Genomic DNA, 56,551 nt, shown 5'->3' with positions numbered 1-56,551 from the left:
AACAGCGCCTCGGCGGTGCTCACCGCGGGCAAGCTCGGCCTGCCGATGGACTCGGTGACGTCGACGCTCGCCTCCTTCCCCGGGGTACGCCGCCGGTTCGAGCGCAAGGGGGTGGCGGCCGGCGTGTACGTCTACGACGAGTACGCCTACCACCCGACCTCGATGACGGCGGCGCTGAAGACCCTGCGGGAGGTGGCCGGCGACGGCCGGCTGATCGTCGTCTTCCAGCCGTACCGGGTCTACCGGACCCGGGACCTGCAGGCCGAACTCGCGACCGCGCTGGCCATCGCCGACGAGGTGGTGGTGTTGGAGGTCTTCGGTCCGGGCGAGGTGCGGGCCCCCGGCGAGGGCGGCGCGGCGCTCACCGACGCGGTCGACCTGCCGGCCGGGCGGAAGGTCTTCCTGCCCTCCTGGGCGGACGTACCGGCCGAGGTGGCCCGGCGGGCCCGCCGGGGTGACGTGGTGGTGACGATGGGTGCGCCGCCGATCTCGCTGATGGGCGACGAGCTGCTCGACGCGCTGGCCGGCGGCTCGACCGCCGGGCAGCCGGGAGCGGCCGGGCAGGGCGCCGGGGCGGCCCCGCACGGGGCAGCCAGCGACGCCGGATGAGTCCGGGCACCTCCCGGGGCCGCTCCGGTGGTCCGGCTCCGGGCGGCCGGTCCGGCGGTCCTCCGCCGGCCGGCCGGGGAGCCGGCCGCTCCGGCCGGGGTGGTCCGGGTGGCGCCGGCACCCGCTCCGGCGCGGGCCGTCCGGGGACCGGCCGGTCGGCCACGGGACGCGGTGCGGACCGGGGCTGGCGACTGGTCCGGGCCGGCTCCGACGCGGTACCGCCGTCGGTCCGCCGGTTCACCCGCCGGGCCCGGCAGCGCCGGTTGCGTGCCGCCCGGCCGTGGGCGCTGCTCGCCGGGGTGCTGGTGCTCACCCTGGCCGCCGCCGGAATCGTGTACGGCACCCCGGTCCTCGGCTTCCGCACCCTGCGGGTCGTCGGCGCCACCCTGGTCACCGACGACCAGGTACGCCAGGCGGCCCAGGTGACCGAGGGCGTGCCGCTGGCCCGGGTGGACCTGGCCGGGGTACGCACCCGGGTAGCCGAGTTGCCGCCGGTGGCCCGGGTGACGGTGTCCCGGCAGTGGCCGAACACCCTGCTCATCGAGGTGGTGGAGCGCACCCCGGTCGCGGTGGTGCCGCAGAACCGACGGTTCCTGGTGCTGGACGCCTCCGGGGTGGTCTTCCAGGACCGCCCGGACCGGCCGGCCGGGCTGCCGCTGGCCCGGTTGCGGTCACCCGGTCCGGACGACGCCGCCACCCGGGGAGCGCTGACCGTGCTCGCCAGTCTGGGCCCGGAACTGCGGGACCGGCTCGCCGAACTGGTGGTGGAGGGACCGGCCCGGATCACCGTGAAGCTGCGCGGCGGGCGTACGGTGCTCTGGGGCGATGCCTCGCGCAGCGACGTGAAGGCCCAGGTGGCCACGTCGTTGCTGGCGCGCAGGGGGCAGACCATCGACGTGCGGACCCCGGACGTGGTGACCATCCGCTGACCGGTGCGCGGGGGCGGCCGGCCGGTCCGCCCCGACACGCCGGCCGGCTGGGATGCCGGTGTCGTTTGTCGGCGGGCGTGCCGACACGCCGCGCAGGTCCTTGGGTTCGGCCGCGCGTACGCATACGTTGCCTCGAGAGGATCAATGGTTGACATAACTGTAAGCCTCTAGTAGAGGGTGAGGGTTACCCTTCGCCTCCTCGTACCGAAGAGTTGTCGGCCTCGCTCCGGCCGGATCGCCGGGCGGGGAAGCGGCCGCCGAGATCGAAGGAAAGGACCCGCGATGACACCTCCGCACAACTACCTGGCGGTCATCAAGGTCGTCGGCATCGGCGGCGGCGGCGTCAACGCCGTGAACCGGATGATCGAGGTCGGGCTGAAGGGCGTCGAGTTCATCGCGATCAACACCGACGCGCAGGCCCTGCTGATGAGCGACGCCGACGTCAAGCTCGACGTGGGCCGGGAGCTGACCCGGGGGCTCGGTGCCGGGGCCAACCCGGACGTCGGGAAGAACGCCGCCGAGGACCACCGCGACGAGATCGAGGAGGTGCTCAAGGGCGCCGACATGGTCTTCGTGACCTGCGGCGAGGGCGGCGGCACCGGCACCGGCGGGGCGCCGGTGGTGGCGAACATCGCCCGCAAGCTCGGCGCGCTCACCATCGGTGTGGTGACCCGGCCGTTCTCGTTCGAGGGCAAGCGCCGGCAGGTGCAGGCCGAGGCGGGCATCGACGAGCTGCGCAACCAGTGCGACACGCTCATCGTCATCCCGAACGACCGGCTGCTCGCGCTCGGCGACCGGGGCATCAGCATGATGGACGCCTTCCGGCAGGCGGACCAGGTGCTGCTCTCCGGTGTGCAGGGCATCACCGACCTGATCACCACGCCGGGTCTGATCAACCTGGACTTCGCCGACGTCAAGAGCGTGATGAGCGGTGCGGGCAGCGCGCTGATGGGCATCGGCAGCGCCCGGGGGGACAACCGGGCGGTGGAGGCGGCCGAGGCGGCCATCTCCAGCCCGCTGCTGGAGCAGAGCATGGACGGTGCCCGGGGGGTGCTGCTCTCCATCGCCGGCGGCTCCGACCTCGGCCTCTTCGAGATCAACGACGCGGCGCAGCTGGTCACCGACGCCGCCCACCCGGACGCGAACATCATCTTCGGTGCGGTGATCGACGACGCGCTCGGCGACGAGGTGCGGGTGACGGTGATCGCGGCCGGCTTCGACGGCGGCACCCCGGCCTACAAGCCGGTGGAGCAGGCCCGCAAGGTCAGCCCGCCGGCCGCCGCGCCGGTCTCGCCGCCGCCCCCGCCGCCGGTGCAGGCACCGCGCCGGGTGCTCTTCGACGACGTGGACGTGCCGGACTTCCTCAAGAACGGTTCCTGAGCCACCAGATGACCGAACCACCCCTTCCGGCGCCGGACGGCGCGCGCCGGGCGGAGCTCGCGGCCAACCTGGCCCGGGTGCGCGCCCGGATCGACGCCGCCTGCGCCTCGGCCGGCCGGGACCCGGCCGGGGTCACCATGGTCGCGGTGACCAAGACCTATCCGGCCTCGGACGTGGCGCTGCTGGCCGGGCTGGGCGTGCTCGACGTGGGGGAGAACCGCGACCAGGAGGCCGCGCCGAAGGCGGCCGAGGTGGCGGCGGCCGGCGCCCGGGTGCGCTGGCACTTCGTCGGGCAGCTCCAGCGCAACAAGGCCCGCTCCGTCGTCCGGTACGCCGACCTGGTGCACTCGGTCGACAGCGTACGGCTGGCCGGTGCCCTCGCCGACGCGGCGGAGCGGCACCGGAAGACGCCGCTCGAGGTGCTGGTCCAGGTCAACCTGGACGGTGCCGCCGACCGGGGTGGCGCGCTGGTCGGCGGGGACGACCCGGACCGGGGCGTCGAGCAGGTCGCCTCGGCGGTCGCCGGTTCGGCGGCGCTGCGGCTGGCCGGGGTGATGGCGGTGGCCCCGCTCGGTGCGGATCCGGAGCCCGCGTTCGGCACCCTGGCCGAGGTGGCGGCGCGGCTACGGGCCGAACATCCGACGGCGGCTGCCGTTTCGGCGGGAATGAGTGGCGATCTGGAGGCGGCGATCGCACACGGGGCGACACATGTACGGATCGGCAGCGCGTTACTCGGATTGCGTAGCGCGCTGCGGTAGCCTGACAACCGGACACCAAACTACATCAGTGTTGTTTGAGGCGACATCCCCACTGGCGGGGGTCGGGGTGAGACCGGTTTCACGGTCGTGCCAGGGGTTGCCGTCTCGGGCCGGTGGGCACTGCAGTGTTCACGCGCGTGGCAGGGGCACGGCACGGGGGGTGAGTGTCGCACGGCGGACGGAGGGGCGCGGGATGGGTGCACTGCGCAAAGCGGGGGTCTGGCTCGGGCTCGTCGAGGAGGACGACGAGCGGGCCTACGACGACGGTGGCTACGACAAGGGTGGCTACCGTGAGTCGCGCTATCGGCAGAGCCGGTATGCGGACGAGTTCGCCGACGAGGACGAGGAGCAGGACGAGGCTCCGCCGCCGCCCCGGCCCCGGGCCGGTGAGCGGACCCGGCTGGCCGAGCGCAACGTCGGGCGTGCCGTCGAGCACGACCGGTCCGACGGTGACCGTCCGGAGCGGACCGACCGCGTGGAGCGATCCAGCGTGCGGTCGATCAGCCGGCCGGGCGGCTCCGAGCCGTCCGGCGCGTTGACGTACCAGACCCGGGACAATCTCGCGCTCGCACCGCAGTCCCAGGTGCGGGAGCGGCCGGTGCCGGTCGAGCAGCCGGAGCAGCGTTACCAGATCACGACGCTGCACGTCACCACGTACCGCGAGGGTCGCACCATCGGGGAGCACTTCCGCGACGGCGTCCCGGTGATCATCAACCTCACCGAGATGGACGAGGCGGATGCCCGCCGATTGGTCGATTTCGCCGCCGGGTTGGCCTTCGGGCTGCGCGGTACGATCGAGCGCGTGACCAACCGGGTGTTCCTACTCTCACCGGCTAACGTCCAGGTCACCGCGGAGGACAAGGCCAAGATCGCTGAGGGTGGGTTTTTCAGCCTGAGTTAGCCCGACCGAGGGATCCGCCTGCCGTGCTGCTGTCCATCCTGTTTCAGGTCCTCTACCTGATCGTGTACATCTTCCTCCTGCTGCTTTTGGCCCGATTTGTCCTAAGTGCCGTGCTGCAGTACGGTCGCCGCTGGCAGCCGAGCCGGGCAGCCTCGGCGGGAATGGAATCGGTGTGGAGCGTCACTGATCCGCCTCTCAAGGCGTTGAGGCGTGTGATCCCGCCATTGCGAATTGGTACCGTGAGCATCGACCTGGCCTCCCTTGTGCTCCTGGTTATCCTGTTCGTGCTGATGAGTTTCGTGTTAGGGCCGTTGATCGCCAGGTCAACCACCTGGTGACCAGCGTGCCGCGCGGCCGCAACTGACCCGAGGAGTTTCGATGCCGCTGACCCCGGCCGACGTCCACAACGTCGCCTTCAAGAAGCCGCCTATCGGCAAGCGGGGGTATGACGAGGAGGAAGTCGACGCGTTTCTGGACGAGGTCGAGCGCGAGCTCGCCCGTCTGATCGAAGAGAACAACGAGCTTCGCGCCCAGGTGGAGCGCGGCGGTCGTGGCGGCGCACCAGCCGGCCCGAGCGCCGACCCGCGACTGGCCGCCGAGCTCAACGACGTCAAGGCGCAGCTCGACCGGGTGCAGCGCGACAAGGCCGCGGCCGAGCAGGCCGCCCGGGCCATGCAGGCCGAGCTGGAGCAGGTGCGGGCGCAGGCCGGCCCGGCGGTGGGCGGCGGCGGCGACGGCGAGCAGCAGGCACTCCGGGTGCTGATGATGGCGCAGCGCACGGCGGACGACCACGTCTCCGACGCGCGCCGCGAGGCCGACAAGCTGCTCTCCGACGCGCGCAGCAAGGCCGAGGAGGTCACCCGGGAGGCGCGGGCCAAGGCCGACGCGCTGGAGCGGGACGCCCGCCAGCGGCACCAGGAGGCCATGGGCGGCCTGGACGCCAAGCGCACCGCGCTGCAGAAGCACATCGAGGAGCTCAAGCAGTTCGAGCGCGAGTACCGCACCCGGCTCAAGGCGTACCTGGAGAGTCAGCTGCGCGACCTCGACGGGCGTGGCCAGGGTCTGGAGGTGGAGATGACCCGGACCGACGGCAATCGGTCCGGTGCCGGGACTCCCGGCCTCGCCACCGCCGGCCTGGCGAACTCGTACGGCGGGGGTGGCCGTTCCGGCGCACTCGAGACCGGGCGCTGATCCCCACCAGGGACCAGCGCGGGCGGTACCACCACAACCGGAACCGATGCGTCGGGGGTGAGCCGTGATAGTCGGCAGTCTGGTGCTCATCCTCGCCGCCGTCGCACTACTCGTGCTCGGTCTGGCGAGCGGGTCGAGCGGCCTGCTGATCGGCTCGATCGCGGTCAGCCTGCTGGCCGCCGTCGCGCTGGTGGTGGGTGCCCGGCAGGCGGCCGGGGCCCGGGGGGTGGCCAGCGGCTTCGCTCCGGACGGACCCGGCGACGACGGGTTCACCACCCGTGCCGGCGAGGCGACCGAACCGCGTCGTCGCCGCCCACCGACCAGCGCCCGGCGGGCACCGACCGACCCCCGGCTCGCCGAGGCCGGGCCGGCCGGTCCGATCCCCGGAAGCGGGCCGGTGCTGACCGAGCCCGTCGAGGCGACGGTCCCCGCCCAGGCGAGCCGGCCGGGCACCGACGACGACACCGGCTGGCGGCAACCGGCCGGCGGGTCGGAGGCGCCCGCGGCGGATCCGGGCGGGCCCGGCGAGCCGGACGACGACGTCCCGGCGGACGAGCCGGCAGCCCAGCCGGTCTCCGAGGCCGAGGCCGCGCTGGTCGCCGCCCTGCTCGACGACGTGTACGTGGTCGACGGCCGGCCGCGCTACCACCTCGTCGACTGCGCACACCTGTCCGGTCGGGAGAGCGAACCGCTTCCGGTGAGCGAGGCGGTGGAGCTCGGCTTCACCCCGTGCGGGCGCTGCGAGCCGGACACCGCCCTGCTCACCGATGCGCACCGGCGCTGACGGCCGGCCCGGCGCCGGCCAGGATGAACAGCGCGGGGTCGACGGTTCGCGGCACGGCAGCGGCACAGGGGGTTCCGGCTCACCGATGCGCACCGGCGCTGACAGCCGGCCCGGCGCCGGCCAGGGCGCAGATCGCGGGGTCGACGGTTCGCGGCAATCCAGCGGCACGCGGGGTTCCGGTGTGGACGCCGGGCGAGGTCCCGCCCGGAGCGGGGCCGGAGCGCTGACCGTCGCGGTCCGGGTCAGGCCGGGCGCGTCCCGGGCCCGGGTCGGTGGCCGCTTCGACGGCCCGCACGGACCCGCCCTGGTGATCGCGGTCCATCCGCCGGCCGCCGACGGCCGGGCGACCGAGGCGGCTCGGCGGGCACTTGCCGAGGCACTCGGGCTGCGCCCGGCGGCGGTCACCCTGCGTACCGGTGCGGCCAGCCGGGACAAACTCTTCCTGGTGGACGGGGCCGACTCCGAGGTCGGAGCGCGGCTGTGCCAGCTGCGCGACGGACCCGTTCGGTGAACCTCCACCCGTCCTCCGCCCCGACCTGGTCGGACCGGCGGTGGCGTCCGGGTCGGCCGGAGTGGCTGCCGGGCGCCCGATCGGCCGCCGACCACCTCGGCGTTCCCCACCATCTTCGGGTGCCCGCCCGGCCCAGTGCGCGGCAGCCGTGACGGACCGGCTCGACGTCGCCCTGCTGATCGGCGCGGCGGTACTCCTCGTCGCGGTCGGCGCGGTCCGGCTCTCGACCCGGCTCGGCGTGCCGAGCCTGCTGGTCTATCTCGCCATCGGGGTGGGGATCGGCGAGTCCGGTCTCGGCATCCCGTTCGACGACGCCGAGCTGACCCGGATTCTCGGCTACTGCGCGCTGATCGTGATCATCGCCGAGGGGGGCCTGACCGCGCGGTGGAGCACCCTCCGGCCGGTACTCGGCACCTCCGTCACGCTGGCCACCGTCGGCGTGGCGATCAGCATCGGCGTGGTCGGGGTGGTGGTGCACGCCCTGCTCGACCTGGACTGGCGGCTCGCCCTGCTCTACGGCGCGGTGCTCTCCTCCACCGACGCGGCGGCGGTCTTCGCCACCCTGCGCTGGCTGCGGCTGCCGCGCCGGCTGGTGGCCACCCTGGAGGCCGAGTCGGGGATGAACGACGCCCCGGTGGTACTGCTGGTGGTGCTGCTCTCCACCACGTCACTGGCCGGCCACGTCTGGTGGCACGAGGCGCTGCTGCTCGGCTACGAGCTGGCCGCCGGTGCCGTACTCGGGTTCGGGGTGGGGATGCTCGGCCGCTGGACGCTGCGCCGGGCGGCACTGCCCTCCTCCGGGCTCTATCCGATCGCCGCGGTCGGCCTCACCGTACTGGCCTACGGGGTGGCCACCGTCTCGCACGCCTCGGGGTTCATCGCGGTCTACGTCGCCGGCGTGGTGCTGGGCAACTCCCGGTTGCCGCACCGGCAGACGATCCTCGGCTTCGCCGACGGGCTGGCCTGGCTGGCCCAGATCGGCCTCTTCGTGCTGCTCGGCCTGCTCAGCTCGCCGGGACGACTGGAGAATGCACTGCTGCCCGCCGTGGTCACCGGAGTGGCGCTGACCTTCCTGGCCCGGCCACTGTCGGTACTGGTAAGCGTGGTCGGGTTCCGGGTGCCGCCCCGGGAGCAGCTCTTCCTGTCCTGGGCCGGGCTGCGCGGCGCGGTGCCGATCGTGCTGGCCACGATCCCGCTCTCCGAAGGGCTGCCCGGAGCCGCCCAGCTCTTCGACACCGTCTTCGTACTGGTGGTGATCTTCACGCTGGTGCAGGCCGGCACGCTGGGCCCGGTGGCCCGCCGGCTGGGGATCGCCGCCCCGGCCGAGCTGACCGAGCTGCGGGTGGAGACCGCTCCGCTGGAACGGATGCAGGCGGACCTGTTGCAGTTGGTGATCCCGTCGGGCTCGCGGCTGGTCGGCGTACACCTCGACGAGCTGCGCCTGCCGCAGGGTGCGTCGGTCACCCTGGTCTCCCGGGACGGCGTCGGGTTCGTGCCCGGCCCGGACACCCGGCTGAAGGTGGGCGACAGCCTGTTGATCGTGGCGACCGCGCGGGTCCGGGACGAGGTCGAGCGCCGGCTGCGGGCGGTCAACCGGCGGGGCCGGCTGGCCCGGTGGTTCGGGGAGTACGGGGACGATCGCAACAAATAATGCTATTGTTCCTTTCGCCCGCTTTGCGGATTATACCGCGTTCTACGGGTAACATCGGTGCGGCATGTTGTCGGACGTCTGTACGTTCCGTATTGTTGCCAACCTCCGGAGTGCGCGGCGTCCCGCCGCGCGCCCGTTTTGCAATTGGGGGACGTCGTGGTCGGACGGGCGTGGCTCGGAGGCGAACCAGCCGGAAAGTCCGGTTCGTCGCTGGCTGCCGGCACCGTCCAGCAGCCCCGCAGTGCCGCGCGGCACCGACCTCCGGCATCCCCGGGACCCGGCGACGGCGGATCCCGCCGCCGGCCGTACCCGACCGGTCGCACCCGCCGGAGCGACCGCACCGCCCAGGACCCGCCGGACCGTCACGGGAGCGTCGGAGGTTCCTGTCCAGGCACGGCCGATCGCCGCGGAGTACGCGGCCGAGGGAGCGACGATGGCTAAGCCAGCAGAGACCAGGACCGCAGGCCGCAAGTCGGCACCGAAGGCAACAGCGCCGAAGGCCTCGCGCAGCGCCGCCGAGACCGAGAAGATCCGCGCCGCGCTGGCGGCCCGTCGGGACGAACTCCGTGCCGAGTACGATCAGACGCTGAGCGAGATCACCGAGCTGCAGCGCGACCGGTTGACCGACTCGGCCGGGGACGACCAGGCCGACACCGGCACCAAGACGTTCGAGCGGGAGCAGGAGATCTCCCTCGCCAACAGCATCCTGGAACGCATCACCCAGGTGGAGCGGGCGCTGGAGCGGGTGGACGAGGGCAGCTACGGCTGGTGCGAGCGGTGCGGCAACCCGATCCCGGTGGAGCGGCTCGCCGCCTTCCCCTCCGCCACCCTCTGCGTCTCGTGCAAGCAGTTGGAGGAGCGCCGGTGACCCGCACCGGCTGGTGAGCTGAGGAAAGGGACACCTGCTGAACAGCGACGACCAGCGGACGACGAACGACGGCGAGTCGACCGCGCGGGCCAGGGCGACCGGGTCCGGGCCGGGACGGGCCCGGCGGGTGGCCGTCACGGTGCTACTGCTCACCGCCGTACTGGCCTGGCTCGCCGATCTCGGCACCAAGCACCTCGCCCTGGCGACCCTCGCCGACCGCGACCCGGTACGCCTGCTCGGCGGCGCCGTCTACCTGACCCTGACCCGCAACAGCGGAGCGGCGTTCAGCCTCGGCTCCGGCTACACCTGGGTCTTCCCGCTGGTCACCGCCGGGGTGATCGGCTGGATCGGCTGGATGGCGCTGCGGCTGCGCTCGCTGCCCTGGGCGATCTCGCTCGGTCTGGTACTCGGCGGCGCCCTCGGCAACCTGACCGACCGGATCTTCCGGGCCCCCGGCGTCTTCGTCGGGCACGTGGTCGACATGGTCAGCCTCTTCGACCCGTACGGCCAGGTCTGGCCGATCTTCAACCTGGCCGACAGTGCCCTGGTCAGCGGCGTCGTCCTGGCGGTGCTGCTGGAGCTGACCGGCCGGCAGCGGGACGGCACCCGGCTGCGCTCCCGCCCGGCGAAGGGCGGCGCGGATTCCGCCGAGGGGCCGGGCGCACCGCCGGCCGAATCCGACCGAGCCGACCGAACGGACCGCGGTGAGGCCGCCGGGGCTCCGACCGGGGCCGGCCCGACCGGCGGCCGGGCCGAGACCGAGACCGAGCGACGGGACCTGACGTGACGTCCATCTCCGAGGCGGGTCCGGCGCACCCGGCCGGTGACCGCCGCTCGCTGCCGGTGCCCGACGGCCTCGACGGCATGCGGCTGGACCAGGCGGTGTCCCGGCTCTTCGGCCTCTCCCGCACGGTGGCGGCGGCACTTGTCGAGGCCGGCGACGCCCTGGTCGACGGCGCCGCCCGGACCAAGTCCGAGCGGGTCAGCGCCGGCTCGTGGCTGGAGGTGGTGCTGCCCGCGCCGCCGACCGCGCCGACCGTCATCGCCGAGACGGTCCCCGGCCTGCGGGTGATCTACTCCGACGACGACATCGTGGTGGTCGACAAGCCGGTCGGGGTGGCCGCGCACCCGAGCCCGGGCTGGAGCGGGCCGACCGTGATCGGCGGGCTGGCCGCCCTCGGGCACACCATCGCGACAAGCGGAGCCGCCGAACGCCAGGGCGTGGTGCACCGGCTGGACGTCGGCACCACCGGGGTGATGGCGGTGGCCAAGAGCGAGCAGGCGTACAGCCTGCTCAAGCGGGCGTTCAAGGCCCGCGAGGTGGAGAAGCGCTACCACGCGGTGGTGCAGGGACACCTCGACCCGCTGCGCGGCACCGTCGACGCGCCGATCGACAGGCACCCGACCCACGACTACCGCTGGGCGGTGGTGGCCGGCGGCAAGCCGAGCATCACCCACTACGACACCCTGGAGGCGTTCCCGGCGGCGAGCCTGCTCGACGTACGGCTGGAGACCGGGCGTACCCACCAGATCCGGGTGCACCTCTCCACCCTGCGGCATCCGTGTGTCGGTGATCTGACATACGGCGCCGATCCGACCCTGGCGGCCCGGCTCGGCCTCACCCGACAGTGGCTGCACGCCCGTGAACTGGCCTTCGCGCACCCCCGGACGGCCGAGCAGGTCCGGTTCGTCAGCGACTACCCTGACGACCTGGAAGTTGCACTCCGCATCCTGCGCGACTGACCGATCCGGCAGGGATCACCCGACGAGGGAGTTTCGTCCGTGCGCCTCGGCGACCTGTTGCGACAGTTGGACGACCGACTGTTGCCGCCCCTGGTCCGGGGGACGGCCCGGCTCGGGCAGGGCCGGCTGCGGCTCCGGACGCTGAGCACTGTCGCACTGTTCTGCTCGGCGGCGGTACTCGTCACCGCCGTCTGGGCGGCCGATCGGCAACCGGCCGGCGACCCGACCGTCGGCGAGGTGACCCGGGTCGGGGTGGTGCAGGGCCAGTCCATCCCCGGCTATGTCGAGGCGGCCCGGCACGAGCTGCGGTCGCTTGTCTCCGCCGGCGCGGTCGAGCCGGCGGAACCGACGTACGCCCTGGTCACCATGTCGGCCTATCTGGCACCGGACCGGCTGACCCCGGTGCTGACCGGGATCGGTGTGTCGGAGGTCTTCGCCCGGCTGTGGCGCCCCGGCACCCAGACCGAGATCGTGCGGATCCCGGCCCTGCGCCTTCCGGACGACGTGCTGGCCGGAATGTCCGACGTCGCCGCGCGAAAGGACGGGGAGGCCCGGGACTACCAGGAACGGGCCGCCGCGATCACCGGCGAGGGTGCCCGGGAGCGGGAACTGCGCCAGTTCTACGCCAGCGGCGCCCGGGTCGCCGACGAGGAGGCGACCGCCTACCGGGCCCGCTGCTCGTGTCTCTACGCCGCGGTGGTGCGCGGCGACCCGGCCGCGCTGGAGCGGGTCGCCGCCCGCCCCGAGGTACGCGCGGTGGACCCGGCGCCGGAGGTGCGGCGGCTGGACCGTACCGTCTTCACTCCGCCCCTGCCCGAGCAGGACGGCGTGGCGCGCCCACCTGCCGACGCCGGTCTGCCGGCGAGCGGCGGCGTCCCGACCGCCGGGCCGGGTCCCGGCGGTGACCCGGCCGCCCCGCCGACCTCGGTTTCCTCGGCCGGATCGGCGGTCGAGCCGCCCGCCGATCCGTCGCTGACCCGGACCGCCGGCCCGGCCGGCTCCGACCCGACGGAGCCGCCGCCCACCGTGGACCCACCGGTCGAGGACGTCCCGCCGGAACCGGACCCGCCGCCCGGATCGGCGCCGCCCGAGATACCGTCGGAGCGGCCGCCGGTCGACGCACCCCCGGCCGAACTGGCCACCACCGGGGCGGTCGACGGAACATGACGGTGGACGGCACGATGGACGTCTGGTCGACGGCGGGCACGCCGACGGCGGTGGGTGCGCTCCCTAGGTGGCCCGAATAGGGTTTGCTTCGTAGCCTGTCAGGGCGGGGACCGATGGTGCTGGGAGGGGCGAGCCGTGGACGGCACCGAGACCGGCTGGGGCCGGCCGGCGGAATCAGCGCCGCGCTGGCGGGCGCTGCTCGACCGGGCCCTGCACGGCGGCCGCACCGACGAGCAGCAGACCGTCGGCGAGCGACCCGGGCCGGAGCCGGCTGCCGACGGCGGCCACGCCGCCGGCCGGTCCGCCGGTTACCCCGGCGGCCGCCCGGAACGCGACCCCCGGCCACCTGCCCCGGGCTACCCGGCCGGACCGGGATATCCGCCCGCGCCCGGCTACGGCGGAGCCGGCCAGCCGGCCGAATCCCGCTACGCGGCCCTGGAGAGCGGCTACCGCCCCGATCCCGGCTTCGGCGCCGGGCGCCCGACCGACCCCGGTTTCGGGCCAGGGAGACCAGTCGACCCCGGTCCCGGGGCGGGACGACCAGCCGATCCCGGTTTCGGATCGGGGAGATCGACCGATCCCGGTTTCGGGGCGGGACGACCAGCCGATCCCGGTTTCGGGCCGGGGAGATCGACCGATCCCGGTTTCGGAGCGGGGAGATCGACCGATCCGGGTTTCGGGGCGGGGCGGCCGGCCGAACCCGGCTATCGGCCCGGGCCGACCCATCCCGCCGAGCCGGGCTTCCGACCCGGCCCCGACCACCGGCCCGGTGCCGCCGACCGCCGGGAGCCGGGCTACCAGCCCGGCGGCTACCGGCCCGACCCCGGCTACCACCGGGGCGAGCCCGAGGCGTACCGATCCGAACCGGCCGGCCCGGACTACCCCGGCGAGTCCCGCTACGCCGGGCTCGGCGGCTACCAGCCTCCGCCGGTGGTGCCGGCACCCCGGCCGGCCCTGCCCGGCCCGCCGCCCCCGACCCGCCGACCCGACTCCGGCGCCGCGCCTGCCCTGCCGCCGCCGGCCACCGGCCGGTCGATCCCGGCGCCCCGGGCCTCGCTGGCGCCCCCGGTCACCCCGGCGGCTCCGCCGGTCGGCCCGGCGCCGGCACCGGCCGGGAACTATCCGGCGGCCGACGTCGGATACGCGCCGGTGTCCCGGCGGGCCAGCCTGGACCCCTTCGCCGGCCGGCCGCAGCGGTCGGCCGACCCGGAGGTGGAACGCGCCCGCAACGTGCTCCGCCGCGAACTCGGCTCGCCCCGGGTCATCGCCTTCGCCAACCCGAAGGGCGGCGTACACAAGACCACGGCGACGGTGCTCGGCGCCGCGACGGTGGGCAGCGTACGCGGCCGCGGCGTGCTCGCCTGGGACGACAACGAACTGCGCGGCACCCTCGGGCTGCGGGCCGGCAGCGCCCGGCACGCGCGGACCATCCGGCACCTGGTCGCCGACCTGATCGAGATCGAGGCGCTGCCGAGCAACCAGTTGCTCGACCGGCTCGACGACTACCTCCGGCACGCCTCCGACGGCTCCTACGACGTACTTGCCGGCGAGGAGAGTCCCCGGTTCGCCCAGCGTCTCGACCAGCACACCGTCCGGCGGGTCTTGGAGCTGCTCCGCCGCACCCACGACGTGATCTGCGTGGACACCGGCAACAACGTGGAGAGTTCCAACTGGCAGACGGTGCTGCGCGCCGCCGACCAGCTGGTCGTGACCACGGTGCCCCGGGAGGACGCCGCGTTCACCGCCGACTGGATGCTCGACCTGCTGCACGACATCGGCATGGGTGAGCTGGCGGACAACGCGGTCACCCTGCTCTCCTGCCCGACTCCGGGCCGCTCCCCGCTGCTGGACGACCTGAAGCGGCACTTCGCCACCCGGACCCGGGCGGTGGCGGTGGTGCCGTACGACCCGGCGCTGGAGACCGGCTCGTCGATCGAGTACGCCCAGCTGGCCCAGGAGACCCGGGACGCCTGGCTCCAGGCCGCCTCGATGATGTTGGAGCCGTTCGCCCGCTGACCGAGTGTTAGGAAGGACCCCCGCTAATCGTCTTCTGTCGCGCCAGGGCCCTTCCTGACGAGCGTGGGGTGTGGGGCGGGCGGGGTGTGGGGCAGGTCGCCGAGGGAGTGTCAAGGCTGGAGACCGGGAGGCCCGGGGACTAGGCTCGGTGGCCGGCAGCCGCGCCGTCGCCGGTGCTGACCCGGTGCCGGGGCACGGTCGGTGCCGTCCGGCCCGCGCCCGGCCGGCGTCGCGCGGTGCTGCCGTTGGGGGATGCGTCGCTGGGTGACCGGTAGCCGCCGTCGACAGTTCGTCGGCGGGCGGGCCGGCGGCCCGGGTGAGGGAAGGGGGCCCTGGGTGTCTGACTCGTTCGTGCACCTGCACGTGCACACCGAGTATTCGATGCTCGACGGGGCGGCCCGACTCAAGGAGCTGTTCGCCGAGACCGACCGGCTCGGCATGCCGGCGCTGGCCATGACCGACCACGGCAACCTCTTCGGGGCCTACGACTTCCACAAGCAGGCCAAGGCCGCCGGCGTGAAGCCGATCATCGGCAGCGAGATGTACCTGACCCCGGGGACCGACCGGCGGGACCGGACCCGGGTGCGCTGGGCGGACGGCGGCGAGAACGACGTCTCCGGCGGTGGCGCGTACACCCACATGACAATGCTCGCGGCGGACGCCGACGGGCTGCGTAACCTGTTCCGGTTGCAGTCCCGGGCCAGCCTGGAGGGTTACTACTTCAAGCCGCGCGCCGACCGGGAGCTGCTGCACCAGTACGGCAGGGGGATCATCGCCACCACCGGCTGCCCCTCCGGCGAGGTGCAGACCTGGCTGCGGATCGGCAACTTCGACAAGGCGTGCGAGTCGGCGGCCGAGTTCCGGGACATCTTCGGGGCGGAGAACTACTACCTCGAGGTGATGGACCACGGGCTCGACATCGAGACCCGGATCCGGCAGGACCTGATCCGGCTGGGCCGCAAGCTCAACCTCAAGCCGGTGGCCACCAACGACCTGCACTACACGTACGCAAAGGACGCCGACGCGCACGAGGTGCTGCTCTGCGTGCAGTCCGGCTCGACGCTGGCCGACCCGAAGCGGTTCAAGTTCGACGCCCGGGACTTCTACCTGAAGTCGCCGGCCGAGATGCGCGCCCTGTGGGACGCGGAGGTGCCGGGGGCCTGCGACAGCACGCTGGAGATCGCCGAGCGGGTCGGCGACTACTCCGAGCTGTTCGCGTCGCGCAACCTGATGCCGCAGTTCCCGGTGCCGGAGGGGGAGACCGAGGAGAGCTACCTGCGCGCCGAGGTGATGCGCGGGTTGCAGCGCCGGTTCCCCGGCGGGGTGCCGGAGGACCGGCGCCAGCAGGCGGAGTACGAACTCGACGTCATCCTCAAGATGGGCTTCCCCGGCTACTTCCTGGTCACCGCCGACCTGGTCGCCTACGCCAAGCGGGAGGGGATCCGGGTCGGGCCGGGCCGTGGCTCGGCCGCGGGTGCGCTCATCGCGTACGCGCTGGGCATCACCGAACTGGACCCGATGGCGCACGGCCTGCTCTTCGAGCGGTTCCTCAACCCCGACCGCGTCTCGATGCCCGACATCGACATGGACTTCGACGAGCGTAGGCGCGGCGACATGATCCGCTACGCCACGGAGAAGTACGGTGCGGAGCGGGTCGCGCAGATCATCACGTACGGGACGATCAAGGCCAAGGCGGCGATCAAGGACGCGGCCCGGGTCCTCGGCTACCCGTTCGCGATGGGTGACCGGATCACCAAGGCGATGCCCCCGGCCGTGATGGGCAAGGACATCCCGCTCGGCGGCATCTTCGACCCGGGCCACCCGCGCTATCCGGAGGCGGCCGAGTTCCGGCAGCTCTACGACGGCGACGGCGAGGTACGCAAGGTCGTCGACACCGCAAAGGGCCTGGAGGGGCTGAAGCGGCAGTGGGGGGTGCACGCGGCCGGGGTGATCCTGTCCCGGGACCCGCTCGTGGACGTGCTGCCGATCCAGAAGCGCGAGCAGGACGGCTCGATCATCACCCAGTGGGACATGGGTGCCTGCGAGACCATCGGCCTGCTCAAGATGGACTTCCTCGGCCTGCGCAACCTGACCATCATGGACGACGCGCTGGACGCGATCCGGGACAACCGGGGCGAGAACCTGGTCCTGGAGGACCTGCCGCTGGACGACAAGGCGACGTACGCGCTGCTCGGCCGGGGCGACACCCTCGGGGTGTTCCAGTTCGACGGCGGGCCGATGCGGGCGCTGCTGCGCTCGATGGCACCGGACAACTTCGAGGACATCTCGGCGGTCGGCGCGCTCTACCGGCCCGGCCCGATGGGCGCGAACGCGCACAACGAGTACGCCGACCGCAAGAACAACCGCAAGCCGGTGGTGCCGATCCACCCCGAACTCGCCGAGTCCCTGGAAGAGATCCTCGGCGACACCTACGGGCTGATCGTCTACCAGGAGCAGGTCATGGCGATCGCGCAGAAGGTGGCCGGGTACTCGCTCGGCAAGGCCGACCTGCTGCGCCGGGCGATGGGCAAGAAGAAGAAGGAGATCCTCGACAAGGAGTTCGCGCCGTTCGCCGCCGGCATGAAGGAGAACGGCTACAGCGACGCGGCGATCAAGACGCTCTGGGACATCCTGGTCCCGTTCTCCGACTACGCCTTCAACAAGGCGCACAGCGCGGCGTACGGCGTGGTCTCGTACTGGACCGCCTACCTGAAGGCGAACTATCCGGCCGAGTACATGTCGGCGCTGCTCACCTCGGTCGGCGACGACAAGGACAAGTCGGCGGTCTACCTGGCCGAGTGCCGGCGGATGGGCATCAAGGTGCTGCCGCCGGACGTGAACGAGTCCAACGCCCGGTTCGCCGCCGTCGGCGCGGACATCCGGTTCGGGCTCGGCGCGGTCCGCAACGTCGGCGCGAACGTGGTCGAGTCGATCCGGCGGGCCCGGAAGGAGAAGGGCAACTTCACCGACTTCTACGACTTCCTCCGCAAGGTCGACGCGGTGGTCTGCAACAAGCGCACGATCGAGTCGCTGATCAAGTCGGGGGCGTTCGACTCACTCGGTCACACCCGCAAGGGGCTGCTCGCCGTGCACGCCGACGCGATCGACTCCTTCGTGGCGCAGAAGCGCAACGAGGCCGTCGGCCAGTACGACCTCTTCGGGGACGCGTTCGCCGCCGGTGGCGAGTCCGCCGGTGCGATGGTGGTGACCCCGCCGATCCCGGACGGCGAGTGGGACAAGACCGACCTGCTCACCTTCGAACGCGAGATGCTCGGCCTCTATGTCTCCGACCATCCGCTCTTCGGGGTCGAGCACGTGCTGGCCGCCGCCGCGGACATGTCGATCGCGGCGCTCTCCGAGGAGGGCGGGGTCGCCGACGGGCAGGTGGTCACGCTGGCCGGCATCCTCTCCGGGGTGCAGCGCCGGATCACCAAGCAGGGCCGGGCGTGGGCGTCGGCCAGCCTGGAGGACCTCGGCGGCGCGGTCGAGGTGCTCTTCTTCCCGAACACCTACGAGCTGGTCGGGCAGTACATCGCCGAGGACGCGATCGTGGTGGTCAAGGGCCGGGTCGACAGGCGTGACGACCAGCCCCGGCTGATGGCGATGGACCTGTCGATGCCGGACATCACCGCGCCGGACGAGGTCAAGCCGGTGGTGTTGGCGTTGCCGCCGTCCCGCTGCACACCGCCGCTCGTCGAACGGCTCCGCGAGGTGCTGACCAGCCATCCCGGCTCGGCCGAGGTGCACGTCAAGCTGGTGAACGGCTCCCGGGCCACCCTGCTGCGGCTCAGCCCACTCCGGGTCGCACCCACCACCGCCCTGATGGCCGACCTCAAGGCCCTGCTGGGGCCGAGCGCCGTCGCGGGCTGAGCCGCGGCGGGCTGAGCTGCGGCGCGCGGTGGCGCCCGGTGGTGTGCGGTGGCGCGCGGTGTGGTGTGCGGTGGCGCGCGGTGTGGTGTGCGCAGTTATTGTCGTGGTAGCGACAGCAACTGCGCACACCAGCCGGTTTCATAGGCGGGTGCGGATGCCGAGCGATGGGGCGAGCGGACTGGAGTGGTTGCTGTTCGAGCAGGCGGGGGTGATCACCTGGACTCAGGCGGTCGCGGAGCTGACTCCCTCGAAGGTGCGGCACCTGTTGAGCACCGGCCGCTGGCGCCGGGTGGCCCGTAACGTACTGATCACCCAAGGCGGCCAGCTCACCCGGGAGCAGCACTGGTGGGTGGCGGTACTCGCCGCCGGTGACAGCGCGCTGCTCGCCGGCTTGGCGTCGGCCCGTGCGGGCGGGCTACGTGGGGCGTGGCGCAGCGATGTGGTCGACGTGCTCGTCCCGTACGGCAAGAGGGCACCCGACCTGCTGCGCCGGCTGCCGTTGGGTCTGCCGGCCGTACGCGTACGCCGAACCCGGCACCTGCCCGACGTCGACCGGCAGCGGGGCCGGCCGGATCGCACCACGATGGCCAGGGCGCTCGTCGACGCGGCACAGTGGGCACCCGGCGACGACGAGGCGCAGGTGATTCTCGCGGCCGGCTGCCAGCAACGCCGGGTCACGCCGGCCGAGATCGACGCCGTGATCGAGCGGATGCCCCAGCTGCGGCGGCGGGTGCTGATGCGGCAGACGATGGCAGACGTGGCGGGCGGGGCGGAGGCGCTCTCCGAGATCGACTTCGTTCGGCTCTGCCGCCGGCATCGGTTGCCGCCGCCGGATCAGCAGGAGCGCCGCAAGGATGCGCGCGGTCGGGTGCGTTATCTCGACGCCTACTGGCGGCGGTGGCGGCTGCACGCCGAGGTCGACGGGGCACACCACATGGACGCGCGACACTGGGCGGCGGACCTGCGCCGGCAGAACGAGATCTGGGTAGCCGGCGACCGCGTCCTGCGCTTCACCGCCTTCGACCTGCGTCGCAAGCCGGAGTACGTGGTGACACAGGTGCGCGCCGCGCTCGAGGCGGCCGGCTGGTGCGAGGGTCCGTGAGCGGCTCCTGCCGATACGTGGACCACCGGGAGCTGTCGCAGGAGCCGGCGACCGTCCGCGGGCGTCGCGCCGGCCCGGGACCGGGTCGGGCGGTTTCGGCGTACCGGGCCGCCAGCGCCGTGCGGGGCCTGAGAGGATCACCGGGTGAGTCCGGCACCCTCCCACCCCGACGGCACGTCCGGTGACAGCGACGACGGGCGGCCCCCGTCGATCTCGACGCCACCTGCCCCGCCTCCCGCGCCCGGCGCCGAGCCGGTCGGTGCCGAGGTGTCGATGGAAACAGCGGCTGCCGGCCGATACGCCTCCGGGCCATCGGACGCTCTCGGGCCGGCTCCGCTCGGGTACCCCGTCGTCGTCCCGCCTGCGGGCGGAGGTGATGGAGCCGGTCGAGGGCTGCGGAGCCTGGCGGTCAGCGGTGCCGCACTGCTGGGGTTGATCTTGTTGGGGGTTCCGTTCGGCCTGCTCTGGTGGGCCGTTTCGCCGGGCGTGCCGGTGGTGCAGGGCGAGGACGGTGCGCTGCTGGCCGCACCGCAGCCGGAGGAGTTCATCGCCGCCGACGGCTGGTTCAGCCTGCTCGGCTTCGGGCTCGGCGTGCTGGCCGCGATCGCGATGTGGCTGCTGCTGCGCCGGTACCGGGGGCCGGTCGGGATGCTCGTGGTGGTGTTCGGCATGCTCGGCGCCGCCGTACTCGCCTGGCAGCTCGGCCGGCAGATCGGTCTGGACGGCTACCAGCGGCTGCTGGCCGGCGCACCGCCGGGCGCCACGTTCAGCAAGCCGCCGGACCTGCACGGCGGACAGTACGACCTGCTGCTCGGGTTCATCCCGGCGATCGGGGACCTGCTGGTGCCGGCGTTCGGTGCCGCCGTGACGTACACCCTGCTGGCCGGCTGGTCCCGGTATCCCGGACTGCGTGGTGCCGAAGCCGAACCGGCACCGGTGGCCGGCCACCCGCCGCTCAGTTGGGACTTGCCGGTACCGCCAGCTCCGCCAGGGGCACCGGCACCGCCCGTACCTGACGCAACAGAGCCGCCTCGCGATTGAGCAGCCGCAGTTCGGCACTCAGCCGGCCGGCGGTGTCCGGGGTCGCCAGCAGGCGCTGCCGGTCGGTGAGGGTGAGCGCGGCGGTCGCGGCCACCAGGTGCGACAGCACGGTCGGGTCGTCCGGCAACTGCTCGGAGATCTCCTCCGGATCGTCCCGGACCAGGGTGAGGTAGCGCCGGAAGACCGCCAGCACCCTGGGAGCCAGCAGGTCGGCGAGCTGCTCCTGGCCGGCCGGCTCGGGCAGCCACTCGACCTCGGCGCTCAGGTACGGCGTGCCGACCTCCTCGACCCGGGCGATCCGGAACCGGCGACGGCCGACCGTGACCACGTCCAGCCGGCCGTCCGGCAGCTCCGTCACCTGCCGCAGCTCGGCGGTGCAGCCGACCTCGTGCAGGGTGACCGGGGCACCGTCCGGGCGCCGGTCAACCAGCTCCGGCACCCCCGGCTGGTCCGGCACCCCCGGCTGGGTTTCCTGGCCGGATTCGGACTCCGGCTCGGGGCGGGCGGCCACCGACGCCGACCCGCCGCTGCGGATCGCCACCACGCCGAACTCCCGGGGCGTGCCGTCCGGCAGGCCGCGCAGGTGCCGCATCAGCTCCAGATAACGCGCCTCGAATATGTGCAACGGCAGGACCAGGCCGGGAAAGAGTACCGTCCCGAGCGGAAACACCGGCAGCCGCGCGTCCACCGTCCGAGCCTAGCCCGTCGGCGCTGCCGGTGAACCGCCCCGCCCGGTCGGTCGTTCCCGCCGTAGCGGCCGGTTCTGCCGGCGGTGGTCCGGCCCGCGCCCGGTTCTGCCGGCGGTGGTCCGGCCCGCGGCCGGGTTGAGGCCGCGGACGGCTCGCTGAGGCTGGCCGCACCGGCCGGTTTCGTCGGTGGTGGCCCGGCTCACCGTCCCGCCGGCTGGGCGGGCCCGGCCCGACCGCTGGGCGCCGAATAGACTGCCAAGGGTGTTGAACCGGATCGACCTGCGCGGCGGGTGGCGCGACCCGCGCGCCCTGCTGCCCCGTGCCCAGCTCGACGTCTCCGTGGCGGTGGAGAAGATCCGCCCGATCGTCGAGGCGGTCCGCGAGCATGGCTTCACGGCGATCCAGGACGCCACGCATCGGCTCGACGGCCTGCGGCTGGACCGGTTCCGGGTGCCGGCCGAGGCGATCGCCGAGGCGGAGTCGACGCTGGAGCCGGAGGTCCGGGCCGCGCTGGTCGAGGCGATCGAGCGGACCCGCCGGGTGCACGCCGACCAGCGGCGGGTCGACGTCACCACCGAGGTGGTGCCGGGCGGCACCGTCACCGAGCGCTGGGTGCCGGTCGACCGGGTCGGCCTCTACGTCCCCGGCGGCCTCGCCATGTACCCCTCGACAGTGGTGATGAACGTCGTGCCGGCCCAGGCGGCCGGGGTCCGCTCGCTTGTGGTGGCGAGCCCGCCGCAGCAGGAGTTCGGCGGCCTGCCCGACGCCCGGGTGCTGGCCGCCTGCGCACTGCTCGGCGTCGACGAGGTCTACGCGGTCGGCGGCGCCCAGGCGGTCGCGATGCTGGCGTACGGGGCGGAGACGGACGCGGACGGGCGGACCAGGTGCGAGCCGGTCGACATGATCACCGGTCCGGGCAACATCTGGGTCACCGCCGCCAAGCGCCTGCTCCGGGGAGTGGTCGGGATCGACGCCGAGGCCGGCCCGACCGAGATCGCCGTACTCGCCGACGACACCGCCGACCCGGTGCACGTGGCGGCCGACCTGATCAGCCAGGCCGAGCACGACCCGCTGGCCGCGAGCGTGCTCGTCACCCCCTCGGTGGAACTGGTCGAGGCGGTGGACCGCGAGCTGCACCGGCAGGTCCCGCAGGCCAAGCACGCCGACCGGATCGGCACCGCGCTGGGCGGTCGGCAGAGCGGCGCGGTGCTCGTCGACGACCTGGCGCAGGGGCTGCGGGTGGTCGACATCTACGCCGCCGAGCACCTGGAGATCCAGACCCGGGACGCCCGCGCCTGGGCGATGCGGGTACGCAACGCCGGGGCGGTCTTCGTCGGCCCGTACGCGCCGGTGTCGCTCGGTGACTACTGCGCCGGTTCCAACCACGTGCTGCCGACCGGTGGCTGCGCCCGGCACTCCTCGGGACTGTCGGTGCAGTCCTTCCTGCGCGGCATGCACATCGTCGAGTACGACGAGGCGGCGCTGCGGGACACCGCCCGGCACGTGGTGACGCTGGCCGCCGTGGAGGACCTGCCCGCGCACGGCCAGGCGGTCCGGGTCCGCTTCCCGGAGCAGCTCGACGGAGCGACGACGTGACCGCCCGGCCCGGTGCCGACGACGTGACCGCCCGGCCTGGTCAGCCCGGTGCCGGCGGACTGTCCGGCCAGTCCGCCGAGCCCGGTGCCGGCGGCGTGACCGGACTCGACGACCTGCCGATCCGGGACGACCTGCGCGGGCGTACCCCGTACGGGGCGCCGCAGCTCGACGTGCCGGTGCGGCTGAACACCAACGAGAACTCGTACCCGGTGCCGGACCAGGTGGTGGAGGCGATCGGCAAGGCGGTCGCGGCCGAGCTGCGCGACCTGAACCGCTATCCCGACCGGGACGCGGTGGCGCTCCGGGCCGACCTCGCCGACTACCTCGGGCACGGGCTGACCACCGCCAACCTCTGGGCGGCGAACGGCTCCAACGAGGTTCAGCAGCAGCTGTTCCAGGTCTTCGGCGGGCCGGGGCGCAGCGCGCTCGGCTTCACCCCGGCGTACTCGATGCATCCGCTGCTGGCCACCGGCACCGGCACGGCGTGGCGGGACGGCGCCCGCGGCCCGGACTTCGGGCTGACCGCCGCCGACGCCGTGGCACAGGTCCGGGCACACCGACCGGACCTGGTCTTCCTCTGCTCCCCGAACAACCCGACCGGTACCGCGCTGGACCCGGCCGTACTCGACGCGGTGCTGGCCGAGGCGCCCGGGATGGTGGTGGTGGACGAGGCGTACGCCGAGTTCGCCCGGCCCGGCACCCCGACCGCGCTGGCCCTGTTGCCCGGCCACCCCCGGCTGGTGGTGACCCGGACCATGAGCAAGGCGTTCGGTTTCGCCGGCGGCCGGCTCGGCTACCTGGCGGCCGACCCGGCGGTGGTGGCGGCGGTGCAGCTCGTCCGGCTGCCCTACCACCTCTCGGCGCTCACCCAGGCCGCCGCGCGGGCGGCGCTGGCCCACCGCGACCTGCTGCTCGGCACCGTCGAGGCGATCAAGGAGCAGCGGGACCGGATCGTGACCGGGCTGCGGGCGCGGGGCCGGACGGTCGCCGACAGCGACGCCAACTTCGTACTCTTCGCGGTCGGCGGGGACCAGCGGGTGGCCTGGCGGGCGCTGCTCGACCGGGGTGTGCTGGTCCGGGACGTCGGGCTGGCCGGCTGGCTGCGGGTCACCGCCGGCACGCCGGAGGAGACCGACGCGTTCCTCGCCGCCCTAGACTCGATGCCGACGACGCCGACCGATCCCGGGACGGCGTGATGCGTTACCGGACAACAGGCCGGCCGACCCGGACACCCGCGCGGCCGACCCGGACAGCGAAAGGTCCTACCGTGAGCAGAACCGCCCGGGTCGAGCGGACCACGGCCGAGACCAAGGTCCTCGTCGAGCTGGATCTCGACGGCTCCGGCCAGGCCGACATCACCACCGGAGTCGGCTTCTACGACCACATGCTGCACCAGATCGCCCGGCACGGCGGCTTCGACCTCACCGTGCACACGGTGGGCGACCTGGAGATCGACGCCCACCACACGATCGAGGACACCTCGCTCGCCCTGGGTACCGCCCTCGACGAGGCGCTCGGCAACAAGGTCGGTATCCGGCGGTACGGGTCCGCGACCATCCCGATGGACGAGGTGCTGGTCCGGGCCGCCGTCGACCTCTCCGGACGGCCGTACGTGGTGCACGACGAGCCGGCGCTGGCCCCGTACATCGGGCCGGTCTATCCGACCAGCATGACCCGGCACATCTGGGAGTCCTTCGGCCAGTCCGCCCGGCTGACCCTGCACGTCTCGGTGCTCCGGGCCGCCCGGCCCGGCGGCCACCCCGACGCGCACCACGTCGTCGAGGCGCAGTTCAAGGCGGTGGCCCGGGCACTGCGCGAGGCGGTGTCGATCGACCCGCGGTCGGCCGGGGCGGTACCGAGCACCAAGGGGCTGCTCTGATGGGCGTCGTCCTGCCGGTGGCCCTCTTCGCGCTCGGCGGCGTGCTGATCGGTGGCGCCTGGTCGCTGCACCGGCAGGGCGCCCCGCGACGGGTGCTCTGGATCGTGGGGCTGCTGGCCGTACTCGCCACCGCCGGTGGCGTGCTCTGGCTCGTACCCGGGGAGGGCGGATGACCCCCGACCGGCCGGCGCTGCCCCGCGTGGTGGTGCTCGACTACGGCTCGGGCAACCTGCGCTCGGCCCAGCGGGCGGTGGCCCGGGCCGGCGCCGAGGTGACGGTCACCGACGACCTCGACGCGGCCGCCGCCGCCGACGGCCTGGTGGTGCCCGGCGTCGGCGCCTTCGCCACCTGCATGGCCGGGATCGACGCGCTGCGGGCCGGCCCGGTGATCGCCGAGCGGGTCGCTGCGGGCCGCCCGGTGCTGGGCATCTGCGTCGGCATGCAGGTCCTCTTCGAGTACGGCGAGGAGCACGGCGTCGTCACCAAGGGGCTCGGCCTGCTGCCCGGCGGGGTGACCGGGCTGGCCGCCCGGCGGGTGCCGCACATGGGCTGGAACACCGTCGCACCGCCGCCCGCGTCCCGGCTCTTCGCCGGCCTGCCGGCCGACGCCCGGTTCTACTTCGTGCACTCCTACGCACCGACCGACGCGGCCGGGCTGGAGGCCGCCGGTGCGCTGCCGACCACCGCCGAGCACGGGGGCCGGTTCGTGGCGGCGGTGGAACGCGGGCCGCTGTCGGCCGCCCAGTTCCATCCGGAGAAGTCCGCCGAGGCCGGCCGGCTGCTGCTGCGCAACTGGCTGGCCACGCTGTGACCGCGAGCTGCACCGGGGCCGGACGCGGACCGGCCCCGACCCGGGATGTCGCGGGGGTACGGACCGGCCGCCCCGATCCCGGGCGTTACCGGGCTCGGACCGGCTGCCCCGATCTCGGGCGTCGCCAGCTGAGCAGGGAGGTCGCCAGGTGAGCAAGGAGCGGGCCCGGCGCCGAGCGGTCCGGCTGGCCGAGGCGGAGCGGGAACGGGCCGCCCGGGCCCGGAAGGTCGCCCGCCGCCAGCGCCGCCGTACCCTGCTGCGCCGGGTCACCCCACGGCTGCCGGTCCGGCGTACCGGGCGGCTGTTCGCGCGGCGCAGCCGGGGCGAGCGGGCCGGCGTGGTCGCACTCTCCGGGGCGGCGGTGATCGTCATCTGGCTGCTCGTCGACGACGTGGCGCTGCGGCTCGGCCTGATCGCGCTGCTGCTGCTGGTGCTGCCGGCGGTGGTGGTGATCGCCCTGGGCCGCCGGACCTGAGCCGGCCGTGCATCCCACCCGCCGACCCGAGCACCCGTCGTCCCGCCGACCCGAGCACCCGTCGTCCCGCCGACCCGAGCACCCGTCGTCCCGGCGACCCGAGCATTCGTTGTCCCGGCGACCCGAGCACCAATCGTCCCGCCGACCGAGGAGAGCACGTTGAGCCTGATCCTGCTGCCCGCCGTCGATGTCGCCGACGGCCAGGCGGTCCGCCTGGTCCAGGGCGCCGCCGGCAGTGAGACGAGTTACGGCGAGCCGCTGGAGGCGGCCCTGGCCTGGCAGCGCGACGGTGCCGAGTGGATCCATCTGGTCGACCTCGACGCCGCGTTCGGCCGGGGCTCGAACGCCGCCCTGCTGGCCGAGGTGGTCGGCCGGCTCGACGTGCGGGTGGAACTCTCCGGCGGCATCCGGGACGACGAGTCGCTGCGGGCGGCGCTGGGCACCGGGGCGGCCCGGGTCAACATCGGCACCGCCGCCCTGGAGGACCCGCAGTGGTGCGACCGGGTCGTCGGCGAGTACGGCGACCGGGTGGCGATCGGGCTGGACGTGCGCGGCCGTACCCTCTCCGCCCGGGGCTGGACCCGGGACGGCGGCGACCTGTTCGAGGTGCTGGAGCGGCTGGACAAGGCCGGCGCGGCGCGGTACGTGGTGACCGACATCACCAAGGACGGCATGATGCGCGGCCCCAACCTCGACCTGCTGCGCGAGGTCTGCGCCCGTACCGACGCCCCGGTGATCGCCTCCGGCGGCGTTTCGACCCTGGACGACCTGCGGGCGCTCGCCACCCTGGAACCGATCGGGGTGGAGGGCGTGATCGCCGGCAAGGCGCTCTACGCGGGCGCGTTCACCGTGGCCGAGGCCCTGGCCGTGCTCGGTGGAAAGTGACGGGTGTCCGCGCGTGGCTGCGGGTTAGGCTCGGCGCATGACGGTGGCGGTGCGGGTGATCCCCTGTCTCGACGTGGACGCGGGACGGGTCGTCAAGGGGGTCAACTTCGTCGACCTGCGGGACGCCGGCGACCCGGTCGAGCTGGCGGCGGCGTACGACGAGGCAGGTGCCGACGAGCTGACCTTCCTCGACGTCACCGCCTCCTCCGACGATCGGGGCACCATGCTCGACGTGGTACGCCGGACGGCCGAGTCGGTCTTCATCCCGCTCACCGTCGGCGGCGGGGTACGCCGGGTCGCCGACGTGGACGTACTGCTCCGGGCCGGGGCGGACAAGGTGGGGGTGAACACCGCCGCGATCGCCCGCCCCGAGCTGATCGCCGAGATCGCCGAGCGGTTCGGCCGGCAGGTACTGGTGCTCTCGCTCGACGTGCGGCGTGCCCCGGCCGGGACGAGCACCGACAGCGGGTTCGAGGTGACCACGCACGGCGGCCGGCGCGGCACCGGGATCGACGCGGTCGGCTGGGCGGCCCGCGCCGCCGAGCTGGGCGCCGGGGAGATCCTGCTCAACTCGATGGACGCGGACGGCACCAAGGCGGGCTTCGACCTGGAGCTTATCGGCGCGGTCCGGCAGGTGGTGGACGTGCCGGTGGTGGCCAGTGGCGGGGCCGGTGCGGTCGGGCACTTTCCCCCGGCGGTGGCGGCCGGCGCGGACGCGGTCCTGGCGGCCAGCGTCTTCCACTTCGGCGAGCTGAGCGTAGGCGAGGTCAAGCAGGCCCTGCGCGGCGCCGGCCACCCGGTCCGCTGAGACGCCGGCCACCCGGTCCGCTACCCGGCTCCGCGTCCCGTCGCCGCCTCCGCGGGTACGACGTCAGCCGCTGTTCTCCGGGGTACGACGTCAGCCGCTGTTCTCCGGGGAGCGGCGCGGCATCGGCAGGGTGAACCGGGCGGCGTACTCCTGCACCGCCGCGGCGTGCTCGTCCTCGCCGAGCACCCAGTCGTGGCTGCCCGGGGAGTGCCGGCGGGTCAGCACCCCGTGCACCGTCTCGACGGTGGTGGCGAGGCCGCCGTGCGGGCGGGTGCGCCACAGGTGTTCCCCGGCGGAGGTGACCCGGAACCAGCCGTCCGAGACGGTGATCAGACCGGCGCCCACCAGGCGGCGCACCGCCGCCTCGATCTCGTGCCGGGCCGGTAGGGCCCGGTTGAGATGGTCAGCGGTGGAGAGCACGTCGGCGAGCCGGACGCCCTCCGGCCGGCGGGTGCTGCTCGACCGCCGGTGCCGGCCGGCACCGCCCGCGATGACCAGCGATACGAAGATCCATGCGTCGGACCAACGCCATCCCTCATCCCCCATGGGGAAATGATGCCGTGCCGTGCCATCCGACGGAACCGTTGTGCACCGGTTCATTCCGTCGGACCGGGGTGACCGGCGTTCCACGTGGGACGATGCGCTTCAAATCGACGATCTTTCCCGTCGCTGCCCGACGTCGGCGATCCCGTCCGGCCCGTTGGTGACCCCGCCTGGATCGTCGGTGACCCCGTCCGGGCCGTTCGGGCCGTTGATGACCTCGTCGGCGGTCGGCGGCACGGTGAACATCGGGATGAAGGCGTGCACCAGCGGGCCGATGGCGAGGGCGTACGCGAGCGTGCCGATCCCGATCTGGCCGCCGAGGGCGAAGCCGATCGCGAGTACGGTCAGCTCGATGACGGTGCGGACCAGCCGGAGCGACCGGTGCGGCCGGCGGGCGACGTACCCGGTCATCAGGCCGTCCCGGGGGCCGGGGCCGAGCCGGGCGCCGATGTAGAGTCCGGTGGCCATCCCGTTGAGCAGTATGCCGGCGACCAGGAAGGCGATCCGGGCGGGCAGTGCCTCGACGGTGGGCAGCAGGGCCAGGGCGAGGTCCACGGCGAGCCCGATCACCACGACGTTGCTCACCGTGCCGAGGCCGGGCCGCTGGCGCAGCGGGATCCACAGCAGCAGCACCAGGGCGCCGACGGCGATCGTCACGGTGCCGATCGAGGCGCCGGTGCGTTCGGACAATCCCTGGTGGAAGACGTCCCAGGGGTCCAGTCCGAGGGACGCCTCGACCATCAGCGCCATGCTGACGCCGTACAGCGTCAGGCCGGCGTAGAGCTGTCCGAGCCGCCGGCCGAGCCGGTCGCCACGGTTGCCAATCTTTGCCATGCGTGCCACTCTGAGGGCCAATCCGGCAGCCATGAAGAGCCAATCGAGGTGAAGTGGCTATGACGACTCTCGTCCGAGGGAGCCAGCTGGGGCGGATGCTGGGGCAGTGGCACGCGCTTCCCGGTCGCCGACGCAGCCCGGACTACCTCGCCCTGGCCGGCGCGGTGCGCGGGCTGCTCGCGGACGGCCGACTGCCGCTGGGCGTACGGCTGCCGGCCGAGCGGGAGCTGGCCGAGGCACTGCGGGTCAGCCGCACCACGGTCAGTGCCGCCTATCGCGAGCTGCGGGAGAGCGGGCACCTGAACAGCCGGCGCGGTGCCGGCAGTTGGACCACGCTGCCGGGCGGGCACCGGGTGGCAAGTACCGGACTCTGGACCCCGCAGGACGACCTGGACATGATCGACCTCGGCTGTGCCGCCCTGGCCGCCCCGGCGGAACTCGCCTCGGCCGCCCGAGCCGCCGCCGAGGACCTGCCGCGCTATCTCGGCGGCGCCGGCTACCACCCGACGGGCATCGTCGAGCTGCGCGCCGAGGTGGCCCGGTCGTACACCGAGCGGGGGCTGACCACCAGTCCCGAGCAGATAATGGTGACGAACGGGGTGCAGCACGCCCTCGACCTGGTGCTCCGGCTCGCGCTGCCGACCGGTGGCAGCGTACTCGTGGAGTCGCCGACCTATCCCAACGCGCTCGCCGCGCTCGCCGCGCGCCGCGCCCGGATCGCCACCCACGGCCTGGCGGTCGAGGGTGCGGGGTGGGACGCCGACCTGCTGCTCGGCAGCCTCCGGCAGACCCGCCCCCGGCTGGCCTACCTGATCCCGGAGTTCCAGAATCCGACCGGCCACCTGATGCCGGCCGAGTTGCGTGAGCGGGTGGTGGCGACCGCGCACGTTAGCGGCACCGACCTGGTGGTCGACGAGTCCTTCGTGGACCTCGCGCTGGACGGCACCGAGGTGCCGCCGCCGACCGCCGCCTTCGACCGGCACTCCCGGGTCGTCACCATCGGCGGGATGAGCAAGCCCTACTGGGGCGGCCTGCGGATCGGCTGGATCCGCGCCTCGGCACCGCAGGTGCAGCGGCTGGCGGCGGCCCGGGTCGGGGTGGACATGGCCGGCCCGGTGCTGGACCAACTGGTCGCGGTACGGCTGCTCGCCGACGCCGGGACGATCGTGCCGGCCCGCCGGGAGCAGCTCGCCGCCCAGCGCGACGCCCTGCTCGCCGCCCTCCGCACGGAACTGCCCAACTGGCGGGTGCGGGCGCCGTCGGGCGGGGTCACGCTCTGGGCCGAGCTGGACGGTCCGGTCGCCAGCGCACTGGCCCGGGCCGCCGAGGACGTCGGGGTACGCCTGGCGCCGGGCCCGAGGTTCGGCCTCGACGGCACCCTGGAACGCTTCCTCCGGCTGCCCTTCACGCTGCCCGCCGCCGAGCTGACCGAGGCGGTACGCCGGATCGCGGCCGTCCGCTACGACATCGACCGGGTGCAGCGCCCGCTCTGGCGGGAGCCGGTGATCGCCTGACCGGCCACCTGGCATCATCGTCCGACGTGACGATGATCGACAAGATCGCCTGGATCCGCTTCGACCGGGGGCGGATCCTCAGCTCCCGCTCGCACGGCAAGGAGGTCTACTACCTGCCCGGCGGCAAGCGGGAGCCCGGCGAGACGGACCTCGACACCCTGGTGCGGGAGATCGAGGAGGAACTCTGCGTCGCCGTACTCGCCGGCACCGCCGAGCCGGTCGGGGTCTTCGAGGCGCCGGCGCACGGTCATCCGGCCGGTACGGTCGTCCGGATGACCTGCTACACGGCGGACTACCGGGGCGAGTTGCGGCCGGCCAACGAGATCGCCGAGATCGTCTGGCTGGGGTACGCCGACCGGCACCGGGTCTCGCCGGTCGACCAAGTGATCTTCGACCACTTTCACGGCACCGGCGAGCTGCGCTGACCCGTACCGACCTGGCCCGCCCGGCCGCGGTGGTGGGCCGGGCGCAGCGGGTCAGGCCGGGTAGCTGGCCCGCGGGATGGTGGCCACACTGGGCAGGCGCAGCCGGGACGCCGAAGGGGTGCGCAGGCTGGCCCAGACGATCTTTCCGTCGCTGGCCGGCAGTACGCCCCAGCTGGCGGCCGAGCGGGTCACCATGGCCAGCCCGCGACCGCGTATCGCCAGCGGCTGATCGGGATCAGGTGCCGACTCCCGCCGGGACAGTGCCGGTACCCCGGAATGCCGGTCGGCGACCGAGATGCGCAACCGCTGCCGATGGTGGCAGAGCGTGAGGTCGATGTCGGTGCCGGCGTGCTCGACCGCGTTCGCCACCAGCTCGGAGGCGACGAGTTGGGCGTCGTCGGCGATGTCGGAGAGCCGCCACCGTTCGCAGCACTCCCGGACCAGTCCGCGGGCCGCGCTCACCGCCTGGGGCTTCGGGGCCAGTCGCCGGTGTGCCCGCCGGATGCGGGCCGATTCGGGGTAGGGCCGGATCCGGCCGAGCGCCTCGGTGAGCCGGGGATAGAGCCGGACCCGCCGGGTCGGCAGGCGGCGGAGCAGGACGGTCAGCGCGCAGGCCGGCGCGCAGACCAGTACGGTGATGCCGCGCCGGCACGACTGACGGATCATCACCAGTGCCGGCAACAGGGTCGGCAGCAGCCTGTCCGGAGCGATCCGGGTGCAGTCAACCGCCACGTACGGCGGGTGGTGCGCGGCGCAGCGCGAGAGCGCCCGCTGCAACGTGTACGCCTGAGCCACACTCCACCGGCCCGCCATGGTGATCACCAAGGCGCCGGTCTCCACATGCGCTGCCACCGTGGCCACCATCCCCGGAACCCCCTCGCCGCCCCAACGTGCCGGCACGACCGGTCACCGGACCTGGCCGGTCGTGCACCTGACTCTGCTCTTACCCCGCCGACGCTCCCGTGAAGCCGCCCAATCTTCAGGCTGTCGGCAAGTAGCCGAGCCGAAACGCCAGGTAGTGTCCTCGATCACATGCCCGGCTTGGCCGACGGGAGCCGCTGGAGCCGCTCGGCACGACCGGCACCGACTGGCCGACCGGCACCGACCGGCACCGACTGGCCGACCGGCACCGACCGGCATCGACGGGGCCGACCGGACCGACCGGACCGACCGGAGGCCGGCCCCCGCCGACGGAATGCAGCGGACCGCCGCGCGATCGCGGGTCGCGTGGCGGTCCGGTGGGTGTGCCGATCCGGTCCCCGGGGAGAGAGACCGGATTCCGACGGGCGGGTTCAGATCTGGGCGAGGCTGCCCTGGTACATCTGGTCGATCTCGTCCTTGAAGCTGCTCTCCACGGCCCGCCGCTTGATCTTCATCGACGGGGTCATCTCGCCGTCCTCGACGGTCAGGTCGCGGGTCAGCACCGTGACCTTCTTGATCGTCTCCCAGCGGTTGAGCTTCTGGTTCAGCTCGGCGACGTAGCCGTCGACCATGGCGCGCACCTCGTCCGAGGAGACGATCTCGGCGTACGGGCGGCCGGCGAGCGGGCCGCCGGCGGCCCAGGTGGCCATCAGGTCGGGGTCCAGGCTGACCAGCATGGTGCAGTAGTTCCGGGCCTGTCCGATCACCACCACCTGCGAGGTGTACGGGCAGAGCGCCTTGAATATCCCCTCGATGTACGACGGCGAGATGTACTTGCCACCGGACGTCTTGACCAGGTCCTTCTTCCGGTCGGTGATCTTCAGAAAGCCGTCGCCGTCCAGTTCGCCGATGTCCCCGGTCCGGAAGAAGCCGTCCGCTGTGAACGCCTCGGCGGTCTCCTGCGGCAGGTTGTGGTAGCCGCGCATCACCGGCATGCCGCGGAGCAGGATCTCACCGTCGGAGTCGATCCGGCACTCCAGGTCGCCGAGCGCCTTGCCGACCGTCCCGATCTTGAGGGCGCCGGGGCGGTTCACGAAGTTGCCGGCGCTGGTCTCGGTCAGCCCGTACCCCTCGGAGATCGGCAGGCCGGCGGCGGCGAAGAAGGTGGCGATGTCCTGGCTCAGCGGCGCGGCGCCGGAGACGAGTACCCGGATCCGGCCGCCCAGCCGGGCCTGGAGCTTGCTGAAGACCAGCTTGTCGGCGAGTGCGTACCGCATCCGCAGCCCGGCCGAGACCGGCTTGCCGGCCTGCTCCAGCGTCACCTTGTCGATGCCGGTCCGGACCGCCCAGGCGAAGATCTTCGCCTTCGCGCCGCCGGCCGTCTGCGCTGTGGTGACCGCCCGGTTGTAGACCTTCTCGAAGATCCGGGGCGCGCCGCACATCAGCGTCGGCCGGACCACGCTCAGCAGGTCGACCAGCCGGTCCAGCCGGCCGTCGACGTAGGTGGGCATGCCGACGTGGATCACGCCGCAGAGCAGCGTCTTGCCGAACGAGTGGGACAGCGGCAGCCAGAGGTACTGCAGGTCCTCCGCCTTGATCAGCCCGAGCTGGTCCTGGGCCACGCCCTCCCAGCACCACCCGGCGTGCAGCAGCTCGACACCCTTGGGCCGGCCGGTGGTGCCGGAGGTGTAGATCAGGGTGGCCAGGTCGTCCTGGTCGATCTCGGCGACCACCCGGTCGATCAGCTCCGGGTCGCTCTCCAGGGCCAGCGCGCCCTGCACCTCCAGGTCGGCGAGGGTGAGCTGGGGCGGGGTGGCGGCCGGGTCGGCCGGCCCGTCGATGAGTACGACGTGGGTCAGCCCGGGCAGGTCGACCCCGGCGATCTTGGCGGCCTGCTCGGAGTTCTCGGCGATCAGCACCTTCGAGCCGGAGTCGGCGAGGATGTAGGCGGTGTCCTCCGGCTCGGTGGTCGGATAGACGGTGGTGGTCGCGCCGCCCGCGCACATGATGCCGAGGTCGGCGAGGACCCAGTCGAGCCGGGTGTTGGCCAGGATCGCCACCCGGTCCTCGGCGCCGATGCCGAGGCCGCGCAGCCCGGCCGCGATCGCCTTCGCGCGCTGGCCGACCTGTGCCCAGCTCAGCCAGACCGGGCCGGAGTCGTCCGGTGCGGGGTGGGCGAAGGCGTCCCGGTCGGGGGTGGCCGAGACACGCTTCAGGAACATGTCGGGGATGGACCGGTAGGGGACCTCTAGAGCCATGGCGGGGGGAGCCTCCGGGATATCGTCGCGTGACGGGGGTCACGTTGAGTCGCGGTTACCGAAGGGTATTGGGTGCCCCCGGGCCTCGGCTAGTGCCGATCGGTCCGGCTGGCCGTACCGATCGGACCGGGTCGACCGCCGCCGCCGGGTCGGCCGGCCCACCAACTCGCCGTTTCCGGCGGTCGACCCGCGCCGATCCTGAGTGGCAAACCCCGAAATTTCCGGGTACGTCTGGCAAGCTGTCGGGGCGTCGGCCCAGGCTGGCCGGGCCGGCGGCGCCGCCCGAGGCGGGGCGCGAAGGTCATCGAATTTCGGGTGAGGTCATCCACCATGGGTCATCTGAGGTCATCCACCACGGGCCGTCCGGGACCGGTCACCGGAAGCCCCGATCCCGCAGGGCTAGTCACCGGAAGCCCCGATCCCGCAGGGCCGGTCGCCGGAAGCCCCGGTTCCGGTGACGGGCTGCCGGGTCACGTGATCCACCTTCCGGTTGCCGTGGACACCCTGCACGCCGCCACCGAACTCGCCGCGCGGCTGGCCGAGTCGCTCGCCTTCCTGCCGGAACTCGACGCCGGCGAGGTCACCGTCTCCGCCGAGGACGCCCAGCACGAGCGGTACCGGGTCTTCTGCGATCGGCTGCTGCTCGGCGCCGGCCGGTGCGGCGAGCGGGAGGGCCACCCCGGCCCCTGCGTCGCCGGCCCACCGTCCGGACCTGCCGCCACGACCGGGGGCCGGGCGCTGGTGGACGCCGTCGCGGGCGGCCGGGCGGGCGACGCGGCGCCGCCGGCCGGCTGACCCTCCCGCCCGCCGACCGCGATCCGGCATCGGGCGGAGAATCCGGGCCGGGGAAGGGACCGGGCGGTCAGGTCCAGGAAACGGTACGCAGGTCGCCCAGCTCGGCCACCGCGACCCGGTCCGACGCCGCCAGTGTCCCGACCGTCCGCTCGGCCTCCGGGATGGTCACGTACCGGCCCACCGAGGCGGCAGCCTCCGGATCCGGCGTCTCCAGCCAGAGCCGCCGCTGCTCCCAGCGCACCTGCACGATGCCACCGGAGCGACCGAGGAACGAGGCCCAGGCATCGGTACGGACCGGCATCCGGCGCAGCAGGTCGGCACACTCCGCAGCGGTGAGCGGCACACCCTGGTACTCGTGCCCCGCCGGATGCTCCCAGGTCGCCTCCACCAGCCCACCGTCGCCAGTGCCCCTCCCGGCGGCCACCGCGTCCGGTCCGGTGCCGGGACTCCTGCCGCTCCCGCTGCCACTGCCGCTGCTGTTGCCGCTTCCACTCCCGCTTCCACTCCCGCTTCCGCTGTCGCTGGTGAGCTGACGGACGAGTGCCATCCCGGCGTACCGGTGCACCCGGATCTCCGGCAGCGCGGCGTCGGTAAAGGTGCCGACCAGGGCGTCCCAGTCCCGCCGTACGGTGACGGTGCTGCCGTCGCGGGTGATGTCGAGCCGGGTGCCGGTGGGCAGCCAGGGCAGATAGAGACTGCTCAGCCGGGCGGCCGAGATCGGCCCGGAGGTCGGGGCGTACACCCCGCGCCAGGTGCTCGGCACCCCGATCTCGACTGTGACGTCGTCCTCGACCGGCGACGGGAAGGCCGCCAGTCGACCGTACCGACGCCGCCGCCAGGTCAGCGGGACCCGGATCCGGGTGCCGACGTTCCCCTCCCAGACCACCGGCAGGTCGTGCGCGCGCAGTACCGCTGCCACCTCCGCGCCGATCTCGGCCGACGGCTCCGACCCGAAGAGCCCGTACGCGATCCACACGGCCTCGCCGTCGGCGCCGCGCTCGGCGTCCTGCTGGTGGTAGAAGGCGTACCCGCGCGGGGTCTCACCGGTGGCCACCTCGGCGCCGATCTCGGCCACGCCGCAGTTCTGGCAGCAGGTGAAACTCTCCCGGGCGACGATTCCGGCCGCGTCCAGCGCCCGGAAGGCACGGGTGAGCCGGTCGTTGTCGGTCGGCTCCGGCCAGTCCGCCTGGGCGGCGGCGTGCGCGGCGAACCCGGCGGCGGCCACCTCTCGGGCGAGCGTCTCGACCAGGGCCGGATCACCCTCGTCGGTCAGGTATTCGACGGCACCGGTCACGATCGCGTCGTACGGCAGCTCGCCGAGCCCGACCTGCCGCCGGACGTACTCCTCGACCAGGTGCCGCAGCTCGTCGGCCGCAATCCCACTGTCCACGGCGGCGAACCCTAGCAGCGCGCCGCCCGACAGGTACCGCGACTCGGCAGCGACCAGATCTCCATTGCGGACACACGGTCGTAAGGTGCTAGAGGCCAGGAATGTGAAGGTGGTGGAGCGACGTGCGGTTGGAAGAGCTGGACCGGGGCGTACGGGTGCGCGGCGTCGTCGTGGACAAGGTGGTCGCGGTCATCGCGGTGGCTTGCTTGCACCTTCGAAACGGCTGGAGAAGCAGGGCGTTGCGCCAAGAAGCGTTTGATTTCGAGGGCAACCTGGAGTGACTTCGAATGATGAGTGAATTCGATTACTACAATAGTCAGGCAAAGTTTCTCGGTGCCGCTGGTCTGCTGGTCGGAGATGAGCACAACAATCTGTTGTTGGTCAAGCCACATTACAAGGATGTATGGCACCTGCCTGGTGGCTTGTTCCAACATCCCGTCCAGTTCGCGTCGTGACAGCCGGACCGTCGCGAGATTCAGATGGTCGAGAGCCTTATTGCGAACCTGCCTCTTGTTGCGAGTCGCTATTGCCTCATAAATCGACTTTTCCGCCTGTGCCGCGAACTGCTTTCCTCTCGGTGCGAGGTCCCGGTAGCAAGAGCCGACTACACCGCTGAACTGTATAGGTGCCACGGACGAGTCTGACCGCGCTCTGGACGTACCCAGTTGCCGCCTGGTAGGGCACCCAGCCGCCAAACTGCCGGTCCCATCGCTGCAAGGCTTGGGTTGCTGCGGCAAGAGCGTTGACCTCTGACATGCCGACTCTGAACGAGTCGACCGCCCCTCCAAGGGCAAGCGCTGCGAGGGTTGATCCACTTAGGAGTGCGTCACGGCGCCGCACAGGGTTACCTCCTGGCTCCGAGCCTGCCTCGACGGCTACCAGGCCCAAGCCAAGCACGGAGAGCGCGGAGGGCGCCATCTCCGCGAACAGCTCCCGTTCGGGGACCTCATAAACGAGCGACCAAAGCGAACGGTAGAGGTCGCTGGGCTCGTGATCTCCGCGCTCCCATCCCTTCACCATCCGAAGCAGGCTGTCGCGCGATGGAACCGCCAAGCCGAACTCCCTTGCCTTCTCCGCCAAGGCGGTCGCTGCCCGAAATTGAGACCAGCGAGGCGACTTGCGGGAACGTTCGGTCCGAAGTCGTTCCGCCCATGCCGGCCGCTCGCTCATCTCGACCTCCGTCATGGGGACACAGTGTCCCTGTGCTGTCACCGCATGTCATCTTCGCTGTGCAGCGTATTGGCTGAAGGCTGCATTTATGGCCCGGGGCGGGTGCTGGGCCGCCGGTCGTCGCCTTCCCCCTTACGTGACGAACGACCCCGCCCGCCTCGGTGCCACTGGCAGAGCAGCCGATCGAGGGAGAGATGTGGTGGATGGTTTGCCGACCGCCGCGCAGTCACCGGAGTCGGAAGAGCCGGAGCCGGACTCGGAGGAGTGGGAGATCCCGCTTCCCGTCTGGATCGGTGAGGAGCACGTGCGGTTCGCTGTTCGCGCGCTCGTCCTGCACGTGTCCGACGACGAGCCGACGGGACCGCGTTGTCTCTGGGACGAGCACCCACACCCGTGCCGGCTCGCCAGGTGGGGACGCCGGGTGCTGGCGACTCGTGGGCTCTCCGACGAGGCCATCGATGTCGTGGTGCGGCGGGCCGACCCCTACATCGACCTGACCACCCTCGCGGACGAGGGGTCACACCAATGACCGACTCCGGCGGGCGAGTGCGGCGCACGCCCGCCAAGGCTCGGCCGAGCGGCACGCTCTATGGCGGCGGCCTGCACTTCCCGCCGATCCCAGGCCGGATAAGAACAGCGACCTTCCCGCTCACGCCGCTCGGCCGGCGCGGGTACCGGCCGTCGGAAGTGCGCCGATTCCTCACCACGCTGGCGGAGACCCTGACCGCGCTCCAGGACGAGTTGGCAATGGTCCGCACCGAGAACGAACGCCTCAAGGTGCACCTTCGGCAGTGGCAGAGCCGGAACTCGCCCGGCCGCCATCGGGCGGAGCGGCGATGAACGGCGGTGGCCGGGTGGCTGACGTGTCCGGTCGCCATGTCATCCACCTGCCGGTTGTCGTACCCGACATCGAGGCTGCCGCAGACGTGGCCGCCCGCTTGGCCGACTCGCTGGCCTTCCTCGGGCTGGTCGACGCCGGTGAGATCACCGTCTCGGCCGAGGACGCCCAGGACGTACGCCATCGGGTCTTCTGCGATCGGTTGCTGCCGGCGGGTGACCGATGCGGCGCGCGGGAAGGTCACTTCGGCGCCTGCCTCCGAAACACCGATCCGTGAGTCACCGTGACCCGGGTGGATTCCGTCTTGCTCGCGTAGCCGCGCCGCTGCCGGCGAAGGCGATATCTGCTGTTGCCGGTCAACCGACGGACCACACGACGGTGGACGGGCGTTGCCCGGTCCGGATGTAGGCGGCGACGGCCGCACAGGCCAGGTCGATCGAGACCCGGGCCAGTGTGCCGGGGATGGTGACCGGCGGATGATCGGACGATTCGGGAACCACGGCATCCGGCTGGGCACCAACGGTTCAACGGGTTCGGGCCGACGCGAGACCGCCGTCGCGGTGTCCGGTGGTCCCGGTTGTCCCGTGGCCGGGTGGGACGGTACGCCTTCCCGTGATCAGTCCAGACTGACATCAGCCCGATGTCACGCGTGGCGGCGGCCCAGTCAGTCCGTCGCACAGAACGGCGGGTTGCCGCTGGTGATCCCCAGGTCCTCGCAGTAGAAGCCGCTGCCCTGGCTGTGGTATCGCCAGCCCGTGCCGGTCCGGTACTGGAACAGGTAGACGCCGTCGCCGACGGTCGGACCCTCCGGTTCGGCCGTCGCCCAGTTCCGCCAGCAGCTCACGCGCGATGGTACGAAACGCCAGTCCTTTGGCAGGTCGGCGAGCTTCTCCAGGGTCTTCGCGGAGGGGCAGTCCGGATATCGGGGTCGATGACTGCTCCGGACGGACGAGTGCGGCGACGAGGGTGTGGAGGAGTGCGGCGACGACGGTGTGGAGGAGTGCGGCGACGACGGTGTGCCGCTCGGCGCCACGGAGGTCGGGGCGACGCTGGGTGACGGCGTCCGGGTCGCCACCGTGGCCGGCGGACTCGGCCGGTCCGCGGTGGTGAGCGCGACCGCGGCACCGACGGCGAACACCGCCGCCATGGCGGCAGCGGCCGAGGCTACCCGAGCGCGTCGTTGCACCTGCCGGGACCTGCGCAGGGCCCGCTCGTACATGTCGGTGTCGCCGCCGTGCTCGGCCAGATCGGACATGGCCTGACGCAGCGGCCCGAGGTTGTCGGTCATCACGCGTCCTCCATCACGGCCGACAGCAGCTCGGGCGCCATCTTCCGGATCCGGGCCAGCGCCTTGCTGGTCTGGCTCTTGATCGTGCCGACCGAGCAGTGCAGCAGGTCCGCGGCCTCGGCCTCGCTGCGATCCTCGAAGAACCGCAGCACCAGCACGGCACGTTGCCGCCGGGTGAGCCGGTCGAGGACCTGGTGCAGGGCGAGCTTGAGATCGGTACGGCGGGTGTGGTCACTGTCCGGCGCAACCACGTCGGCCAGTTCGCCGGGCAGCGACTCGACCATCCTGCGGCGTCGCCACCAGCTCACATGCTGGTGGTACATGGCGGTACGGGTGTATGCCTCGAAGTGCCCGGGGTCGTCCAGCCGGTGCCGGCCGCGATGGGTACGGGCGAGCGCATCCTGCACCAGGTCCTCGGCGAGGTGCCGGTCACCGGTCAGCAGGAACGCCGTCCGCAGCAACGCCGGCGACCGGGTCCGGACGAACTCGCAGAAGAGATCGTCTATGGAGTTGGACATCCTCGGCTCCTGCTCCCCGTGCGCCGAATTTCGCTCAGGCGGCGGCGACGTCGACACGTCCGCCCGCCCGCGTCCTGGAGGGTAGGCGGTGGGGGCCATCGCACCAGCCCTCGGTAGCCGGGATCAGGGGTACTGGCAGAACGGAGCAGCCTCCCTGATGCCGAGTTCCTTGCAGTGGTATCCGCTGCCCTGGCTGTGGTAACGCCATCCCGTGCCGGCCCGGTACCGGAACAGGTAGATGCCGTCACCGACGTCCGGACCCTCCGGGGCGGCCGTCGCCCACTCCTTCCAGCACTCCACGCTCGCCGGAACGAAGCGCCAGCCCTTCGGCAGGTCGGCCAGCTCTTCGAGGGCCTCGGCCGAGGGGCACGTCCCGGCCCCGGTTCCGGGCTGCTGTGCCGGCGACCCGGTGCCGGCAGGCGGCGCCGAGGCGGAAGTGCTGTCGGCCGGCGCGGTCAGGGTGGGAGCCGGCGTGGCCGAGCGGGAAGCCATCGAGGGCGGCGTAGCCGAGATCGGCGTGGGGGTCGGCGTCGAACCGCAGGCGGTGAGCCCGAGAACGAGGGCGGCGACGGGCAGCGGCAGGCCGTGACGTGCGGACACGCAGATCCTCCGGATGGTGTGGGTGCTTGCCTACACCTGGGTACAAGCGATCCGGGGTCCGCGGGTTGCCGCCGGCCGAAACTATCCTCGAATTTCCGCGCGCTGCGGTCCGCGCCTCGCCGCGCCCGTCCTGCCACCGGTATCCCTACGGTGGTCGATCGCACGAGCGACCCCAGGACGGGCGATTCCACCCGCTGCCTGGGGCCGCTCGTGCGATCGGCGCTCAGTCGTCGTCGCCGTCGTCGTCCTTGTCGTCGTCGTCCTTGTCGTCGTGGTCGTCGTCGTCCTTGTCGTCGTCGTCCTGCTCGCGGTCGGTCTTGACGATCTCGCCGGTGGCCGCGTCCACGTCCACCTCGATCTCCCAGCCGTCCTTGACGACCTCGACGCTCCACACGTCACGGCCGTGCTCCTGCTCGCGCTCGACCTCGTCGAGCTGCCCGCCACCGGCGCTGGCCAGCGCGATCTCGACCGCTCGGGCCGAGTCGACCGCACCGGCCGGTGCCGAACCGCTCGGTGCGGGCGTTCCGGTCGGCGCGCCCGACGGCGTTCCGCCGGGCGTCGTCGTCGGCACTCCACCAGGGGTACCCGTCGGATCGGCGCCGGGGGTCGGTGCACCGGGGGCCGTGGTGGCGACGGCGCCGAACCCCTGCCGCTCGCCCTCGGCCGCGCTGGCCCCGATCGCGGTACCGACGACGGCTGCCGCCGCCAGCGCGCCGCTGATGCCCAGGACCAAAGTCTTACGCCGCATCGCAGTTCCTCCATCGTTGCGAACACCCGGTTGGCGGGGTTCTCGGCACCGAGGTTCGCGCGGATCGGGATAGCGGCGCGCTGTGCGAACACTAAGCGAAGGTAAAGGTGTGCGGCGGAAGGCGGAGAGCGCGCCGCGGGGCCGGAAGTGCCGACCGGGCCGGCGGTTCGTCGACCGGGCCGGCGGTTCGCCGACCGGGCCGGCGGTTCGCCGACCGGGCCGGCGGGTCAGGCCGGGACCACCCCGGACGGCGTTCCGGTGGCGGCGAGCGGCGGGCCGAGTACGACCGCCACCCGTGCCCCGCCGCCGTCGGCGGCGGAGAGCTCGAACCGGCCACCGCTGTCCCGGGCCGCCCGGCGGGCGATGTCCAGGCCCAGCCCGGTCGAGCCGGCGGCGCTCGCGCCGCGCTCCAGCACACCGGCCGGGGCGGGGCCGACCAGTCCCGCCGGCAGCCCGGGGCCGCTGTCGGTGACGGTCAGCAGCGCACCGCCGCCGGGGCGGGGCGCCAGCGCGACGGCGAAGCCGGTCCCGTCCGGGGTGTGCGCGAAGACGTTGCCGAGCAGGGCGTCCAGCACCGCCGCCAGTTCGTCGGCGGGCAGCCGTACCGGCAGCGGGCGGTCGGCCAGGTCGAGTTCGACGGCCCGGCCGGTGTCCTCGGCCAGTACGGTCCAGAAGGCGACCCGCTCCCGGACCACCGCCGTGGCGTCGCAGGCCGGTTCGGTACCGGTCTCGGTGCCCCGTCGCCGGGCCTGCCGGATCAGCCCGGTCACCGCCCGTTCCACCGCGTCGACCCGCTCGGTGATCCGGGCCGCCTCCCGGGGGTCGGCCAGCGACTCGGACTCCAGCCGCAGCGAGGTCAGCGGGGTACGCAGCCGGTGTGACAGGTCGGCGAGCTGCTCGCGTTCGTCCCGGAGCAGCTCCTGGATCCGGGCGGCGAGACGGTTCAGCGCGTTCGCCACCGCCCGCAGCTCAGCCGGCCCGGACGGGGTGGCCCGGGCGGTCAGCTCGGCGCCGGCCAGCCGGTGCGAGACCGTGGACAGCTCGGTGATCGGGGCGGTGAGCGACCGGGCCAGCCGGTCGGCGACGGCGAGACCGAGCAGCAGCAGCGCCAGCCCCAGCCCGGCCAGCACCAGCCACGAACGGTAGACACCCCGGGTCAGCTCCTCGTCGGGGACGAAGGTGCGGATCACCGCCGTACCGTCCGGGCGGCCCTGCACGGCGACCAGGATCTCCCGGCCCTGATCGCGGGCGACGGTGAGGCTCTCGCCCCGGGCGGCGAGCTCGACGCCGTCGGTGCGCGGCGCGTCGTCGCCGAGTACCGTGCCGTCGGGCAGGAAGACGGTGACCGGCCGGTCGGCCGCAGCGCCGACCTGCTCGGCGGCGAGCCGCAGCCCGTCCGGGGCGGCGGTGCCGACCAGCGGGACCAGCGCCTGCACGTCGGCGGTGGCGGCCACCACCGCCCGGTCCGCGGCGACGCCGCGCAGCAGCACCGCGAGCGGGACCAGGAAGGCCAGCAGCACCAGCCCGGTGATGGACGCGACGAGCAGGGTCAGCCGCCGTCGCACGACCGCTCCGCCCCGGGTACGTCGAGCCGGACCCCCACCCCGCGCACGGTGTGCAGGTAGCGGGGCTGCTGCGCGGTCTCGCCGAGCTTGCGGCGCAGCCACGACAGGTGTACGTCCACCGTCTTGTCCGCCCCGCCGTAGGGGAGCTGCCACACCTCGGTCAGCAGTTCCCGCTTGCCGACCACCCGACCGGCCCGACCGGCCAGGTAGTGCAGCAGGTCGAACTCCCGGGGGGTCAGTTCCAGCGGCACCCCGGCCAGGGTCGCCTGCCGGGCCCCCGGGTCGACCCGCAGCTCGCCGACGGTGAGCACGGTCGGGGCGTCCGCCGGGCCGGCGCCGCGGCGCAGTACCGCCCGGATCCGCGCGTCGAGCTGGGCGGCGGTGAACGGCTTGACCACGTAGTCGTCGGCACCGGCGTCCAGCCCCCTGATGATCTCGGCCTCCTCGTCCCGGGCGGTGGCGATGATCACCGGTGTGCTGTTCACCGCCCGGAGCATCCGGAGCAGCTCCAGCCCGTCCAGGTCGGGCAGCCCGAGGTCGAGTACGACGAGGTCGGGCCGGTCGTCGAGCACCCGTTGCAGCCCGGTCATCGCGGACTGTACGGCGGCCACCGCGTGCCCGCGCTCGCGCAGCGCGTGCAGCAGCGGGGTACGGATCGCCGGGTCGTCCTCGATCAGCAGTAGGCGTGCCACACCGGCACGGTAACCGGAAACGCCGCCCGGCACCGGCGTCGGCGACGCCGTGGCAGCACAGCATCCCGGTGCCGCCCGCGCCGTCAGGTCATCGCCAGCACCGCCGCGCAGAGCGTCCCGTCGCGATCGTCGGCAGCGGGGCGGGACCGGTGCGTTAACCGTTCGTTAGGGTCTGCCGGCGTCGGTCTTAACGGGCCGGCGGGCATCATCGGGGGATGCGTCGACGTACCCTGCTCGCGGTGGCCGGCTGGCTGCTCGCCGCACTCGTGGCGACCGGCACGGGGCTGGCCGCCGTACAGGTGATCGGGGCCGGGCTGACCGGGCCGGCGGGGGAGGTGCGCAGCCCGGACGAGGTGGCTCGGGCGTTGGCAGACACTCCGCCACCGGGCGGTCCGGGCGCCGTCCCACCGGGCGGTCCGGCGCTCCCGGACGGGACCGTCGGCGCTCCGGACGGGACCACAAGCTCCTCGCCGGCGCCGTCCGGTGGCCCGGTCGGCGTTTCGCCGGCACCTTCCGGCGGCCCGCCGACCGTCGCCGACGGCTCGCGCCGGCTGGTCGTCACCCCCGGCGGCACCGTGCTGGCCGAATGCACCGGACAGCGGGTGTGGCTGGCCTCCTGGACACCGGCCCAGGGTTACCGGACCGGTGAGGTCGAGCGCGGCCCGGACGACGACGCCGAGGTGACGTTCCACGGCTCGGGCGGGCGGATCGAGGTCGAGGTCGAGTGCGCGGCCGGCCGGCCGGTGCCGACCTGGAAGTCGCACAACGGCAGCGACGACTGAGCACGGCGTGACGGCCGGGCGGTTCAGCGGTAGCGGCCGGCCCCGAGCGACCAGTCGTAACTGCCCCGGATCCAGGCCCGGCGGGCGGTGACGAACCGCAGCGTGTCCGGGTCGCCGCCGGCCAGCAGCGCGGACTCCAGTTCCAGGTACGCCCGCAGCCCGGTGTTGAACCGGCGGGCCGCGTCGTACAGTCCGGCCCGCTCCTCCCGCCCCGCCGCCCGGGCCAGTACGACGATCAGGTTGTGCCCGTCCCGCCCCTGCCGCCGCTCCTTGGCGTACGAGAAGACGTCGTTGCACCAGCAGACCAGGTCGACGGCGAGGTCGTCCAGGTGCGAGGCGGCCAGGTCGCCCCGGCAGGTGGCCTCGGCCAGCCCGCCGTACGCCAGGTCGGTCAGGGTGAAACTGGGGCGTACCCCGGCGGTGTGCCGGCGCATCTGGAGGTACTCGGCCGGCGCCGGCACCCGGTCCCGCTCCCGGTTCGCCGCCTCCCAGAGCAGGGCCAGCAGGTACTCCCGCATCTGGGCGGCGAACCGGAGCAGCAGCCGGGGCGGCCCGTGTGCGCGTACCCGTGCGCAGAGGTCGTGCAGGCCGGCGGCGGTGGGGTCGGCGACGGTGACCGAGCCCGGCGGAGCCGGCCCGCCGCACCTGTCGAGTACGCCGAGCAGTTGCCCGACGACCGGGGCGAGCCGGCCCGGATCGTCGCCGAGGCCGTCGTCGTCGCAGCGGTCGTCGAAGCTGAACAGCCAGGTGAACAGGTCTGCGAGCAGCCGGAGCTGTTCCGGTCCGGCGTCCGGGCACGCCCGGCCGGCCAGTTCGGCCGCGTTGGCCCGGTCCAACCGGCGGGCCGCGGCGGCGTTGCCGACCAGGCCGAGTTCGGCGGCCCACCGGACGGACTGCGGTGCCACCTGTTCCACGTGTGCGCTGACCCGTTCCGGGAACGGCGGCCGGGTCAGCCACTCCAGGGCGAAGGCACGCATCGGCATGTCCGCCCGCCCGGCGAGGTCAGATCCCGAGTTTCGCGGACCGCAACCGCTCGGTGAGGGCGGCCGGGCCGACCAGTTGCACCCGGGCGACGCGCTGCCGGCCGAAGAGGAACATGATCAGTTCGCCGGGCGACCCGACCATCCGGAGCTGCTCGCCGCCGGCTCCGGCGGTGGTCTCGCCGTGCTCGGGCGCCTGGATCAGCAGTGCCGCCGGGAACCGGCGCAGCGCGAGCCGGGCCATCGCCGGGACGCGCTTGAAGAGTGCCGCCTGCTGCCCGGCGGGCAGCTGTCGGGGCTGCCAGTCGGGCCGCCCCCGCCGGAGGTCCTCGTGGTGCACGAAGTACTCGAGCAGGTTGGTCAGCTCGTTGATCGGCGGCAGCGCCAGCGGGCTCCACCGGGGCGGGCGCCGGACCTGGTCGACCAGGTCCGGGTAGGGTCTGGCCGCCACCGCCGACTGGACCCGTTCCCCGTGCCGGCGCAGCGGCGGGAGGAGCAGGCCGGCGGCCGCGTCCGGGCGGCGCTCCCGGACCACCAGGTGGGCGGCGAGGTCCCGGGCGGCCCACTCCGGGATGATCGTCGGCGCGTCCGGCCCGACCGCCAGGAGGAGATCGGCCAGCGACTGTCGCTCCGTGTCCGCGTAGCGGGGCATGTCTTGATCGTAATCCTGATCCGGCCGGCGTGGCGTGGCGCGGCGGCGTCGCGCCCCGGCCCGGCGGGTGGCCGACACCCGGGAACAGGCTGTGACAGCAGACACAATCAGGGCCGACTCGGTATCACCGGAGCCAATCGGTTCGTCATCACCCCGTCTGATCAGTAAGGATGATCTGGACGCAGGAGGCTTACGGCGGGGGACAGCGTGGCGGGCAAGACAAGCCGGGACATACTTCTCCGGGGGCTCAGGGTCCTCGGCTACGCGGTCCGGGACGAGCCACGGATCTTCGCGGTCGCGGTCGGTGGCAGCGTCCTGTACAGCTTGTTGATCATCGCCAGCGCGTACGTGGTCGGCGCCGTCGTCGGCGAGGTGGTGGTGCCGTCGCTGGAGAGCGGCCGGGCCGACCTGTCCGCGGTGCTGCTCGCCGCCGCCGCGCTGCTCGCGGTAAGCCTCGGCCGGGTACTCGGGATGTTCGGTCGCCGGCTCGGTGCCGGCTTCATGCAGTACCGGTTGCAGGCCAGCTACCGGCGCCGGATCACCCGCCGCTACCTCGAACTTCCGCTCTCCTGGCACCACCGGCACGCCACCGGAACCCTGCTGTCCAACGCCAACTCCGACGTCGAGGCGGCCTGGTTCCCGATCGCGCCGCTGCCGTTCGCGGTCGGCACCCTGGTGATGCTGGTCGCGGCGATGGGCTCGCTCTTCGTCACCGACTGGGTGCTGGCGCTGGTCGGCGTGGCGATCTTTCCCGGGCTGTTCGCCCTGAACGTCGTCTACTCCCGACGGATGGCCCCCCGGCAGGCCCGGGCGCAGCAGATGCGCGCGGAGGTCAGCGCCATCGCGCACGAGAGCTTCGACGGGGCGCTGGTGGTCAAGACCATGGGCCAGGAGGCCCGGGAGACGGACCGGTTCGCCGCCCAGGCCCGCGAGCTGCGGGACGCGCTGATCTCGGTCGGCCGGCTCCGGGGCGTCTTCGACCCGATGCTGGAGACCCTGCCCAGCCTCGGCACCCTGGCCGTGCTGCTGGTCGGGGCGGTCCGGCTGGGCCAGGGCGCGGTCAGCATCACCGAACTGGTGAGCGTGGCGTTCCTCTTCACCGTGCTGGCGTTCCCGGTCCGGGCGATCGGCTGGGTGCTGGCCGAGCTGCCGCGCAGCGTCGCCGGCTGGGACCGGTTGCAGGCGGTGCTCACCGCGACCGGCGAGATGCCGTACGGCGACACCACGCTGGACCGCCGGGGCGGCCGTCCGGCCACCCTCGTCTTCGACCGGGTCACCTTCGGGTACGCCCCGGCGGAGTCGCCGCCGGCCACCGCGCCCGCCGAGCCGGGCCTGGCCGTAGAGCAGCCGGAGGCGGCGGCCCGGCCCACCGACGTGGTGCCACCGACCGAACCGGCCCCCGATCCCGAATCCGCACCGGCCCGCGATGCCGAACCCGAACCGTCCTCCAGGTCGGTGCCGGTGCTGCACGACGTGTCGTTCGCCGTCCCGGCCGGCCGGACGGTGGCGCTGGTCGGACCCACCGGCTCCGGCAAGTCGACGATCGTCTCCCTGGCGGTGCGGCTGGTCGATCCGGACGCCGGCACGGTGCGGCTGGACGGGACCGACCTGCGCGCGCTGACCGCCGCCTCGCTCGCCGACAACACCGCGCTGGTCGCCCAGGTGCCGTTCGTCTTCGACGACACCATCCGGGAGAACATCACGCTGGGCCGGGACGGCATCACCGACGACGACGTCTGGGCGGCGCTGCGGCTGGCCGAGGCGGACGGTTTCGTGGCGGCGCTGCCGGAGGCGCTGGACACCCTGGTCGGCGAGCGCGGTGCGGCGCTCTCCGGCGGCCAGCGGCAGCGGCTCACCCTGGCCCGCGCGCTGGCCGGCCGGCCCCGGCTGCTGGTGCTGGACGACGCCACCAGCGCCGTCGACCCGAGGGTGGAGGCGCGGATCCTGGCGGCGCTGCGCGGCGGGCAGTCGACGCCGCTCGATCCCGATCCTGATCCTGACGTCGAGGCCGGTGCCGGTGCTGGCGCCGATGTCGACGTCGAGGCCGACGGCCCGCCCGGGCCGGGGGCGTCGATCCTGGTGGTGGCGTACCGGCGGGCGACGATCGCGCTCGCCGACGAGGTGGTCTACGTCGAGCACGGCCGGGTCGTCGGGCGGGGCACGCACGCCACGCTGCTGCGTACCACGCCCGGCTATGCCGCGCTGGTCACCGCGTACGAGCGGGCCGAGGCCGAACGGGAGCGGGACCGGGCGTACGTCGACCCGGCGACCCGGCCGAGCGAAGAGGTGGACGCGTGAGCACGACCACGGCACCGGTGCCGGAGCGGGCGGAGAGCGCCTGGGGCACCTTCCGGCGCGGCCTCGCGCTCTCCCCGGAACTGCGTACCGGACTGGCCGGCACCCTCGGGCTGGCCCTGGTCTCGATGATCGGCCGGGCCGCCGTACCGGTGGCGATCCAGCAGGGCATCGACCGGGGGCTGCGCGCGCCGGGCGGTCCCGACCTGGGGGTGGTCGGTGTGGTGGTGGCGGCCACCGCGGCGGTGCTGGTGGTGACCACCATCTGCGGGTACCTGATGATGCGCCGGCTCTTCACGGTCAGCGAGACCGCCCTGGCCGGGGTACGGGTCCGCGCCTTCCGGCACGTGCACGACCTGTCCACGCTGCACCAGCAGGCGGAGCGGCGCGGCTCGCTGGTCTCCCGGGTCACCAGCGACGTGGACCAGATCACCCAGTTCCTCCAGTGGGGCGGGGTGATCCTGCTGGTCAACCTCGGCCAGGTGGTGGTGACCACGGTCGTGATGGCGGTCTACTCCTGGCAGCTGACCCTGGTGGTCTTCGGCGCGTTCGTACCGGCCGTGCTGGTGATCCGGATCTTCCAGAAGCGGCTCGCCGCCGCGTACGGCGTGGTCCGGCAGCGGATGGGCGCGATGCTGGCGGCGATCTCCGAGAGCGTGGTGGGCGCGCCGGTGATCCGGGCGTACGGGGTCGCCGGCCGGACCGCCGCCCGGCTGGACCGGAGCATCGACGCGCAGCGCCGGGCGCAGCAGCGGGCGATCCGGACCAGCGTGATCAGCTTCTCGACCGGCGAGATCGCCGCCGGGCTGGCCCTGGCCGGGGTGGTGGTGCTCGGTGTGACGTTGGGCGTCGACGGGTCGCTCGGGATCGGCGAACTCACCGCCTTCCTCTTCCTGGTGACCCTCTTCATCCAGCCGGTGCAGATCGCCACCGAGGTGTTGAACGAGGCGCAGAACGCGGTGGCCGGCTGGCGGCGGGTGCTGGACGTCCTCGACGTGGCGCCGGACGTGGCGGACCCGGGTGAGCAGGGCGTCGACCTGCCGGCCGGGCCGATCGACATCCGGTTCGCCGGGGTGCACTACCGCTATCCGGGCGGCCCGCCGGTGCTGCTCGACGTGAACGTGGACGTCCCGGCCAAGACCCGGGTCGCGGTGGTCGGCGAGACCGGCAGCGGCAAGACCACCTTCGCGAAGCTGCTGACCCGGTTGATGGACCCGTCCGAGGGGGCGGTGCTGCTCTCCGGGGTGCCGCTGGACCGGGTCCGGTTCGGCTCGCTGCGCTCCCGGGTGGTGATGGTGCCGCAGGACGGCTTCCTCTTCGACGCGACGGTGGCGGAGAACATCCGGTTCGGCCGGCCGGAGCTCACCGACGAGGAGATCGCGGCGGCCTGCACCGAGCTGGGGCTCGGCGACTGGGTGGACGGGCTGCCGCTCGGCCTGGCGACCCCGGTGGGCGAGCGCGGTGAGGCGCTCAGCGTGGGTGAACGGCAGCTGGTCGCGCTGGCCCGGGCGTACGTCGCCGACCCGGACCTGCTGGTGCTGGACGAGGCGACCAGCGCGGTCGACCCGGCCACCGAGGTACGCCTGCAACGCACCCTCGACGCGGTGACCCGGGGCCGGACGACCGTGGCGATCGCGCACCGACTCTCCACGGCACAGGCCGCCGACGAGGTGATCGTGGTGGACCGTGGCCGGATCGTGCAGCGCGGACCACACGAGGAGCTGGTCGGCGATCCGGAGTCGGTCTACGGCCTGCTCTATGCCTCCTGGCTGGAGCAGACCCGGTAGCGGACGGGCCGTCGCCGAGGAGACCGGAAGCGGACCGGTCGCCGAGCGGGCCCGGTGGTGGACCGGTCGTCGCCGCACCGGATCGCGGATGGACGCGAATCCGAGGATAAGTTAGCCTGCCCTTACTAAGGTCAGGCTAACTCCTGCTGGAGGTCGACGTCATGCAGCCCAGCTCCGCGGAGGTGGCCCGTACCCTCGCCGCCGGTCGGCTCCCCGGCACCGCCCAGGTGGCGTACCGGCCCGGACCGCACCAGGTCCGGCACGCCGTCGACCCGTCCGGCCGGGTACTGCTGCTCGTCTCCGTGGTCAGCGACCTGGCCGCGGCGCTGCGGCCGACCGACGACAGCCGGAGCACCGCGCTGGTGCTCGACGTCCGTGACCTGCCGCCGGCCGCCGGGGCGCCGCCGCTCGGTCGGGTGTGGATCTCCGGCTGGCCGGAGCCGCTGGCCGGGATCGAGGCACGGCAGGCGGCCCTCGACTTCGCCGAGGTCGTGCCGACCGGTGACCTGCTGGACATCGGGCGCGGCTGCACGCTCTACCGCTTCGAGCCGGCGGAGATCCGGCTGGAACGGGCCGGCACGGTGCGCGACGTCGAACCGGCCGAGTACGCCGCCGCCGAACCGGACCCGCTGCATCCGCTGGAACGGGACCTGCTGGCCGACCTCGCGGACCACCACGGGCCGGAGATCGCCGCCTTCCTCCGGCGGCAGCTCGGCGACCTCGTGCCACCGGCCGGCGTGGCCGAGCCGCCGCCCCGGGTGCTCCGGCTGGACCGGTACGGCATGGTGGTGGCGCTCGGCGGACGCGGTACCCGTTGCCGGGCCCGGCTCGCCTTTCCGCGCCCGCTCGCCGGCCAGGCGGACCTGGCCGAGCTGCTGCACCCGGTGCTGTGCCGGCGGCGGCAGCAGTCGCCGGAGCGGCCGGTCGCCAGCTCGCCCGACCAGGGCCGGGCCGACCGCTGACCCCTGCCAGTTCGTCAGCCGTCGCGTTGTGCTCCGCCCGGCGGGCCGGGCGCGGCCGGTGCTCCGGTGAGCCGGGAGACGTCCCCGGCCAGATACCGCTGCAAGGTCGGGGCGACCGCCGCGACCACCACGTCCGGCGGCGCCGAGGCGAGCGGCTCCAGCCGCAGGATGTAGCGGACGATGACCAGGCCGGACATCTGGGTGGCGACGAGCGAGGAGCGCAGCGGCGCCTCGGCCGGGTCGATCTCCAGCATCCCGGTCGCCCGGCGGAGCACCTGGGTCTCCAGGAACTCCCGGAGCAGCCGGGCGGTCCACTCGTTGTTCATCGCCGAGCGGAACAGCGCCGCCGCGGCCGTGCCGGCGGGGGAGTCCCAGACCCGCAGGAAGGTCCGGACCAGCCGTTCGCCGATCCCGTCCAGCCCACCGGCGGCGATCTGCGGCAGCACCTCCTGCGGGTCGAACGGGATGTCGATGGTGGCCAGGAAGAGCTGGTCCTTGGTGCCGAAGTAGTGGTGGACCAGTGCCGGGTCGACTCCGGCGCCGGTCGCGATGGCCCGGATCGAGGTGTGGTCGAAGCCGCGCTCGGCGAACGCCTCCCGAGCGGCTCTCAGGATCCCCTCCCGGGTGTCGGGGTTGCCCGGTCGCCGTCCGCTCCGTCGTGCCATCGCCGTCCTCGTGTCAGTCTGCTCCGACGCCGGCCGGCGCCGTTCGTGCCGGGCACCGGCCGGCGACGCGGAGGTCAGCCGGTACGCCGCCGTAACGTGGCCGCGGCCAGCACCAGCGCGACGACGACGGCCCCGCCCACCACCGCCACGTCCCGCCACATCGTGCCGGTCGGCTCGGCATGCGTGCCGACCTCCTGCAACGCCTCGACCGCGTACGACAGCGGCAGCGCGTCGCTGACCGCCTGTAGCCAACCGGCCATCTGGTCGCGGGCGACGAACAGACCGCAGAGCAGGAGCTGTGGAATCACCACGACCGGCATGAACTGTACGGCCTGGAACTCGGTCCGGGCGAAAGCACTGCAGAAGAGTCCCAACGCGACCCCGAGTACGGCGTTGACCACCGCGATCAGCACCACCAGCCCGCCGTCGCCGGCCGTGGAGAGGTCGAAGAGCCAGTACGCCGCACCGGTCGCCAGGCTGGCCTGGACGGCGGCGGCCAGCCCGAACGCGAGGCCGTAGCCGAAGAGCAGGTCGAGCTTGCCCAGCGGGGTGGTGAGCAGCCGTTCCAGCGTGCCGGAGGTGCGCTCGCGGAGCATGGCGATGCTTGTCACCAGGAACATGATCACGAACGGGAAGATGCCGAGCATGACCAGCGCGAGCCGGTCGAAGGTGTCCGGCTGACCCGGCGGGGTGGGCTGGTCGCCGAACATGTAGTAGAGCAGCGTGAGCAGCACCACCGGCACCACCAGCAGCATCGCCACGGTACGCCGGTCGTGCCGCAGTTGCCGCAGGATGCGGCCGGTGGTGACGGCCAGGATGCGCGGGTTCATCGGGCCGCCCTCTCGTCGCCGCTGCCGGTGAGTGATCGCCCGCCGGTCCCGGTGCGCGCAGGTGCGGTCGGGTCGGTCGGTTCGGTCGCCCGGATCAGCCGGAGGAACGCTTCCTCCAGGTCGTCGGTGCCGGCGTTCGCGCGTACCGCCGCCAGGGTGTCGTCGGCGATCAGTCGGCCCTCGCGGATCAGCAGCAGCCGGTCGCACCGGGCGGCCTCGTCCATCACGTGACTGGAGACCAGCAGCGTGGCGCCCTCCTTGGCCATCGCCTGGAACCGCTGCCACAGCTCGGCCCGGAGCACCGGGTCCTGGCCCACCGTCGGCTCGTCCAGGATCACCACCTCGGGACGGCCGACCAGGGCGCAGGCGAGCGAGGCCCGGCTGCGCTGCCCGCCGGAGAGGGTGCCGACGAGCTGGCCGGCGGCGTCCGCCAGCCCGACGGCGGCGATCGCCTGGTCCGCGTCGGCCCGGCCGAGCCCGTAGAGCCGGCCGAAGTAGCGGGCGTTCTCCCGGACGGTCAGGTCCGGATAGACGCTCGGCGCCTGGGTCAGGTAGCCGAGCCGCCGCCGCAGGCCCCGGCTGCCGGCCGGCTCGCCGAGCACCGTGACGCTGCCGCTGGTCACGGTCTGCACGCCGACGATGGCCCGGAGCAGCGTGGTCTTGCCGCTGCCGCTCGGGCCGAGCAGGCCGGTGACGGTGCCGCGCGGCACGGTGCAGTCGATCCCCTGCAGCACCCGCCGTCCGCCGCGGGTCACGACGAGGTCGCGGACCTCGATCGCGGTCTCCATGACGCCTCCCTCCAAAACTCATCAAGTGTTGAAATCAACGCTAGTTGAAATCTTCGCCGCCGGCAATCATCGGCCCCCGGCCCCCGGTGGACCGTCGGTCGGTCGCCCACCGGGGCCGGCGGGGGCGGTTTCCCCGTGCCGGGTCGGCGGGTACGGAAGATCGCCGCCGGCGGCGGGATGCGAGGCTGGACCGGCGGATCGGACGGTACGGCGAACGGAGCGAGGCGATGCGCAAGCGCAGGATCGGTGCCATCGGACCGGAGGTGTCGGCGATCGGGCTCGGCTGTATGGGGATGAGCATGGCGTACGGGCCCGCGGACGACGAGGAGTCGACCAGGACCCTGCACCGTGCCCTCGACCTGGGCATCGACCACCTGGACACCGCCGACATGTACGGGCGGGGGCACAACGAGGAACTGCTTGCCCCGGTGTTGCGCGAGCGCCGCGACGAGGTGTTCCTGGCGACCAAGTTCGGCCACCGGTTCGCCGACGAGGCTGACGGCAGCGCCTCGCCCGGGGTGTACGTCGACAGCTCCGCCGGATGGGTTCGGCAGGCATGCGACGCCTCGCTGGCCCGGCTCGGGGTCGACACCATAGACCTCTACTACCTGCACCGGCGCAACCCCGACACCCCGATCGAAGAGACCATCGGGGCGATGGCGGAACTGGTGGTGGACGGCAAGGTCCGGTTCATCGGGCTCTCCGAGGTGAGTCCGGCGACGCTGCGGGCCGCGCACGCCGTACATCCGGTGGCGGCGGTGCAGATGGAGTACTCGCTGTTCAGTCGGGACGTCGAGCGGGAGATGCTGGCCACCTGCCGGGATCTCGGGGTCGCGCTGGTGGCGTACTCGCCGGTGGGGCGGGGACTGCTGACCGGGACGATAAGCAGCCGGGACCAGCTCGACGCCGACGACTTCCGCAACGGGGTGCCCCGGTTCGCGCGGGAGAACCTGGACGCCAACCTGGAACTGGTGGCCCGGGTCGAGGCGGTGGCCGCCGAGATCGGCTGCACCCCGGCCCAGGCGGCACTGGCCTGGCTGCTCGCCCAGGGCGAGGACGTGTTGCCGATCCCCGGCACCAAGCGGGTGCACTACCTGGAGGAGAACGCCGCCGTCGTCGACCTGCGGCTCACCGGCGACCAGGCGGCCAAGCTCTCCGCCGCGGTGCCGGTCGGCGCGGCGGCCGGGCAGCGCTACCCGGAGCAGTCGACACGATTCATCGGCAAGTAAGTGACGAAACGCCCAGGCGACGCGTGATCGGGCGTTGCGTCATGATCGGAGCTGCGGCACGATGACGCCGTGGATCACGGTCCGTTACGGCAACTCGGGTTCCTCGACGACTGGACGGACCGGTTGCGCCAACTGCCCGGCCCGCCCGTCGTCGGGGTGCTGCTGCGCGGCAGCTACGCCCGGGGCGCCGCCACGCCGTACAGCGACGTGGACATCGATGTGCTGGTCAGCGGTGGGCCGTACGTGGCATACCCGGCCTTCCTGGTGGAGGCGGGCGATCGGCTGACGCACCTGTCGGTCGCCGTCCGGGACGTCGATTCCTGGCTCGAACGCCTCGACCGGCCGGCCGACTGGTCCTTCGGACTGCCCGTCGTCGCGCCCGTACGGTTACTCTGGGCACACGAATCCTGGCGGTCGTCGATCGACCTGACCGAGATCCGGCAGCGCCCGGCCGAGCCCGACCTCGAAGACCTGGTCGCCGCGCTCGGCAAGGTCGGCGGGGCCTGCGCGGCCGGTGCCGAGTACGACGCCCGGCTCGCCGCCGCCGACCTGGCCCGGCGTTGCCCGTCGGTGCTCCGGCTGGCCAACCCGCCGGTCAGCGTGGCCAGTCGGGGCGACGCGCTGACCGCCGCGCTGGACCTGCCGGTCGCGCCGGCCGGCTACCGCGACGACCTGCTGACCTGCCTCGGGCTGCGCCCCGACACGCTGCCCCGGCTGCACGCCGCCGCACACCGCCTGGTCGCCGGCACGGTGGCGCTGGCCCGCCCGTACGCCGGGGAACTGGCCCGGGTCGTCGGTGCCGATCTCGCCGCCGCCCTGCACGACGGCCGACTGGACCGCTACGTGACCCAACTCGCCCAACCCGTCCAGCCCGCGCGGCCCGCCCAGCTCGCGCAACCCGCGCAGCTTGCTCGGCCCGCGCAGCTTGCTCGGCCCGCGCAGCTTGCTCGGCCCGCGCAGCCCGTCCGGGCGGTCGGTCCGGTGGCCGGGACCACTGCGGGGCGCGGGAGCGGGGACGGGTGGACGGCACCCGTGCCGCGTGCGAAACAATCGGGAACTATGCCCGTACCCGATCTCTCCGCCCCGGCGGCCGCGCCCGGGCCGGCGCCGGGCGGCCCCGCCCGGCCCTCGGCCCTCGACCCGGCGATCGCCGCCCGGCTGCGCCGCACCCCCGACGGACTCGTCGCCGCCGTGGTCCGGGCGCACGACAGCGGCGACGTGCTGATGGTCGCCTGGATGGACGACGAGGCGCTGCACCGCACCCTGACCACCGGCCGGGCCACCTACTGGTCGCGCAGCCGGGGGGAATACTGGGTCAAGGGCGAGACCTCCGGGCACCACCAGTACGTCCGGTCGGTGGCGCTGGACTGCGACGGCGACGCCGTACTGGTGAGCGTCGAACAGGTCGGCGCGGCCTGCCACACCGGAAACCGGACCTGCTTCTCCGACGAACTGCCGGTCAGCGGCAAGACTTCCGCCGAGCCGACGGCATGACCTTTCTTCAGGCGGTGACCCGATGACCACCGGAGCGGTGAGCCCGGACGAGGCGACCTTCCGCGAACTGGCCCGGACCCGGCGGGTGGTGCCGGTGGTCCGGCGACTCCTCGCCGACGGGGAGACCCCGGTCGGGGTCTACCGCAAGCTGGCCGGCGGGCCGGGGACCTTCCTGCTGGAGTCGGCGGAACAGGGCGCCGGAGCGGCCGGGATCGCCTGGTCGCGGTACTCGTTCGTCGGGGTACGCAGCGCCGCCACCCTGGTCGAGCGGGACGGCCTGGCGCACTGGCTCGGTACGCCCCCGGCCGGACTGCCGACCGGCGGCGACCCGATGGCGGCGCTGCGGGCCACCGTGGCGGCGCTGACCGGCCCGGCAGCCGTCGG

General features: G+C 73.3%; 57 protein-coding genes and 2 pseudogenes (2 of these 59 running past the window's edge). 41 read left to right on the top strand and 18 right to left on the bottom strand.

Translation table 11 applies throughout. From position 1 onward, the window contains the following. The 18 genes and pseudogenes from murC to ACN28A_RS02785 all read left to right on the top strand — a co-directional run. Positions 1-609, top strand: partial view of a UDP-N-acetylmuramate--L-alanine ligase gene (gene murC / locus ACN28A_RS02870; protein WP_421392005.1) — the 3' portion only. Its footprint begins 885 nt before the window's first position; only the last 609 of its 1,494 coding nucleotides appear in the window; its start codon lies off the left edge, out of view; it ends in the stop codon at positions 607-609. Further along, positions 606-1,538 carry a cell division protein FtsQ/DivIB gene (locus ACN28A_RS02865; protein ID WP_421392002.1) on the top strand — a complete coding sequence of 311 codons (933 nt, stop codon included), beginning with the start codon at positions 606-608 and terminating at the stop codon, positions 1,536-1,538. Before murC ends, ACN28A_RS02865 begins: the two co-directional genes overlap by 4 nt. Positions 1,539-1,820: 282 nt before the next feature. Continuing rightward, on the top strand, positions 1,821-2,918 hold the full coding sequence (gene ftsZ / locus ACN28A_RS02860; RefSeq protein WP_421391999.1) for a cell division protein FtsZ: 1,098 nt from the start codon (positions 1,821-1,823) through the stop codon (positions 2,916-2,918). An 8-nt stretch (positions 2,919-2,926) separates the two neighbouring features. After that, positions 2,927-3,676, top strand: coding sequence for a YggS family pyridoxal phosphate-dependent enzyme (locus tag ACN28A_RS02855; RefSeq protein ID WP_421391997.1), 750 nt, complete (start codon positions 2,927-2,929; stop codon positions 3,674-3,676). 193 nt (positions 3,677-3,869) lie between these two features. Then, the gene (locus ACN28A_RS02850; protein WP_421391995.1) at positions 3,870-4,577 is read left to right on the top strand and encodes a cell division protein SepF; all 708 of its coding nucleotides are present in this window, start codon (positions 3,870-3,872) and stop codon (positions 4,575-4,577) included. A gap of 26 nt (positions 4,578-4,603) precedes the next feature. Further along, complete coding sequence (locus ACN28A_RS02845; protein WP_421404106.1) at positions 4,604-4,915, top strand: YggT family protein; 312 nt, start codon at positions 4,604-4,606, stop codon at positions 4,913-4,915. A 40-nt stretch (positions 4,916-4,955) separates the two neighbouring features. Then, positions 4,956-5,768, top strand: a complete 813-nt coding sequence (locus ACN28A_RS02840) for a DivIVA domain-containing protein (protein WP_421391993.1) — start codon at positions 4,956-4,958, stop codon at positions 5,766-5,768. 64 nt (positions 5,769-5,832) lie between these two features. Further along, a complete protein-coding gene (locus ACN28A_RS02835; RefSeq protein ID WP_421391990.1) occupies positions 5,833-6,552 on the top strand; it encodes a hypothetical protein in 720 nt (239 codons plus the stop codon). Positions 6,553-6,733: 181 nt separating this feature from the next. Further along, positions 6,734-7,063, top strand: coding sequence for a DUF167 domain-containing protein (locus ACN28A_RS02830; RefSeq protein ID WP_421391987.1), 330 nt, complete (start codon positions 6,734-6,736; stop codon positions 7,061-7,063). A gap of 148 nt (positions 7,064-7,211) precedes the next feature. Then, a complete protein-coding gene (locus ACN28A_RS02825) occupies positions 7,212-8,714 on the top strand; it encodes a potassium/proton antiporter (RefSeq protein ID WP_421391986.1) in 1,503 nt (500 codons plus the stop codon). 433 nt (positions 8,715-9,147) lie between these two features. Next, positions 9,148-9,582, top strand: coding sequence for a TraR/DksA family transcriptional regulator (locus ACN28A_RS02820; RefSeq protein WP_421391983.1), 435 nt, complete (start codon positions 9,148-9,150; stop codon positions 9,580-9,582). A gap of 65 nt (positions 9,583-9,647) precedes the next feature. Next, positions 9,648-10,244, top strand: a pseudogene (lspA, locus tag ACN28A_RS02815) (signal peptidase II); the annotation flags it as partial. A gap of 202 nt (positions 10,245-10,446) precedes the next feature. Beyond that, positions 10,447-11,325: an RluA family pseudouridine synthase gene (locus ACN28A_RS02810; RefSeq protein WP_421404104.1), complete on the top strand. Its 879-nt coding sequence runs from the start codon at positions 10,447-10,449 to the stop codon at positions 11,323-11,325. 39 nt (positions 11,326-11,364) lie between these two features. Next, positions 11,365-12,492, top strand: a complete 1,128-nt coding sequence (locus ACN28A_RS02805; RefSeq protein ID WP_421391981.1) for a hypothetical protein — start codon at positions 11,365-11,367, stop codon at positions 12,490-12,492. Between the two features lie 135 nt (positions 12,493-12,627). Continuing rightward, a complete protein-coding gene (locus ACN28A_RS02800; protein WP_421391980.1) occupies positions 12,628-14,508 on the top strand; it encodes an AAA family ATPase in 1,881 nt (626 codons plus the stop codon). A 336-nt stretch (positions 14,509-14,844) separates the two neighbouring features. Beyond that, positions 14,845-18,378: a DNA polymerase III subunit alpha gene (dnaE, locus tag ACN28A_RS02795; RefSeq protein ID WP_421391978.1), complete on the top strand. Its 3,534-nt coding sequence runs from the start codon at positions 14,845-14,847 to the stop codon at positions 18,376-18,378. Positions 18,379-18,532: 154 nt separating this feature from the next. Beyond that, on the top strand, positions 18,533-19,480 hold the full coding sequence (locus ACN28A_RS02790) for a DUF559 domain-containing protein (RefSeq protein WP_421391977.1): 948 nt from the start codon (positions 18,533-18,535) through the stop codon (positions 19,478-19,480). Between the two features lie 441 nt (positions 19,481-19,921). Further along, positions 19,922-20,521 (top strand): DUF2567 domain-containing protein, encoded by a 600-nt coding sequence (locus tag ACN28A_RS02785; protein WP_421391975.1) that lies wholly within the window; start codon positions 19,922-19,924, stop codon positions 20,519-20,521. Here ACN28A_RS02785 and ACN28A_RS02780 read toward each other — a convergent pair. After that, a complete protein-coding gene (locus ACN28A_RS02780; RefSeq protein ID WP_421391974.1) occupies positions 20,436-21,209 on the bottom strand; it encodes an LON peptidase substrate-binding domain-containing protein in 774 nt (257 codons plus the stop codon). The two genes, ACN28A_RS02785 and ACN28A_RS02780, sit on opposite strands and share 86 nt — an antisense overlap. 262 nt (positions 21,210-21,471) lie before the next feature. Here ACN28A_RS02780 and hisD point away from each other — a divergent pair, with 262 nt between their 5' ends. From hisD to hisF, 8 genes are all read left to right on the top strand, one after another. Next, positions 21,472-22,806: a histidinol dehydrogenase gene (gene hisD, locus ACN28A_RS02775; protein ID WP_421391972.1), complete on the top strand. Its 1,335-nt coding sequence runs from the start codon at positions 21,472-21,474 to the stop codon at positions 22,804-22,806. Positions 22,807-22,901: 95 nt separating this feature from the next. Then, positions 22,902-24,002, top strand: a complete 1,101-nt coding sequence (locus tag ACN28A_RS02770) for a histidinol-phosphate transaminase (RefSeq protein WP_421404102.1) — start codon at positions 22,902-22,904, stop codon at positions 24,000-24,002. A 71-nt stretch (positions 24,003-24,073) separates the two neighbouring features. Further along, on the top strand, positions 24,074-24,685 hold the full coding sequence (hisB, locus tag ACN28A_RS02765; RefSeq protein ID WP_421391970.1) for an imidazoleglycerol-phosphate dehydratase HisB: 612 nt from the start codon (positions 24,074-24,076) through the stop codon (positions 24,683-24,685). After that, positions 24,685-24,858: a hypothetical protein gene (locus ACN28A_RS02760; RefSeq protein ID WP_278063165.1), complete on the top strand. Its 174-nt coding sequence runs from the start codon at positions 24,685-24,687 to the stop codon at positions 24,856-24,858. Before hisB ends, ACN28A_RS02760 begins: the two co-directional genes overlap by 1 nt. 17 nt (positions 24,859-24,875) lie before the next feature. Then, positions 24,876-25,496 carry an imidazole glycerol phosphate synthase subunit HisH gene (gene hisH / locus ACN28A_RS02755; RefSeq protein ID WP_421404100.1) on the top strand — a complete coding sequence of 207 codons (621 nt, stop codon included), beginning with the start codon at positions 24,876-24,878 and terminating at the stop codon, positions 25,494-25,496. Between the two features lie 148 nt (positions 25,497-25,644). Further along, positions 25,645-25,971 (top strand): hypothetical protein, encoded by a 327-nt coding sequence (locus ACN28A_RS02750; protein ID WP_421391967.1) that lies wholly within the window; start codon positions 25,645-25,647, stop codon positions 25,969-25,971. A gap of 159 nt (positions 25,972-26,130) precedes the next feature. After that, positions 26,131-26,856, top strand: a complete 726-nt coding sequence (priA, locus tag ACN28A_RS02745) for a bifunctional 1-(5-phosphoribosyl)-5-((5-phosphoribosylamino)methylideneamino)imidazole-4-carboxamide isomerase/phosphoribosylanthranilate isomerase PriA (RefSeq protein ID WP_421391965.1) — start codon at positions 26,131-26,133, stop codon at positions 26,854-26,856. 37 nt (positions 26,857-26,893) lie between these two features. Beyond that, the gene (hisF, locus tag ACN28A_RS02740) at positions 26,894-27,664 is read left to right on the top strand and encodes an imidazole glycerol phosphate synthase subunit HisF (RefSeq protein WP_421391962.1); all 771 of its coding nucleotides are present in this window, start codon (positions 26,894-26,896) and stop codon (positions 27,662-27,664) included. Positions 27,665-27,754: 90 nt separating this feature from the next. On the opposite strand, the gene ACN28A_RS02735 is transcribed toward hisF, so the two are convergent. Then, on the bottom strand, positions 27,755-28,210 hold the full coding sequence (locus ACN28A_RS02735; RefSeq protein ID WP_421391959.1) for a hypothetical protein: 456 nt from the start codon (positions 28,208-28,210) through the stop codon (positions 27,755-27,757). Positions 28,211-28,309: 99 nt separating this feature from the next. Beyond that, the gene (locus tag ACN28A_RS02730; protein ID WP_421391957.1) at positions 28,310-29,041 is read right to left on the bottom strand and encodes a YczE/YyaS/YitT family protein; all 732 of its coding nucleotides are present in this window, start codon (positions 29,039-29,041) and stop codon (positions 28,310-28,312) included. Between the two features lie 59 nt (positions 29,042-29,100). Between ACN28A_RS02730 and ACN28A_RS02725 the strand changes: the two genes are divergently transcribed. Beyond that, positions 29,101-30,555 carry a PLP-dependent aminotransferase family protein gene (locus ACN28A_RS02725; protein WP_421391955.1) on the top strand — a complete coding sequence of 485 codons (1,455 nt, stop codon included), beginning with the start codon at positions 29,101-29,103 and terminating at the stop codon, positions 30,553-30,555. 26 nt (positions 30,556-30,581) lie between these two features. After that, positions 30,582-30,980: an NUDIX hydrolase gene (locus tag ACN28A_RS02720; protein ID WP_421391952.1), complete on the top strand. Its 399-nt coding sequence runs from the start codon at positions 30,582-30,584 to the stop codon at positions 30,978-30,980. A gap of 51 nt (positions 30,981-31,031) precedes the next feature. On the opposite strand, the gene ACN28A_RS02715 is transcribed toward ACN28A_RS02720, so the two are convergent. Next, entirely contained in the window at positions 31,032-31,832 is an 801-nt protein-coding gene (locus tag ACN28A_RS02715; protein ID WP_421391951.1) for an ATP-binding protein, read from the bottom strand. Between the two features lie 440 nt (positions 31,833-32,272). Beyond that, complete coding sequence (locus ACN28A_RS02710; protein WP_421391948.1) at positions 32,273-34,099, bottom strand: AMP-dependent synthetase/ligase; 1,827 nt, start codon at positions 34,097-34,099, stop codon at positions 32,273-32,275. 495 nt (positions 34,100-34,594) lie between these two features. Between ACN28A_RS02710 and ACN28A_RS02705 the strand changes: the two genes are divergently transcribed. Next, the gene (locus ACN28A_RS02705; RefSeq protein ID WP_421391947.1) at positions 34,595-34,894 is read left to right on the top strand and encodes a hypothetical protein; all 300 of its coding nucleotides are present in this window, start codon (positions 34,595-34,597) and stop codon (positions 34,892-34,894) included. 67 nt (positions 34,895-34,961) lie between these two features. On the opposite strand, the gene ACN28A_RS02700 is transcribed toward ACN28A_RS02705, so the two are convergent. Beyond that, positions 34,962-36,284, bottom strand: a complete 1,323-nt coding sequence (locus ACN28A_RS02700; protein ID WP_421391946.1) for a DUF6891 domain-containing protein — start codon at positions 36,282-36,284, stop codon at positions 34,962-34,964. A gap of 122 nt (positions 36,285-36,406) precedes the next feature. Between ACN28A_RS02700 and ACN28A_RS02695 the strand changes: the two genes are divergently transcribed. The 4 genes from ACN28A_RS02695 to ACN28A_RS02680 all read left to right on the top strand — a co-directional run bounded on the left by ACN28A_RS02695 (position 36,407) and on the right by ACN28A_RS02680 (position 38,569). Beyond that, positions 36,407-36,565 (top strand): hypothetical protein, encoded by a 159-nt coding sequence (locus ACN28A_RS02695; protein WP_421391944.1) that lies wholly within the window; start codon positions 36,407-36,409, stop codon positions 36,563-36,565. A 1,088-nt stretch (positions 36,566-37,653) separates the two neighbouring features. Further along, positions 37,654-37,983 (top strand): hypothetical protein, encoded by a 330-nt coding sequence (locus ACN28A_RS02690; protein ID WP_421391942.1) that lies wholly within the window; start codon positions 37,654-37,656, stop codon positions 37,981-37,983. Then, positions 37,980-38,294 (top strand): DivIVA domain-containing protein, encoded by a 315-nt coding sequence (locus tag ACN28A_RS02685; RefSeq protein ID WP_421391941.1) that lies wholly within the window; start codon positions 37,980-37,982, stop codon positions 38,292-38,294. Before ACN28A_RS02690 ends, ACN28A_RS02685 begins: the two co-directional genes overlap by 4 nt. A gap of 23 nt (positions 38,295-38,317) precedes the next feature. Then, complete coding sequence (locus ACN28A_RS02680) at positions 38,318-38,569, top strand: hypothetical protein (protein WP_421404098.1); 252 nt, start codon at positions 38,318-38,320, stop codon at positions 38,567-38,569. A gap of 79 nt (positions 38,570-38,648) precedes the next feature. On the opposite strand, the gene ACN28A_RS02675 is transcribed toward ACN28A_RS02680, so the two are convergent. From ACN28A_RS02675 to ACN28A_RS02645, 7 genes are all read right to left on the bottom strand, one after another. After that, positions 38,649-38,792 (bottom strand): Imm1 family immunity protein, encoded by a 144-nt coding sequence (locus tag ACN28A_RS02675; RefSeq protein ID WP_421391938.1) that lies wholly within the window; start codon positions 38,790-38,792, stop codon positions 38,649-38,651. A gap of 164 nt (positions 38,793-38,956) precedes the next feature. Then, the gene (locus tag ACN28A_RS02670; RefSeq protein ID WP_421391937.1) at positions 38,957-39,580 is read right to left on the bottom strand and encodes a hypothetical protein; all 624 of its coding nucleotides are present in this window, start codon (positions 39,578-39,580) and stop codon (positions 38,957-38,959) included. Then, positions 39,580-40,098, bottom strand: coding sequence for a SigE family RNA polymerase sigma factor (locus ACN28A_RS02665; RefSeq protein ID WP_421391935.1), 519 nt, complete (start codon positions 40,096-40,098; stop codon positions 39,580-39,582). The genes ACN28A_RS02670 and ACN28A_RS02665 overlap by 1 nt, the downstream gene beginning before the upstream one ends. A 123-nt stretch (positions 40,099-40,221) precedes the next feature. After that, on the bottom strand, positions 40,222-40,698 hold the full coding sequence (locus tag ACN28A_RS02660; RefSeq protein WP_421391934.1) for a hypothetical protein: 477 nt from the start codon (positions 40,696-40,698) through the stop codon (positions 40,222-40,224). Positions 40,699-40,921: 223 nt separating this feature from the next. After that, positions 40,922-41,446: a PepSY domain-containing protein gene (locus ACN28A_RS02655; protein WP_421391931.1), complete on the bottom strand. Its 525-nt coding sequence runs from the start codon at positions 41,444-41,446 to the stop codon at positions 40,922-40,924. Positions 41,447-41,673: 227 nt separating this feature from the next. Further along, positions 41,674-43,011 (bottom strand): HAMP domain-containing sensor histidine kinase, encoded by a 1,338-nt coding sequence (locus ACN28A_RS02650; protein WP_421391928.1) that lies wholly within the window; start codon positions 43,009-43,011, stop codon positions 41,674-41,676. After that, complete coding sequence (locus ACN28A_RS02645; protein ID WP_421391925.1) at positions 42,996-43,703, bottom strand: response regulator transcription factor; 708 nt, start codon at positions 43,701-43,703, stop codon at positions 42,996-42,998. Before ACN28A_RS02645 ends, ACN28A_RS02650 begins: the two co-directional genes overlap by 16 nt. Before the next feature lie 215 nt (positions 43,704-43,918). On the opposite strand from ACN28A_RS02645, the gene ACN28A_RS02640 reads away from it, so the two are divergent. After that, on the top strand, positions 43,919-44,485 hold the full coding sequence (locus tag ACN28A_RS02640) for a septum formation initiator (protein WP_421391922.1): 567 nt from the start codon (positions 43,919-43,921) through the stop codon (positions 44,483-44,485). Between the two features lie 23 nt (positions 44,486-44,508). On the opposite strand, the gene ACN28A_RS02635 is transcribed toward ACN28A_RS02640, so the two are convergent. Together ACN28A_RS02635 and ACN28A_RS02630 are read right to left on the bottom strand one after the other, a co-directional pair. Continuing rightward, positions 44,509-45,462: a terpene synthase family protein gene (locus tag ACN28A_RS02635; protein WP_421391920.1), complete on the bottom strand. Its 954-nt coding sequence runs from the start codon at positions 45,460-45,462 to the stop codon at positions 44,509-44,511. 25 nt (positions 45,463-45,487) lie between these two features. After that, complete coding sequence (locus ACN28A_RS02630) at positions 45,488-46,117, bottom strand: TIGR03085 family metal-binding protein (RefSeq protein WP_421391918.1); 630 nt, start codon at positions 46,115-46,117, stop codon at positions 45,488-45,490. Positions 46,118-46,324: 207 nt separating this feature from the next. Here ACN28A_RS02630 and ACN28A_RS02625 point away from each other — a divergent pair, with 207 nt between their 5' ends. The 3 genes from ACN28A_RS02625 to ACN28A_RS02615 all read left to right on the top strand — a co-directional run bounded on the left by ACN28A_RS02625 (position 46,325) and on the right by ACN28A_RS02615 (position 51,161). Further along, the gene (locus tag ACN28A_RS02625) at positions 46,325-48,415 is read left to right on the top strand and encodes an ABC transporter transmembrane domain-containing protein (RefSeq protein ID WP_421391915.1); all 2,091 of its coding nucleotides are present in this window, start codon (positions 46,325-46,327) and stop codon (positions 48,413-48,415) included. Continuing rightward, a complete protein-coding gene (locus ACN28A_RS02620) occupies positions 48,412-50,199 on the top strand; it encodes an ABC transporter ATP-binding protein (protein WP_421391914.1) in 1,788 nt (595 codons plus the stop codon). The genes ACN28A_RS02625 and ACN28A_RS02620 overlap by 4 nt, the downstream gene beginning before the upstream one ends. A gap of 161 nt (positions 50,200-50,360) precedes the next feature. Next, the gene (locus ACN28A_RS02615) at positions 50,361-51,161 is read left to right on the top strand and encodes a DUF2470 domain-containing protein (RefSeq protein ID WP_421391913.1); all 801 of its coding nucleotides are present in this window, start codon (positions 50,361-50,363) and stop codon (positions 51,159-51,161) included. Between the two features lie 14 nt (positions 51,162-51,175). Here the strand turns inward: ACN28A_RS02615 and ACN28A_RS02610 are convergent, their stop codons facing one another. From ACN28A_RS02610 to ACN28A_RS02600, 3 genes are all read right to left on the bottom strand, one after another. Then, positions 51,176-51,826, bottom strand: a complete 651-nt coding sequence (locus tag ACN28A_RS02610) for a TetR family transcriptional regulator (protein WP_421391911.1) — start codon at positions 51,824-51,826, stop codon at positions 51,176-51,178. Between the two features lie 74 nt (positions 51,827-51,900). After that, a complete protein-coding gene (locus ACN28A_RS02605) occupies positions 51,901-52,656 on the bottom strand; it encodes an ABC transporter permease (protein WP_421391908.1) in 756 nt (251 codons plus the stop codon). Beyond that, complete coding sequence (locus ACN28A_RS02600) at positions 52,653-53,444, bottom strand: ABC transporter ATP-binding protein (protein WP_421391905.1); 792 nt, start codon at positions 53,442-53,444, stop codon at positions 52,653-52,655. Before ACN28A_RS02600 ends, ACN28A_RS02605 begins: the two co-directional genes overlap by 4 nt. Positions 53,445-53,671: 227 nt before the next feature. On the opposite strand from ACN28A_RS02600, the gene ACN28A_RS02595 reads away from it, so the two are divergent. The 4 genes and pseudogenes from ACN28A_RS02595 to ACN28A_RS02580 all read left to right on the top strand — a co-directional run. Next, the gene (locus ACN28A_RS02595) at positions 53,672-54,673 is read left to right on the top strand and encodes an aldo/keto reductase (RefSeq protein WP_421391902.1); all 1,002 of its coding nucleotides are present in this window, start codon (positions 53,672-53,674) and stop codon (positions 54,671-54,673) included. 69 nt (positions 54,674-54,742) lie between these two features. Then, a pseudogene (locus ACN28A_RS02590) lies at positions 54,743-55,429 on the top strand (nucleotidyltransferase domain-containing protein); the annotation flags it as partial. A 303-nt stretch (positions 55,430-55,732) separates the two neighbouring features. Next, positions 55,733-56,167, top strand: coding sequence for a phosphoribosyl-AMP cyclohydrolase (gene hisI / locus ACN28A_RS02585; RefSeq protein WP_421404096.1), 435 nt, complete (start codon positions 55,733-55,735; stop codon positions 56,165-56,167). Between the two features lie 22 nt (positions 56,168-56,189). After that, positions 56,190-56,551, top strand: the start of a protein-coding gene (locus ACN28A_RS02580) for an anthranilate synthase component I (RefSeq protein ID WP_421391901.1). Its footprint extends 1,315 nt past the window's final position; 362 of the gene's 1,677 nt are visible here — the first part of the coding sequence; its start codon is at positions 56,190-56,192; its stop codon lies beyond the right edge, outside the window.

This window comes from Plantactinospora sp. WMMB782 (assembly GCF_049179135.1).
Taxonomy (GTDB): Bacteria; Actinomycetota; Actinomycetes; order Mycobacteriales; family Micromonosporaceae; genus Plantactinospora.
The sequence above is the reverse complement of the archived record's forward strand: the minus strand, read 5'-3'. Positions and strand labels throughout refer to the sequence as shown.

Bases quoted from the DNA above. Each gene is read 5' to 3' on its own strand.
- ACN28A_RS02865 (WP_421392002.1), top strand. From the start codon at position 606: ATGAGTCCGGGCACCTCCCGGGGCCGCTCCGGTGGTCCGGCTCCGGGC.
- ftsZ (WP_421391999.1), top strand. From the start codon at position 1,821: ATGACACCTCCGCACAACTACCTGGCGGTCATCAAGGTCGTCGGCATC.
- ACN28A_RS02855 (WP_421391997.1), top strand. From the start codon at position 2,927: ATGACCGAACCACCCCTTCCGGCGCCGGACGGCGCGCGCCGGGCGGAG.
- ACN28A_RS02850 (WP_421391995.1), top strand. From the start codon at position 3,870: ATGGGTGCACTGCGCAAAGCGGGGGTCTGGCTCGGGCTCGTCGAGGAG.
- ACN28A_RS02840 (WP_421391993.1), top strand. From the start codon at position 4,956: ATGCCGCTGACCCCGGCCGACGTCCACAACGTCGCCTTCAAGAAGCCG.
- ACN28A_RS02820 (WP_421391983.1), top strand. From the start codon at position 9,148: ATGGCTAAGCCAGCAGAGACCAGGACCGCAGGCCGCAAGTCGGCACCG.
- ACN28A_RS02810 (WP_421404104.1), top strand. From the start codon at position 10,447: ATGCGGCTGGACCAGGCGGTGTCCCGGCTCTTCGGCCTCTCCCGCACG.
- ACN28A_RS02790 (WP_421391977.1), top strand. From the start codon at position 18,533: ATGCCGAGCGATGGGGCGAGCGGACTGGAGTGGTTGCTGTTCGAGCAG.
- ACN28A_RS02760 (WP_278063165.1), top strand. From the start codon at position 24,685: ATGGGCGTCGTCCTGCCGGTGGCCCTCTTCGCGCTCGGCGGCGTGCTG.
- hisF (WP_421391962.1), top strand. From the start codon at position 26,894: ATGACGGTGGCGGTGCGGGTGATCCCCTGTCTCGACGTGGACGCGGGA.
- ACN28A_RS02735 (WP_421391959.1), bottom strand. From the start codon at position 28,210: ATGGGGGATGAGGGATGGCGTTGGTCCGACGCATGGATCTTCGTATCG.
- ACN28A_RS02730 (WP_421391957.1), bottom strand. From the start codon at position 29,041: ATGGCAAAGATTGGCAACCGTGGCGACCGGCTCGGCCGGCGGCTCGGA.
- ACN28A_RS02725 (WP_421391955.1), top strand. From the start codon at position 29,101: ATGACGACTCTCGTCCGAGGGAGCCAGCTGGGGCGGATGCTGGGGCAG.
- ACN28A_RS02710 (WP_421391948.1), bottom strand. From the start codon at position 34,099: ATGGCTCTAGAGGTCCCCTACCGGTCCATCCCCGACATGTTCCTGAAG.
- ACN28A_RS02685 (WP_421391941.1), top strand. From the start codon at position 37,980: ATGACCGACTCCGGCGGGCGAGTGCGGCGCACGCCCGCCAAGGCTCGG.
- ACN28A_RS02670 (WP_421391937.1), bottom strand. From the start codon at position 39,580: ATGACCGACAACCTCGGGCCGCTGCGTCAGGCCATGTCCGATCTGGCC.
- ACN28A_RS02665 (WP_421391935.1), bottom strand. From the start codon at position 40,098: ATGTCCAACTCCATAGACGATCTCTTCTGCGAGTTCGTCCGGACCCGG.
- ACN28A_RS02655 (WP_421391931.1), bottom strand. From the start codon at position 41,446: ATGCGGCGTAAGACTTTGGTCCTGGGCATCAGCGGCGCGCTGGCGGCG.
- ACN28A_RS02640 (WP_421391922.1), top strand. From the start codon at position 43,919: ATGCGTCGACGTACCCTGCTCGCGGTGGCCGGCTGGCTGCTCGCCGCA.
- ACN28A_RS02635 (WP_421391920.1), bottom strand. From the start codon at position 45,462: ATGCGTGCCTTCGCCCTGGAGTGGCTGACCCGGCCGCCGTTCCCGGAA.
- ACN28A_RS02630 (WP_421391918.1), bottom strand. From the start codon at position 46,117: ATGCCCCGCTACGCGGACACGGAGCGACAGTCGCTGGCCGATCTCCTC.
- ACN28A_RS02615 (WP_421391913.1), top strand. From the start codon at position 50,361: ATGCAGCCCAGCTCCGCGGAGGTGGCCCGTACCCTCGCCGCCGGTCGG.
- ACN28A_RS02610 (WP_421391911.1), bottom strand. From the start codon at position 51,826: ATGGCACGACGGAGCGGACGGCGACCGGGCAACCCCGACACCCGGGAG.
- ACN28A_RS02605 (WP_421391908.1), bottom strand. From the start codon at position 52,656: ATGAACCCGCGCATCCTGGCCGTCACCACCGGCCGCATCCTGCGGCAA.
- ACN28A_RS02600 (WP_421391905.1), bottom strand. From the start codon at position 53,444: ATGGAGACCGCGATCGAGGTCCGCGACCTCGTCGTGACCCGCGGCGGA.
- ACN28A_RS02595 (WP_421391902.1), top strand. From the start codon at position 53,672: ATGCGCAAGCGCAGGATCGGTGCCATCGGACCGGAGGTGTCGGCGATC.
- hisI (WP_421404096.1), top strand. From the start codon at position 55,733: ATGCCCGTACCCGATCTCTCCGCCCCGGCGGCCGCGCCCGGGCCGGCG.